General features: G+C 62.7%; 44 protein-coding genes. 18 read left to right on the forward strand and 26 right to left on the reverse strand.

What is annotated here, in order from left to right; genetic code table 11:
• Window positions 1-45 precede the first annotated feature (45 nt).
• Window positions 46-4,656, forward strand: coding sequence for a DUF4329 domain-containing protein (locus K7431_RS25355; RefSeq protein WP_148270888.1), 4,611 nt, complete (start codon window positions 46-48; stop codon window positions 4,654-4,656).
• Between the two features lie 17 nt (window positions 4,657-4,673).
• Here K7431_RS25355 and K7431_RS25360 read toward each other — a convergent pair whose 3' ends face one another.
• The 9 genes from K7431_RS25360 to K7431_RS25400 all read right to left on the reverse strand — a co-directional run bounded on the left by K7431_RS25360 (window position 4,674) and on the right by K7431_RS25400 (window position 14,642).
• On the reverse strand, window positions 4,674-5,684 hold the full coding sequence (locus K7431_RS25360) for a FecCD family ABC transporter permease (protein WP_012721974.1): 1,011 nt from the start codon (window positions 5,682-5,684) through the stop codon (window positions 4,674-4,676).
• Window positions 5,681-6,628 (reverse strand): ABC transporter substrate-binding protein, encoded by a 948-nt coding sequence (locus K7431_RS25365; RefSeq protein ID WP_012721975.1) that lies wholly within the window; start codon window positions 6,626-6,628, stop codon window positions 5,681-5,683. Before K7431_RS25365 ends, K7431_RS25360 begins: the two co-directional genes overlap by 4 nt.
• Window positions 6,625-7,407, reverse strand: a complete 783-nt coding sequence (locus K7431_RS25370; protein WP_012721976.1) for an ABC transporter ATP-binding protein — start codon at window positions 7,405-7,407, stop codon at window positions 6,625-6,627. Before K7431_RS25370 ends, K7431_RS25365 begins: the two co-directional genes overlap by 4 nt.
• A 43-nt stretch (window positions 7,408-7,450) precedes the next feature.
• Window positions 7,451-9,559 carry a TonB-dependent receptor gene (locus K7431_RS25375; protein WP_012721977.1) on the reverse strand — a complete coding sequence of 703 codons (2,109 nt, stop codon included), beginning with the start codon at window positions 9,557-9,559 and terminating at the stop codon, window positions 7,451-7,453.
• A 150-nt stretch (window positions 9,560-9,709) separates the two neighbouring features.
• On the reverse strand, window positions 9,710-11,092 hold the full coding sequence (locus K7431_RS25380; RefSeq protein ID WP_012721978.1) for a PepSY-associated TM helix domain-containing protein: 1,383 nt from the start codon (window positions 11,090-11,092) through the stop codon (window positions 9,710-9,712).
• Window positions 11,093-11,162: 70 nt separating this feature from the next.
• Entirely contained in the window at window positions 11,163-13,223 is a 2,061-nt protein-coding gene (locus K7431_RS25385; protein ID WP_043204709.1) for a TonB-dependent copper receptor, read from the reverse strand.
• 93 nt (window positions 13,224-13,316) lie between these two features.
• Entirely contained in the window at window positions 13,317-13,706 is a 390-nt protein-coding gene (locus K7431_RS25390) for a DUF2946 domain-containing protein (RefSeq protein ID WP_012721980.1), read from the reverse strand.
• Between the two features lie 11 nt (window positions 13,707-13,717).
• Entirely contained in the window at window positions 13,718-14,200 is a 483-nt protein-coding gene (locus K7431_RS25395) for a copper chaperone PCu(A)C (protein ID WP_012721981.1), read from the reverse strand.
• A 46-nt stretch (window positions 14,201-14,246) separates the two neighbouring features.
• Window positions 14,247-14,642 carry a DUF2946 domain-containing protein gene (locus K7431_RS25400; protein ID WP_012721982.1) on the reverse strand — a complete coding sequence of 132 codons (396 nt, stop codon included), beginning with the start codon at window positions 14,640-14,642 and terminating at the stop codon, window positions 14,247-14,249.
• Between the two features lie 568 nt (window positions 14,643-15,210).
• Between K7431_RS25400 and K7431_RS25405 the strand changes: the two genes are divergently transcribed.
• A complete protein-coding gene (locus tag K7431_RS25405; protein WP_043204711.1) occupies window positions 15,211-15,459 on the forward strand; it encodes a DUF6124 family protein in 249 nt (82 codons plus the stop codon).
• Between the two features lie 119 nt (window positions 15,460-15,578).
• Here K7431_RS25405 and K7431_RS25410 read toward each other — a convergent pair whose 3' ends face one another.
• Both K7431_RS25410 and K7431_RS25415 read right to left on the reverse strand, forming a co-directional pair.
• Window positions 15,579-16,298, reverse strand: a complete 720-nt coding sequence (locus K7431_RS25410; RefSeq protein ID WP_012721984.1) for a cobalt-precorrin-6A reductase — start codon at window positions 16,296-16,298, stop codon at window positions 15,579-15,581.
• Window positions 16,295-17,500 carry a bifunctional cobalt-precorrin-7 (C(5))-methyltransferase/cobalt-precorrin-6B (C(15))-methyltransferase gene (locus K7431_RS25415; RefSeq protein WP_012721985.1) on the reverse strand — a complete coding sequence of 402 codons (1,206 nt, stop codon included), beginning with the start codon at window positions 17,498-17,500 and terminating at the stop codon, window positions 16,295-16,297. Before K7431_RS25415 ends, K7431_RS25410 begins: the two co-directional genes overlap by 4 nt.
• A 38-nt stretch (window positions 17,501-17,538) precedes the next feature.
• Here K7431_RS25415 and cobG point away from each other — a divergent pair, with 38 nt between their 5' ends.
• The 5 genes from cobG (at window position 17,539) to K7431_RS25440 (ending at window position 22,888) form a co-directional block, all read left to right on the forward strand.
• Window positions 17,539-18,885, forward strand: coding sequence for a precorrin-3B synthase (cobG, locus tag K7431_RS25420; RefSeq protein WP_012721986.1), 1,347 nt, complete (start codon window positions 17,539-17,541; stop codon window positions 18,883-18,885).
• Window positions 18,878-19,504, forward strand: coding sequence for a precorrin-8X methylmutase (locus tag K7431_RS25425; RefSeq protein WP_012721987.1), 627 nt, complete (start codon window positions 18,878-18,880; stop codon window positions 19,502-19,504). Before cobG ends, K7431_RS25425 begins: the two co-directional genes overlap by 8 nt.
• Window positions 19,504-20,235, forward strand: coding sequence for a precorrin-2 C(20)-methyltransferase (locus K7431_RS25430; RefSeq protein ID WP_012721988.1), 732 nt, complete (start codon window positions 19,504-19,506; stop codon window positions 20,233-20,235). The genes K7431_RS25425 and K7431_RS25430 overlap by 1 nt, the downstream gene beginning before the upstream one ends.
• Window positions 20,235-21,872, forward strand: coding sequence for a precorrin-3B C(17)-methyltransferase (gene cobJ / locus K7431_RS25435; protein WP_012721989.1), 1,638 nt, complete (start codon window positions 20,235-20,237; stop codon window positions 21,870-21,872). The genes K7431_RS25430 and cobJ overlap by 1 nt, the downstream gene beginning before the upstream one ends.
• Window positions 21,873-22,108: 236 nt before the next feature.
• Window positions 22,109-22,888: a hypothetical protein gene (locus K7431_RS25440; protein WP_043204712.1), complete on the forward strand. Its 780-nt coding sequence runs from the start codon at window positions 22,109-22,111 to the stop codon at window positions 22,886-22,888.
• Here the strand turns inward: K7431_RS25440 and K7431_RS25445 are convergent.
• The 13 genes from K7431_RS25445 to K7431_RS25505 all read right to left on the reverse strand — a co-directional run bounded on the left by K7431_RS25445 (window position 22,885) and on the right by K7431_RS25505 (window position 40,030).
• Window positions 22,885-23,481, reverse strand: coding sequence for a MarC family protein (locus K7431_RS25445; protein ID WP_003171467.1), 597 nt, complete (start codon window positions 23,479-23,481; stop codon window positions 22,885-22,887). The genes K7431_RS25440 and K7431_RS25445 overlap by 4 nt on opposite strands.
• A gap of 257 nt (window positions 23,482-23,738) precedes the next feature.
• Entirely contained in the window at window positions 23,739-26,510 is a 2,772-nt protein-coding gene (locus K7431_RS25450) for a hybrid sensor histidine kinase/response regulator (RefSeq protein ID WP_043204714.1), read from the reverse strand.
• Window positions 26,511-26,624: 114 nt separating this feature from the next.
• Window positions 26,625-27,917, reverse strand: coding sequence for a phosphoribosylamine--glycine ligase (purD, locus tag K7431_RS25455; protein WP_012721992.1), 1,293 nt, complete (start codon window positions 27,915-27,917; stop codon window positions 26,625-26,627).
• A 168-nt stretch (window positions 27,918-28,085) separates the two neighbouring features.
• The gene (purH, locus tag K7431_RS25460) at window positions 28,086-29,693 is read right to left on the reverse strand and encodes a bifunctional phosphoribosylaminoimidazolecarboxamide formyltransferase/IMP cyclohydrolase (RefSeq protein WP_012721993.1); all 1,608 of its coding nucleotides are present in this window, start codon (window positions 29,691-29,693) and stop codon (window positions 28,086-28,088) included.
• Between the two features lie 81 nt (window positions 29,694-29,774).
• Window positions 29,775-30,095, reverse strand: coding sequence for a DNA-binding transcriptional regulator Fis (gene fis, locus K7431_RS25465; protein ID WP_002555375.1), 321 nt, complete (start codon window positions 30,093-30,095; stop codon window positions 29,775-29,777).
• Window positions 30,092-31,105: a tRNA dihydrouridine synthase DusB gene (gene dusB / locus K7431_RS25470; protein ID WP_012721995.1), complete on the reverse strand. Its 1,014-nt coding sequence runs from the start codon at window positions 31,103-31,105 to the stop codon at window positions 30,092-30,094. The genes fis and dusB overlap by 4 nt, the downstream gene beginning before the upstream one ends.
• A gap of 185 nt (window positions 31,106-31,290) precedes the next feature.
• Window positions 31,291-32,523 (reverse strand): DUF3426 domain-containing protein, encoded by a 1,233-nt coding sequence (locus K7431_RS25475; RefSeq protein WP_012721996.1) that lies wholly within the window; start codon window positions 32,521-32,523, stop codon window positions 31,291-31,293.
• 30 nt (window positions 32,524-32,553) lie between these two features.
• Complete coding sequence (gene prmA / locus K7431_RS25480; RefSeq protein ID WP_010213491.1) at window positions 32,554-33,432, reverse strand: 50S ribosomal protein L11 methyltransferase; 879 nt, start codon at window positions 33,430-33,432, stop codon at window positions 32,554-32,556.
• A gap of 294 nt (window positions 33,433-33,726) precedes the next feature.
• Entirely contained in the window at window positions 33,727-35,088 is a 1,362-nt protein-coding gene (gene accC, locus K7431_RS25485) for an acetyl-CoA carboxylase biotin carboxylase subunit (protein ID WP_043204721.1), read from the reverse strand.
• Window positions 35,089-35,105: 17 nt separating this feature from the next.
• Window positions 35,106-35,567 carry an acetyl-CoA carboxylase biotin carboxyl carrier protein gene (gene accB, locus K7431_RS25490; RefSeq protein WP_012721998.1) on the reverse strand — a complete coding sequence of 154 codons (462 nt, stop codon included), beginning with the start codon at window positions 35,565-35,567 and terminating at the stop codon, window positions 35,106-35,108.
• 24 nt (window positions 35,568-35,591) lie between these two features.
• Entirely contained in the window at window positions 35,592-36,047 is a 456-nt protein-coding gene (aroQ, locus tag K7431_RS25495) for a type II 3-dehydroquinate dehydratase (protein WP_012721999.1), read from the reverse strand.
• Between the two features lie 297 nt (window positions 36,048-36,344).
• Window positions 36,345-36,893 carry a methyl-accepting chemotaxis protein gene (locus K7431_RS31455; protein WP_405121883.1) on the reverse strand — a complete coding sequence of 183 codons (549 nt, stop codon included), beginning with the start codon at window positions 36,891-36,893 and terminating at the stop codon, window positions 36,345-36,347.
• A gap of 1,466 nt (window positions 36,894-38,359) precedes the next feature.
• The gene (locus K7431_RS25505; protein ID WP_012722001.1) at window positions 38,360-40,030 is read right to left on the reverse strand and encodes a response regulator; all 1,671 of its coding nucleotides are present in this window, start codon (window positions 40,028-40,030) and stop codon (window positions 38,360-38,362) included.
• Between the two features lie 388 nt (window positions 40,031-40,418).
• On the opposite strand from K7431_RS25505, the gene K7431_RS25510 reads away from it, so the two are divergent.
• From K7431_RS25510 to K7431_RS25530, 5 genes are all read left to right on the forward strand, one after another.
• Window positions 40,419-41,396: a DUF2333 family protein gene (locus tag K7431_RS25510; RefSeq protein WP_370636181.1), complete on the forward strand. Its 978-nt coding sequence runs from the start codon at window positions 40,419-40,421 to the stop codon at window positions 41,394-41,396.
• A gap of 2 nt (window positions 41,397-41,398) precedes the next feature.
• Window positions 41,399-41,935, forward strand: coding sequence for an NUDIX hydrolase (locus K7431_RS25515; RefSeq protein ID WP_012722003.1), 537 nt, complete (start codon window positions 41,399-41,401; stop codon window positions 41,933-41,935).
• Window positions 41,936-42,129: 194 nt separating this feature from the next.
• Window positions 42,130-42,501: a translation initiation factor Sui1 gene (locus K7431_RS25520; protein ID WP_012722004.1), complete on the forward strand. Its 372-nt coding sequence runs from the start codon at window positions 42,130-42,132 to the stop codon at window positions 42,499-42,501.
• A gap of 143 nt (window positions 42,502-42,644) precedes the next feature.
• Window positions 42,645-44,558: an arginine decarboxylase gene (speA, locus tag K7431_RS25525; protein WP_012722005.1), complete on the forward strand. Its 1,914-nt coding sequence runs from the start codon at window positions 42,645-42,647 to the stop codon at window positions 44,556-44,558.
• A 74-nt stretch (window positions 44,559-44,632) separates the two neighbouring features.
• Window positions 44,633-45,526, forward strand: a complete 894-nt coding sequence (locus K7431_RS25530) for an alpha/beta hydrolase (protein ID WP_012722006.1) — start codon at window positions 44,633-44,635, stop codon at window positions 45,524-45,526.
• Here K7431_RS25530 and K7431_RS25535 read toward each other — a convergent pair.
• Window positions 45,471-46,808, reverse strand: coding sequence for an MATE family efflux transporter (locus tag K7431_RS25535; RefSeq protein ID WP_012722007.1), 1,338 nt, complete (start codon window positions 46,806-46,808; stop codon window positions 45,471-45,473). The two genes, K7431_RS25530 and K7431_RS25535, sit on opposite strands and share 56 nt — an antisense overlap.
• A gap of 299 nt (window positions 46,809-47,107) precedes the next feature.
• Here K7431_RS25535 and K7431_RS25540 point away from each other — a divergent pair, with 299 nt between their 5' ends.
• Entirely contained in the window at window positions 47,108-52,006 is a 4,899-nt protein-coding gene (locus K7431_RS25540) for an alpha-2-macroglobulin (protein ID WP_012722008.1), read from the forward strand.
• A 77-nt stretch (window positions 52,007-52,083) separates the two neighbouring features.
• Here the strand turns inward: K7431_RS25540 and K7431_RS25545 are convergent, their stop codons facing one another.
• Entirely contained in the window at window positions 52,084-52,377 is a 294-nt protein-coding gene (locus K7431_RS25545) for a hypothetical protein (RefSeq protein WP_012722009.1), read from the reverse strand.
• A gap of 90 nt (window positions 52,378-52,467) precedes the next feature.
• Between K7431_RS25545 and pbpC the strand changes: the two genes are divergently transcribed.
• The 5 genes from pbpC to K7431_RS25570 all read left to right on the forward strand — a co-directional run bounded on the left by pbpC (window position 52,468) and on the right by K7431_RS25570 (window position 57,226).
• Window positions 52,468-54,798 (forward strand): peptidoglycan glycosyltransferase PbpC, encoded by a 2,331-nt coding sequence (gene pbpC / locus K7431_RS25550; protein ID WP_012722010.1) that lies wholly within the window; start codon window positions 52,468-52,470, stop codon window positions 54,796-54,798.
• A 146-nt stretch (window positions 54,799-54,944) separates the two neighbouring features.
• The gene (locus tag K7431_RS25555) at window positions 54,945-55,250 is read left to right on the forward strand and encodes a MazG-like family protein (RefSeq protein WP_012722011.1); all 306 of its coding nucleotides are present in this window, start codon (window positions 54,945-54,947) and stop codon (window positions 55,248-55,250) included.
• Window positions 55,247-55,996, forward strand: a complete 750-nt coding sequence (locus tag K7431_RS25560) for a methyltransferase domain-containing protein (RefSeq protein ID WP_012722012.1) — start codon at window positions 55,247-55,249, stop codon at window positions 55,994-55,996. Before K7431_RS25555 ends, K7431_RS25560 begins: the two co-directional genes overlap by 4 nt.
• Window positions 55,997-56,020: 24 nt before the next feature.
• A complete protein-coding gene (locus K7431_RS25565) occupies window positions 56,021-56,623 on the forward strand; it encodes a DUF4136 domain-containing protein (RefSeq protein WP_012722013.1) in 603 nt (200 codons plus the stop codon).
• Between the two features lie 45 nt (window positions 56,624-56,668).
• Window positions 56,669-57,226: a DUF4136 domain-containing protein gene (locus K7431_RS25570; RefSeq protein ID WP_012722014.1), complete on the forward strand. Its 558-nt coding sequence runs from the start codon at window positions 56,669-56,671 to the stop codon at window positions 57,224-57,226.
• The last annotated feature ends 89 nt before the right edge of the window (window positions 57,227-57,315 follow it).

A 57,315-nucleotide genomic window follows, 5' to 3' on the forward strand; every position in this document is an offset into this window, starting at 1 on the left:
GGCCAGGATGGCCCGTACTTTTATCCCTATTGCCAGTGAATGCCCATGGAAAATACTCCGGTAAATCCGCCCGCCTCCCGTGCGGAACTTCCCCCTCTGAGCCCGCCCTTTGTCACGCCTGATGATGCCGCCCGCTGGGCACATGAGCGCATTGCTCGCCACAGCCGTGACCGCGAGTACGGTGGGGCGATTTTCAAACGCGGTGGTCGGTTCTACGCCACCGAGCCGGTGCCGGACCAACACGTCATGTTCGATCACACCTTGATATTGCCCACCGATAAGAATGGCGATTTCGTGCTGCCCGAAGGCTATATGGGCGAGGCCTATTACCACTCCCATCCGCTGGCGCCCGATGAGGTCGCGCGGCAGAACCCTGGGATGACAGGCTCACAGGTAGTGATTTTCCAGAGCCTTTTTTCCATTCCCGACATGAGGTTTATCGTCGAACACCGAAAGACGGCACGCGCGCATTACCTGTCTGGGCCGAACGGCAGTTTGCTCAAGTATGTGAGCAGTGACTCGACCCAGGAACAGACCCTTTACCAGCAATGGACCGGCAAACTGCCGATTGAACAGTCCAGCGTTTTCGAACATCTGATCTGGCTGCTCGCCGAGGCGGGAGAGTTGCGCGTGATCGAGCCCATTGCCGAGTGGGGGGGTGTGCGTGGCAAGGTCACGCGGGCCTGGAAAGTCGGCAAGCCGGTCGCTCTGCCAGGCACCGTTCGGGAGCAACCCGCCTTCACTCAGGTGTTTGGCCGTGCTGAACTGGCTGTTCTGAGTGCCCTGGCGAATGCGCCGACAGCAGTGCCCGCTCGCACAATGGGGGTTGTGCTCAAGCACACCCAGAGTGAGGGTTATGTCGCCACCTATCCGCAGGCAACGGGTCAGCCGCTGTTCGCGCTCGAAGGCCTGTTCCCCAAGCGCCCGGACGGCAAGCCGAGGTTGCCTTCGCAATTGCGGCTCGAGGCGATTTATTACACCTCCAGGCCGGATGAAACCGCGTTTCCCAAAAGAGAGCCTTGGTTATACGCGCACTTTTTCACGCCTGCGGAAATGGTCGCGGCCATCACCCAATCGCGCCTGACCGCGGGTATTCAAGACAAAGCCCGCGGCCTTGCGCTGTACATGAAGGCGGAGGACGGTGCTCTGTTGCGGTTCAAACTGCCGGGTCTCGCTGAACACACCCGCCTGGCGCTGGTGCAAAGTGATGGTGTGCTCAACGACAACGGCGCTCAGGCAGCGCTCCTGGCGGGGACCCTTAGGCCGCGTGAGTACGTGCGTCGGGTGCTGGCCGCCGGTGACCTGTCGGTGGTGCAGCCCGGCGAACTGTGGCGCTATGAAGGTCTAGTGGATGACCGTTCGACGCTGTTGACCTCGTTTTATGAGGTGACGCTCAGTCGATCCTTTTTGTCGGCCGTCGACGCGGCGGTGCATGCCCACGAGCAGATCGGCCATCGACGCGATCGCTATTACGGCGGCTACTTGCTCAAGGGAGAGGACGGCCGATTTGTCATTACCGAACCGCTTGAAAGCGACGCAAACCCCTTCGACAAACCGTTGTTTTTCCCGGCAGGGGGCAAGGGCCCTTTGATCCCGCCGGAGCTCTATCAGTTACACGGTCGTTATGGTTCTCATCCGGCCTTGTCCATGGTTGACCCGGCCTGGGTCGAGCAGCGTGGTTGGACGCGGGATGATGCAATGATCAACATGCAGGCGTTTGCCGATGATGAAATCCGTGAGGTCATCCGGCAAAAGCGCGTGGCGTTCCTGTCGGGCTCTCAGGGGTGTTTACTGTCTTACACCCCGAACTCGTCGTCCCACGAACAGGTGCTCCTGGCGAACGTGGCGCCACAGGCTGGCGGCAGCCGAATCCGCCAGCACCTGAGCAGCGGCCTCATCACGCCCACTCAGTGGGTAACCCGCCTGGCCGAGGCGGGTGATTTCAAGGTCATTGAAGACAATGCGTTGTGGGGGCCACGCTCGGTGGTCTACAGCGACTGGACACCCAATTTCAGCTACGCCCCCAGGTCGGGTGCGCCGGATTACGCCACGTTCGGGGCGCTCTTTGGCAGTGCCGATGAGGCTGCCCGCAACCTGCATGCCCGGGTTCATGGCCGTAGTCTTGCCCATCAATCCTGTTTTAGCTTCATTCTCAGGCACCCGAAAAGCGACGAGTTCGTCGCCTCGCAGGTGGTTGGCGTGAGTGCCCGCTACGCGCTTTTCAACCTCAACAGTGTCTTTGCCTCCTCCGAAAAGCCCGGCGACTTCCGCTTTCCCGAGGGGTTTGTGCTGCATGCACTCTTCCGTTCCCAACAATGGCAGCCCACAGGCCTGGGGGCCGCTGACTCATGGCTTGCCCGCTATTTTGTGCAGCCTGGCGAGCTGTACGCCGCGCTTTATGACGCCAAGCGTCGGGGGGAGAAATACAACGACGGGCAGTACCTGCCGATTTATTTCTCGACCGACGAAGGCGCATTGCTGCGGTATGTGTCGTTGCCGTTTCAATTGGGCGGTGGGGGGCCGCTGGAGCGAAACCTCGAGGACACCATTGCGCAATTGAACTCCGGTGCCAAGACACCCGTGGAGTTCGTCAGGGAGACGGCCAAGCGGGGTCAGCTGACGGTCCTGCGGACCAGCCAGTATTGGGACAAGGAAGGCCTGGTTTCCCCGGATTGGAACGGTTACTCGGCCATGATACGTCGCCGCCTTGGCCCCACCTTTGCCAGTGCCGATGATGCCGCGCGCCATGCGCAGGCGTTGGTGGGCACGGTTCGGCAGCGGGCTTACGGTGGGGTGGTATTACGCCTCGCCAATGGTGCTTTTACCGCGACCGACCCACTGGCAGTGCCTCCCCAAGGGTTTGCCCGGAACTGGATTTACCCTGACGAAGCCATTTCGCAGGGGTTATATCCAGGCGGCGCTTCTATCGTCGCGCGCTATCGCTCGCGGTTGGACGTGGAGGTCGAGCTTTTGTTGGCCGCAGCACAAAAAGCCGTTTACAAAAGCATGCTGCCCAGCGCGGTGTTGGCGTATCTGTTGCTGCATGAAACGCAGGTCAAGCGCGAATACCTGTTCGGCCCGGATGGCTCGATTCTCAGCTATCAGCGCACGGACTCCGCCGAAGAGGCCGCTCTTAGAAGTCGCCTGGCTCCGCTGAATGCGGTCAGGGGCGATTACGCCGACAATTTTGTCGAACAGCAAATACGCCAGGGGACGCTGCTGCCTGCGGAGTTTGTGACCGAGGTCGCCAAGGCCGGTGACCTGCGGGTGATCAGTGGCAGCGTGCTGTGGGGGCCGGCGAGGTTACTGGTAGACACGTTCGTCTGGAATGTTGAGCAACCGCCGGCGCGGGAGATCCGCCAGGCATTGGCCGACCCACTGTGCAGCCCGTTGTATACCCGGGCCATCGATGCGGTACGCGCCCTGCAGTTGGGGTCGACCACGCCAGCGCAACTGACCTTTGGCTACGTGCTCAAATCAGCCAAAAAGCAGCGCTATATGGCGACTGCGCCGTTGGCCCGTGAGAGCTTCGTCAAGCTTGAGCAAGTATGGGTTGCTGGCCAGTTACCTCAAGGCTACGTGTGGGATGGCCTGTATTTGCAGGCGCCGACCGTCCAGGCGTCCAGTCTTGAGGGTGAAATGGCCAAGCACTTTTTTTGGCCGCAGGAGGTGGTCAACGCACTCAGCGCTGCAAAACGCTTTGGCAATGGCCGGGTGCTGACGCTGTACTTGATGTGCGCCGACGGTGCGCTGCTGCAGTATGACTTTGAGCGCAGTGCGTTGTTGTTCGAGATGCTCAACCAGGCGCCGCGCCTTCGCGCGAGCCTGCTCGATGGTTCGCTGAAGATGCAGGATTATGTCCGCAGTCTTGCGGCACGGGGGGACATGCAGGTTTGGGTGCGCAGCCCGATATGGGCCAGTGTCGGGAAGGTGGGGCTGGACTGGTCACCTAAAGTCGTGACGGGCCACTCGGACAGCGGGCCGTACGCTCATCTGTTTTGCGATGCGTTGTATTTCTATGCCGATGACGCCGCCCGCTCCGCGCAAAAGCGGGTGGGGCGCTTCAATGGCATCGAGTACCTGGGGGCGGTACTGGTGCCGCCGGATGAGTCCGGCTTTGTGGCACTGGAGCCGGTGGAGGATCGGTCACTGCCGTTTCCGGGGAGCCTGGCGCGTTTGTTTCGTCTCGCCGGCTTTGGACTCAACCTGACGAATGCCTACGCCCTGTACTTTTACAACATCGCCGCGATCCAGGCGTTTTATAAAGTCATCCCTTCAACCACCAGCCTGGAGGCGAAGGACCTGCGTTTGCTCAAGCGCTTCGCGTCGCTGGATGACTGGCGGCGTTATGTGTCGATTGTAAGAACCAACCTACCGGTGGCCGAGAGCTGCTACCTGGTCTGTCGCGAGGGCGCATTACTCAAGTATGTCCCTGGCCATACGCAGGAGGAGAGTGCGCTGCTCGGCCCAGGCCTGGCCCCTGATCCCAGTGTGCTGGTGGAGCGAATGAGGCGTGTGGGTAACCTGTCGGTATTGGAAACCGATGACTTCTGGACCCGCCGTGGCGTGTTGGGGCCTGACTGGCCCCACAACGGTGTGCAATCGCTGCCGGATACCGATGACACGCTGTATGGCCGCGACAAGGATGAACTGTGACGCGTGACCGGTATGACTCAACGCTTGCGCATCAAGCCAATGAAGAACAGCCCGCCAATCGCTGCCGTGGCGACGCCGATCGGTAGATCCTCGGGGGCGATCAGGGTGCGTGCGGCCACATCCACCCACACCAGGAACAGGCTGCCCAGCAGTGCGCACACCGGCAATAAGCGCCGGTGCTCGGCGCCCACCAGGCGGCGGGCAATGTGCGGCACCATCAGCCCGACAAAACCGATGGAGCCGCTGATGGACACCAATACGCCGGTCATCAATGAGGCAATCAGGAAGACGTTCAGGCGGACGGTGCGTGCGTTCAGGCCAAGGGTCACGGCCGTCTGTTCACCGGCCATCAGCGCGTTCAGCGGGCGGGCCATGCCGAGCAGCAGCACCAGCCCGAGCAGCACGCTCGCGGCGGGGATGGCCAGCAGCTCCCAGCGCGCCAGGCCCAGCCCGCCAAGCATCCAGAACATCACCGCCGACGCGGCGCGATGATCGCCCATGAACAGCAAGAGATTGGCGGCGGCCATCATCACAAACGACACCGCCACGCCGCACAGCAGCAGGCGATCACTCTCCAGCCGACCGTTGCGAATGGCCACCGCCAGCACCACCAGCATGCTCGCGAGTGCACCGACAAACGCAGCGATGGGCAGGGTCAGCAGGCCGATGACTTCACCCACATGCAACACCACGATCACGGCGCCCAACGTGGCGCCGGAGGTGACACCGAGCAGGTGCGGGTCGGCCAGCGGGTTGCGCGTGACTGCCTGCAACACCGCGCCGATCAAGGCCAACCCCGCGCCGACCAAGACACCCAGCAACAGGCGCGGCACGCGGATCAGCCACACGATAGGTTCCTGCCCGGCCGACCAGGTTGCCTCGCCGATGCCAAAGGTCTTGTACAGCAGGATTCGCCCCACTACCTCCACCGGCACCCGCGCCGGGCCGAAGCCCAGCGAGACCACGCAAGAAACCAGCAACACCGTGCCAAGGGCGACGAGCAGCAGGGCGTAGCGACGCGTGATCATTCGCCGTGGAACCCCTTGGCCAGGGTTTCAACGGCCAGCACGTTGTCGATGCCCGGCGTGGCCTGCACGTAAGGGATGACGATAAAGCGCTGGTTCCTGATCGCGTCCACGGCTTGCAAGGCCGGGTTGTTCAGCAGGAATTGCTGTTTCTGTTCGGCGGTGATTTCGCTGTAGTCGACGATCACGATCACTTGCGGGTTGCGCTCCACCACGGTCTCCCAGTTGATGCGGGTCCAGCTGGCGTCGACGTCATCGAGGATGTTGCGCCCGCCGGCTGCTTCGATCAGCGCCTGGGGCATGCCCAGACGGCCGGACGTCATGGCGCGGTCTTCACCGCTGTCGTAAAGGAACACCCGAGGCTTATCGGCCGGCAGGTCCTTTTGCACGTCGGCGACCTGTGCCTGCATCTGCGCGATCAAGGCAGTGGCGCGGTCCTGCACATCGAAGATTTTGCCCAGGTTGCGCAGGTCGTTATAGGTGTCGTCCAGAGTGGCGGCCGGGCGCTTCATCACAAAGGCGCACGACTCGGTCAACTCATACACGTTGATGCCCAGCGGTTGCAGGGTGTTCGGCGTCAGGTCGCCGCCCACTCGCATGCCGTAGTCCCAACCGGCGAAGAAAAAGTCCACGTTGGCATTGAGCAGGGTTTCCACCGACGGGTACTTGCTCGCCAGCTCTGGCAAACCATCGAGCAGGTGCGCCATTTCCGGCGTCACCGACTTCCAGCCGGAGACCCCGCTGTAACCGGCCATGTGCGACTTGAGGCCCAGGGCAAGCATCATCTGGGTCATGTTGATGTCGTGGCTGACCGCGTGTTTCGGGGCTTCCTGGAAGGTCACGTCACGGTTACAGCTCTTGATGGTGACGGGGTAGTGGGTCGCTTCGGCGAACGCCTCGGCGGCGCTGAACAGCAAGGTAACGGCAAGCAGAGCGCGCAGGATCATGGTGGGGTTATCCAGGTGATTCGGGGGTAGTCGGACAAGGGGTGGGTGTCGATCAGTGCTTCGACGCCAAACACGTCGCGCAGCAAGGCGGCGGTGAGCACCTGATGCGGGGTGCCGCTGGCGACGATGCGCCCGTGGTTGATCACGTACAGGCGATCACAGAATGCAGCCGCCAGGTTGAGGTCGTGGATGCTGGCCAGGGTGCCGATGTTCAGGCGTTTGACCAATCGCAGCAGCTCCAGTTGATAGCGCGGGTCGAGGTGGTTGGTGGGCTCGTCGAGGATCAGCAGTTGCGGTTGCTGGGCCAACGCGCGAGCCAGAATGACGCGTTGTTTTTCACCGCCGGAGAGGGTGGCGAACGCGTGGTCCTCAAAGCCCTGCATGCCGACCGATTCCAGGGTCTGCTGAATCATCTTCTGGTCGTGCAGCGTGTCACCATCGAACAGGCCTTTGTGGGGCGTGCGGCCCATGGCGACCACCTCATCCACCCGCAGGCCGAAGGCGTCGGGGAATTCCTGCAAGACCACCGCGATGCGCTGCGCACACCATTTGGCGCTCTGCTTCCACACGTTCTGATGCGCAAGCCATACGTCACCCTGCGCAGGCCTGCTGAACCGATAGGCGCAGCGCAACAGACTGGTCTTGCCGCTGCCATTGGGCCCGATCAGCCCGACAAACTCCCCGGCACCGACCTGCAGGCTGGCGTCACGCAGGTGGAACTGGTGATGGCAGTGGCCGGCAGGTGACCAGTTGAGGCCGGTGAGGGTGAGTGAAGTCATCAATGCTCTCAAGTCCACCACAGTGGAACGGTGTTTTGGTCATTTAGAAGGTGTAGTCCGCTGTGGCGAAGAGGGCGCGCGGCTCACCGAGGATCCATTGTTGGCCGTCGTTGTACTGGCTGACGGCGTAGGTGCGGTCGAACAGGTTGTTCAGCTGCAGGCCCAGGGTGGTGTTGCGCATAGCGTTCCACGACACGCTGGCGTCGACCACGGTGTAGCTCGGCAGCTCGTTCTGGTTGGCCATGTCGGCGTAACGCGCGTCGACATAACGCACGCCGGCACCCGCGCGGATGTCCTCGGTCACGGCCTTGCTCAGCCACAGGTTGGCGGTGCGGCGCGGTACGTCCACCGGGCGGTTGCCGTCGCGGGACACTTGCACGCCGCCGAGGTCCTGTTTGAAGTCGTCGTACTGCGCATGGACGATGGCCGCGTTGGCTTGCAGTTGCCAGGCGTGTGGCAGTTGCAGGTCGAGGCTGGCTTCCAGGCCACGTGATGATTGTTGGCCGACTTGCTGCTTGAGGTCCGGGTCGCCCGGCACGTCGGTGAGCAGTTTCTTCTTGACGATGTGATACGCCGCCAACGTCCATTCGCCGCGCTGGTCCCAGAAGGCCTGCTTGATGCCGACCTCGGTCTGCTTGGCGGTGGACAGGTCGAACTGCTGCTGGCCTGGGCTCAGGGAAATCAGGCCGCCAACACCGTCGGTGCTGGTGGCGTACTGGCCGTATACCGAGGTATCGGGCGTGATCGCGTAGACCAGGCCGGCCTTCCAGTTGTTGCCGGTGAGGGTTTTGTCGCTCTGGCTGCCGTCGCGCAGATCATCGCGGTCCACATGGGCGTAGTCACGACGGATGCCGGTGATCAGCGACAGTGAGTCGGTGAGTTGCAAACGGTTTTCCGCGAAGCCGGCGACGGTTTTAGTGGTGGTGGCGAACAGTGGCTTGAACGCGTTCTGGCTGTCGAACGCGGCGGGTGCCGGGTGATTGATATCGATAGGCTGACCACTCGCCAGCACGTCGTTGAACGGCGAGTTACTGGCCAGGCGGAAGCGGATGCGGTTGTATTCCACACCGGTCACGGTCTGGCTGTCGAGGCCGAACAGCGTGTGTTTGAAGGTGAAGGTCTGACGGTCGCCCACCTGTTCCTGATTGTGCTTGATGCCGAAATTACCGCTGCGAGTGAGCTGGCCGTTGGTGAAGTTGTAGTTCTCGGCGTTCTGCCAGCGGCGCTGGTTTTTCAGGTAAAACAATTCGTTGGTGGCGCTGACGCTGTCGTTGATCTGCCACTCGCTGGTCAGGCGCGTCCACTGGTCGTTGTAGTGCTGGGTGTCGTTGCTGACGTTGTAGTTTTTGTCGCGCAGACCCTTGTGCAACTGGCCGTTGATCAGTGGCGTGCCGAAGTAGTTTTGCGGACGCTGGTCGCCGTAGTCGCTGGCCAGGGTGACGCTCAAATTGTCCGCCGCCTGCCAGCGCAGGGCGCCACTGACGAAGTCGCTGCTGGCGTCGCCACGGTCGATGAAACCATTGCTGCGCAGGCGATTGAGGTTCAGGCGATAGCTCAGGGTGTCGGTCAGCGAACCGCCGCTGTCCAGGGCTTGTTGCTGGCGGTCGTAAGAGCCATAGCCCAGGCGGAGGTGGTTTTCGATCTCGCCTTCAAACGGCTTTTTCGGCACGGTATTGATCACCGCACCCGTAGCGCCTTCGCCGTACAGTACCGAGGCCGGGCCGCGCAGCACATCCACGCGTTCCACCGACCAGGTGTCTACCGGGAAGGTCGACGTGCCCATGCCCATGTACATGCGGTTGCCGTCGTACAACTGCATCACCGAGCCCTGGCCTGTGAAACCACGGGCTGACAACGACGTGCCGCCATCGCCCGGCGTGCCGGTACGGCTGATACCGGTGGCGCGGGAGATTGCGTCCTGAACACTGGCATCGCCGCGTGCGCGGATCTGCGCGCCGGTCTGGCTCTCGACACTGCCGGGGGTTTGCAAGGCCGTGAGATTCAAGCGCGAACCGGCGGTGGTCGGGGTGTTGAGGTCGACGTGTTCGTCGTCCACGGCGGTGGCGGTGACAGGGCTGGCGGGCAAGGTCAGGGCCTGGGCGCTGTTATGCAGGGCGAGCAGGCACAGGCTGGACGCGAGGTACTTGTTCATCGGTCGGTCAGTCTTCTTGGAGGGGTACTCGCCGCAGGGCGCGGCGAGCAACGATAACGCAGAAAGTGTTATAAGTTAACACTTGTTCGCTGCGAGACAAAAGTCCGCGCAAGGCTACAGAAGGGCTCTGTACCGGGCATCTCGCCTGTTTCATGCCGAACCTGAGGCAGATTCACGTTGGCCAAAAAAGCGTGACAGCACCAAGCAATCCAGCGCCCACACGAGGATCAGAGAGGCCCCCACCAGCGGGAAAATGATCGCGAGGGCGAGCATGATCACCATCGCGGTTTTCCACTTCGGCAGGTCATGCCGCAACGGCGGAACGCCCAGGCCGCCCGTTGGCCGGCGCTTCCACCAGATCACCACGCCACTGACCGCACTGAGCAGAATCATCAGGCAGATCAGCAGCACGATCAGTTGATTGACCCAGCCGAACATCTTGCCTTCGTGCAGCATCACGCCTGTCTCGGTGGCGCGGGCGACGGTGTTGTAGTGCGCCCAGCGCACATCGGCCAGGACCTTGCCGGTGTACTGGTCCACATGCAGGGTGGCGTCGTTGCGTGGATCGTTGGCAAACACCGCAACGGTGAACACGCCCTCGGCCGTGGTCGGGAAGGTGATGCTGTAGCCGGGCTCGACCTTGCGCGCGGTCGCCAGGTCGACCACCTGTTGCAGGCGCAAGGTGGGCGCGGCCGGCGCTGAGTGCATCGCGCCGTGGTTCATGTGTTCGGCATGGTCGCCGGACATCGGCATCGGCGTGTTTTCCAGGGCCCAGGGCACGGTCTGTTGCGTTGCGGTATTGAGCACTCGCGCCTGCTGGTCGGACTGCGGCACGTTGTTCCACATGGCCGCCGGGAACCTGTTCCACAAGTCGGCGTATTGCTTACCCCAGAAGCCGGTCCAGGTCATGCCGCTGAGCAGCATCACCAGCAGCAGCGACGCGCCCCAGAAGCCCGTGACCGCGTGCATGTCGCGCCAGAACACCCGGCCGCGACTGCTGAACCTTGGCCACAGCACACCCGCCGAGGACTTGCCCCGCGGCCACCACAGGTACAGGCCCGACACCACCAGCATCACGCCCCAACCGGCGGCGAGTTCCACCAGGCGATCGCCGAGGGTGCCGATCATCAGCTCCCCATGCAGCGCGCGGGCGATGGCTTGCAGGTTGTATTTGGCGTCCTGCTCACCGAGTACGGTGCCGCGATACGGGTCGATGAACACCGTCACTTCGCGGCCGCCGTTGTGCATCACGAATTGTGCGCTGCGGGTGGCGTCGGCCGGCGGCAGGTACTTGCTGATCACGCCGTTGGGGTAGGCGGCCTGGGCGCGTCGCAGTTGCTCGTCGGCGCTCAGGGCGTGTTCGGCGGTTTGGACCTTGAGCAGGTCGCCGTACATCAGCGGGTCGAGCTGAGGTTTGAACAGGTAGATGATGCCGGTCAGGGCCAGCAGCACCATGAAAGGGGCGACGAAGAGGCCGGCATAGAAATGCCAGCGCCAGGCCAGGTTGTAGAAGGATACTTTTTGAATGCTCATCGGGGGCTCCGCAAGGCTTTGAGTTTTTTGTGTCTGGTCGGCCGTCATCGGGGGCTTGCCCCCGATGCTCTTAGAAGCTCATGTCGACTTTGGTCCAGAGGGTTCGGCCTGACTCCTTGATGGCCTGCGGGTCACTGGCCGGGTAGCCGAACCCGGCGTTGCCGGCCAGGTTCAGGTGCTCGGCGTAGGCCTTGCCGAACAGGTTGTCGACGCCAGTGCTGACCTTGAAATGTTTATTGAGGCGGTACGCCGCGTTCAGCGAGAACACGCCAAAGCCGCCGCTCTTGTCAAAGTCCTTGCCGACCACGTTGCCCTTGTTCTGATCGATGCGATTTTGCGCCGCGACCACGCGCCATAACGCGCCGGCACTCCAGTCGTCTTCGCTGTAGGTGAGGCCAAGGCGTGCGTCCAGCGGCGGCATTTGCGGCAGCGCCTTGCCGTCGCTGCTGTTCTTGCCCCAGGCGTAGGCGAGGGTGGCGTCGGCCTTCCAATTGCGCGTCAGTTTGTACGCCGTGCCCAGTTCGCCGCCCATGATGCGTGCGTCGACGTTGCGCGCCTGGGAAGTGGTACCCATCATCCCTGGCCTGTAGTCGAACAGGATGAAGTCCTGCACCCGGCCGATGTAGCCCGAGGCCCAGGCTTCAAGCGCCTCGGCTTTGTATTGCGCGCCGAAGTCGAGCTGGGTGGTCTTCTCCGGCTTCACGCCGTCGAAGGCATTCACCGAACCGACCGCGCCGGTGTTGGGGGAAAACAGCTCCCAATAATCCGGGAAACGCTCCGAGTGGCCCAAGCCCGCGTAGAGGGTGGTGGGGCTGTCGGCCAGGTCGTGTTCATAGCGCGTAAAACCTGATGGCAAGGTGTCGGCGCGGGTGGCATCGGCGGTCGGGTTGGTGCGGGCGCTCATGCCGGAACCGGTGGTTTGCCGGAAGTCCTTGGCCGAGGCGCGATCCAGGCGTGCGCCCGTGATCAAGCGGTCACGGTCGGCGGCGTACCACGTGAGTTCGCCGAACACGCCGTAGTTGTGGAAGTTGGCGTCCTTGACCTTGGGCAAGTCCTTGTAGGTGTCGATGCCCATGCTGCTGCGCTGGCGGTGTTCATTGGTCTGCGCGTCCAGGCCGCTGATCAACTGCACATCGGCCCAGCGCCAGGTGGCCTTGATCCGCGCGCCGAGGGTGCGCCGGTCGACGTTAGAGGCCATCGGCCCGGCCATCATCCCGGTGCCCGACGGTGTGCGCAGGCTGTAGTTGTCCATCACATGGTCGGCGTAGTTGTAGTAGACCTGGGCTTCGACCTTGTCCAGCACGTCGCCGATGTTGGATTTTTCGAAGCGCAGCCCCAGGCTTTCACGCAGGAACTGCGAGCCGTCCATGCCACGCCCGGCGTAGCGTGCTTCGCCATCGCCACGGCCAGCGGTGAGTTCCAGCAGGGTGTCGGCATCGGGGGTGAAGCCGACCGCCACATCACTGTTCCACTTGTCGTAGCGCGAGGCGACGGTGTCGTTGTTGCCGTCCTTGTAGTCATCGGCATGGGCCTGGTTGCCGATTACCCGTACATAGCCCAGCGGCCCACCGGCAGCGGCATCGATGACTTTGTCGAAGCGCCCGTTGGAACCGGCCAGCACACTGGCATTGAGGCGCGTGCCCAACTCGCCGAATTGCTCCGGCTCGCGCTCGAACAACACGGTGCCGGCGGAGGCGCCGGGGCCCCAGAGTACGGTTTGCGGGCCTTTGATCACGGTGAGCTTGTCGTAGGTTTCCGGCGAGATGTACGAGGTGGGGGCGTCCATGCGGCCGGGGCAGGCGCCGAGCATCATGCTGCCGTTGGTGAGGATATTCAGGCGTGAGCCAAACATGCCGCGCAGCACCGGGTCGCCATTGGTGCCGCCATTACGCACCAGAGCGAAGCCGGGGATGGTCTTGAGGTAGTCGCCGCCATCGCTGGCGGGCACCGGCTGGCGTGGGTCCTTGGGGTTGGTGATCACGGTCAGTGGCGAGCTGGGGGCGATCGCGGTGATCACGGTGGGGCTCAGTTCATGCTCGTCAGCGTGAACCTGGGGAGCCAGTAATGCGCCGCATAAGGCAGCGAGCACGGGGGTACATCCCAAACGGGTGTCAGCAGAAAACCTGGACATGACAAATTCCATCAATCAATCGTAAACAACACGGCCAGCAGCCTGCGGCTGTCTGTCTAAAGTCGGCCGGGGTGAAGTAACGGTGTGAAGGGCTTACGAGGCGATGGGCGGCGCGCGGCTGCGGGCGCCGGGGAAGATGCTCTGCCGGGCATGACCCAGGCGCGTGGCGGGGGTGAGGGCATTGGCCGGTGGCGGGCTGCTCAGGGTAAAGGTTGAAATGCCACCGGGCAGGGCGGGGCAACTGTAAAGCAGGTCGCAATAGCCGCACTTGGACCAGAGGGCGTGGTGTTCGTCAGGGGCTTTCTTGTGATGGGCTTCGCCGTGCTCCATCGGCATGTCCATCGACATACCGGCGTGATGGTCCATCGGCATCGCTTGGGAAATCAGCGGACCGATAAAGATCATTAGCATGGCGAACAGGCTGATCCAACTGCCGCGTTTCAGGCGGGAGTGTGGGGATAACCTGGCGCGAGGGGCGCCCATCGAGTGTCAGTCTATTGAGGGTGTTTGTGCTCGTGGCCAGCCATGGGCGGCACTTTCTGCACCGACACTTCCACCTCGACCTTGCCGGCTTTTTCGAAGGTCAGGGTCAGTGGGAATTGCTTGCCGTCGGCCAACAGGCTGCGGTCTTTGAGACCCAGCAGCATCACGTGATACGCCATGGGCGCGAAGGTCAAATCACCCTTGGCCGGTACCGCCACGCTCGGCACTTGTTGCATCTTCATCAAGTCGCCCTGCATGACATGCTCATGCAGCTCGGCCTTGTCCGCCACGGGCGTCTCGACGCTGAGCAGGCGGTCCGGGCTTTCACCGGTGTTATGGATGACAAAATAGGCCGCGACAGTCGGCGCATTGGGCGGCAACTCCTGGGACCAGGGTTCACGGATCTCCAGTTCGCCGGCCTTGTAGTCCTCGGCATTGGCAGCACTGAACACCGGCAGCAACAACGCAGCCAGAAGCAGGGAAGATTTGAGCATGGCAGTTCTCCAGAACGGTTCTAAACGCAGTTCACTTGCGAAGAAATCAGGCCGTTGGAGAGGCGCGGGGGTTAAGGCTTGGCCATTGCTGGCGCGGTGTGGGCGTTTGCAGTTGGGGCGGCGGCAAGCTCTGCACGGCGTCGAAGCGCGTGAAATACAACTGCGGCACATGCCCCGGCAACGCCACCAACGGCGCCGAGCCGGAGCAACACCAGCAATGCTGCATGGTGGAGTGATCGTCCTGCTGCGGCGCCGGGATTTCCAGCTTGCCCAGGGCAATCGTCTTAAGGCTCGCGCCATTGGACGAGCAGAAACTGCCCCACAGCAATTGCTTGACCGGGTCATCCGCCTGCTGCATCGCACTGGCCATCGGCATGGCAAAGGCGTTGAACAGCACTGCAAGGCAGGCGATCCAGGCGATTGCAAAGCGGTGACGGGCCATGGCGGACAATCCGTAGGGTTAAACGATCAGGAGGGTATTTAGCCTGATCGGGGGGGATAAGTAAAAAGGGTGGGTGTGGTTTGGTGTCGCAGTGACTGGTTTGAGGATAGACGGGTAATCGAGTGGATGCCGATCTTCAACGCTGCACAGTTCAAATGTGGGAGGGGGCTTGCCCCCGATGGCGGTGGGTCAGCCACTGATTTGTTGACTGGGCTGACGCTATCGGGGGCAACCCCCTCCCACATTTGGCCGGTGTTCGGCAATGAATAGGGGCAAGCAGAAATATCCGACAGGCCTTTAAGGTTGTCCCTAGGACACTCAATCTCTAGTCTCCGTACACCGCAGCAAACTCAGCGGTCGGGCGTCGCGGCCCGAACGGATCAAGCATTGCCTCCTTTCAGTTGACGCTTTTTTATCGTCTACTGTGCGGCGCTATGGTGGCTGTGCGCGGGATACCTTCGGGTATGCCGGCTTCCTTGATCTCCGGTCCGCGAACCTGCGTACAGCTGCCACCCCTATCGCGTCGCGGCGATGAGTGGCAGCTCCACTTAGATTAAGGAGCTTCACAATGATCAAACCCACCCCAAATCCCCCCGTCCGGCTCTTCACCGTAGCCGACGGCTTCAGCACCGAAGACCTGCTGGTCAACCTCAGCGAAACCCTCGCCTCGGCCAATGCGCTGAGCTGTGATCTGGCGTTTGACCTGGAAGGCTCGAAACGAGAGGAATTGCTCGGCGTTGCGCAGTTGATTGAGCTGGCGCTGCTGCTGGCTGATCGTGTGCATGATGGTGTCGGGCAAACGAAAAACGCTGCGTGATGATGCAGTTCTAAAGGTGGGAGGGGGCTTGCCCCCGATTACGGTGTGTCAGTCTATACATCTGTGAGTGATCTACCGCTATCGGGGGCAAGCCCCCTCCCACATAGAATCGATGGTGTTTAGAGAGTGGTGATTGCCTGTAGAACCGCAGGCACAGTAGTGAATTCTCGATCCACTGCTGCCAACACCGGCCGCTTCAACACCAACACCGGCACCCCAAGCTCCCTTGCCACTTCCAGCTTCGGCTCCGTCGCGGTGCTACCACTGTTCTTGCTGATCAGCACATCAATCCCGCGCCGTTCGAACAACGCGCGCTCATCCTCGATCAAAAACGGCCCCCGCGCGCCGATCACTTCACACCGCTCATTCCCCGGATACACATCCAGCGCGCGCAGCGTCCAGAACTGCTCCGGCGGGATTTCATCCAGATGCTGCAACGGCTCGCGGCCCAAGGTGAATAGCGGGCGTTTGAACGGCTTCAACGCTTCAATCAACGACGCCCAATCACTGACCTCGCGCCAATCATCCGCCGCCTGCGGCTGCCACGCCGGGCGGCGCAATGCCCAGCAGGGCACGCCGCAAGCGCTTGCAGCCTCGGCGGCATTGCGGCTGATCTGCGCGGCATACGGATGGGTCGCGTCGAGAATCAGACTAATCCCCTCATTCCGTACAAACCGCGCCAACCCCTCAGCCCCACCATAACCGCCGACCCGCACCTGGCAGGTCAGGTCGGTGGGCACGCGCCCAACCCCGGCCAGGCTATAGATATGTTCCGGGCCCAATGTACGAGCGATGGCCAGCGCTTCAGTCACGCCGCCCAGCAGAAGAATGCGCGTCATAGCGGCTTGACCACTTCCAGCAAGGTAATCGGCAACGCCTGGCGCCATGTATCGAATTCCCCCAACGGCTGCGCCTGAGCGATATGGATGCGCGTCAGTTCGCCGCCATGCTGCGCACGCCAGTTCATCAAGGTCATTTCACTTTGCAGGGTCACGGCGTTGGCGACCAACCGTCCGCCCGGTCGTAGCTGTTGCCAACAAGTATCGAGCACACCGTCACGGGTCACGCCGCCGCCGATGAAGATGGCGTCCGGTGCTTCCAGGCCAAGCAATGCAGCGGGGGCCTTGCCGCGAATCAGTTGCAGGCCGGGCACGCCAAGGGCGTCGCGGTTGTGTTCGATCAGGCCTTGGCGGCCTTCATCGGCTTCAATCGCCAGCGCGCGACAACTGGGATGCGTGCGCATCCATTCAATCCCAATGGAGCCGCTGCCCGCACCCACATCCCACAGCAGTTCGCCGGGCATCGGGGCGAGGCGGGCAAGGGTCATGGCGCGCACATCGCGTTTGGTCAGTTGGCCGTCGTGCTTAAAGGCTGAGTCCGGCAAACCTGCAAGACGCGACAGGCGCGCAGTATGGGCGTCGGCCAGGCAGTCGATGGCGACGAGGTTCAAATCGGCGACCGAGGTGTGTTCCCACGAGTGCGCCAACCCGTCGATGCGCTGTTCATCCGCGCCGCCCAAGTGTTCAAACACAGACACACGGCTAGCACCGAACCCGGATTCGCTTAGCAGCGAAGCAATCAACGCCGGGCTGCGGCCATCATTGCTCAACACCAACAACCGCACCCCACTGGCCAGGTGCGCATTCAGCGCCGCCAGCGGCCGGGCCACCACGGATAACGTCACCACCTCCTGCAACGGCCAACCCAACCGCGCCGCCGCCAACGATACCGACGAAGGCGCCGGCAAAATCAGCAGCTCATCCGCCGCCACCTGCCGCGCCAAACTCGCCCCCACGCCATAGAACATCGGATCGCCACTCGCCAGCACACACACCGGCTCCCCGCGTCGCGCCAGCACCGGCTCCAGCGAAAACGGGCTCGGCCACACCTGGCGCTCGCCACGAATACACACCGGCAACAGGTCCAACTGGCGCTGACCTCCTATAATCCGCGTGGCGCGCAACAGGGCATGCCGGGCATTCCTGCCCAGCCCCTTGAAGCCGTCTTCACCGATGCCTACAACCGTCAGCCAGGGCGACATATGGATTCCTTGAACGACATCCGACGGGCAGGCTTTTCATGCCGCCGGACAAAGCAGGCATAATACCGCGCCTTTACCTGCAAACCGGTAGCCCCGTGAACCCAACGCCCGCTGTGAATACCTTGCGCCCCTCGGCTTGTCCGGGGTTGCTGCGTATCGTCCAGGCGTTGGATGGCGGCATTTGCCGGATCAAACTGGCCGGTGGTTCGATCACCGCAGCGCAAGCCCGCGCGGTGGCGGGTGCGGCCCAGGCCTATGCCGGCGGGGTGATCGAGGCGACCAACCGCGCCAACCTGCAGATTCGCGGGATCGGCGCCGAAGAGGACGCCTTGATCGCCAGGCTGCTGGCCGCCGACCTCGGGCCCCGCAACGCCGCCGGTGACGACGTACGCAACCTGATGCTCAGCCCCAGCGCCGGTATCGACCCGCAGATGCTGTTCGACACCCGGCCGCTGGCCGATGAAATCCTCGCCACCCTGCAAACTCATCCGCGTTTTCATCAGCTGTCGGCCAAGTTCGCCGTGCAACTGGATGGCGGTGAAGCGCTGGCGATGCTCGAACATCATCATGATCTGTGGCTCTCGGCGTTCGTGCGCAATGGCGAGACGCTCCTCGCGTTCGGCCTGGCCGGTTGCCCTGGGCTGGATGCACCGTTGGCGGCCGTGCCATTGGAGCAGGGCCATGCGCTGGTGGTGGCGGTGCTGGAGGCGTTTCTTGACCTCGCCACCCCGGAACACACCCGCATGCGTCATCTGCCTGTGGATAACCTGCTGAGCCGTTTGCACCTGAAGCTACTGCCGGTCGACGGCTTCAATCGCCCGCCCAGTGGTGCTTTGCTGCACCTTGGGACTTATCCACAGGCGCAAAAAAATCAGTCCTATGTCGCTGCCATCGCACCCTTGGGCCGCCTGGATTCGGCGATGCTCACGGGCGTCGCACAACTCGCCAGCGAGTACGGCGACGGCACCTTGCGTTTCACCCCTTGGCAGGGCGTGCTGCTGCCCAACGTTGAAAAGCCTCACGCCGTGACCGAGCGCCTGGCGCAACTGGGCTTCCTCTGCTCAGCTGACCAACCGCTGGCGCGCATGACCGCCTGCACGGGTTCCAGCGGCTGCGGCAAAGGCCTGGCCGACACCAAGGCGGACGCCCAGCAACTGGCCGCGCTCGACCCAGGCGTCGACGTGCACGTGTCCGGCTGCCCACGTTCCTGCGCCGCGGCGCACGTTGCGCCGGTGACGTTGCTGGCAGTGAGTCCCGGCCACTACGACCTCTATTTCCGCGATGCAGCCCACCCAGGGTTTGGCCGGCTGCACGCGCGCACCCTTTCTATTGAAGCGACGGGCGCCTTGCTGCGCGCTCGCCCACGGAGCAACACCGATGATTGATTACATCCGCGACGGTCAGGAGATCTACCGCAACTCCTTCGCCATCATTCGCGCGGAAGCCAAGTTGGACCGCATCCCGGCCGACTTGGAAAAACTCGCGGTGCGCGTGATTCATGCCTGCGGCATGGTCGAGGCCATCGACGGCCTGCAGTTCTCCGAAGGTGCGGGCAAGGCCGGGCGCGATGCGCTGGCTGCCGGCGCGCCGATTCTGTGTGATGCGCGGATGGTCTCTGAAGGCGTGACCCGCGCGCGCTTGCCGGCTAACAACCCCGTGATCTGCACCTTGCGTGACGACAGCGTCCCTGACTTGGCGCGCGAGTTGGGCAACACCCGTTCCGCTGCTGCGCTGGAGCTGTGGCGCCCGCACCTGGAAGGCAGCGTGGTGGTGATCGGCAACGCGCCGACCGCCTTGTTCTACCTGCTGGAAATGCTCGATGCCGGCGCACCGAAACCGGCGTTGATCCTCGGCTTCCCGGTCGGCTTTGTGGGCGCCGCCGAATCCAAGGCGATGCTGGCCGCCGACAGCCGTGGCGTGCCGTTCGTGATCATGCAGGGCCGCCTGGGCGGCAGTGCCATGGCCGCCGCCGCCGTGAATGCCCTGGCCACGGAGGTCGAATAATGCAGGCACGCGGACGTTTGATCGGCCTGGGCGTAGGCCCCGGTGACCCGGAACTGATCACCCTCAAGGCCCTGCGCCTGCTGCGCGAATCGCCGGTGGTGGCGTACTTCGTGGCCAAGGGCAAAAAAGGTAATGCCTTCGGCATCATCGAAGACCACCTGGTGCCGCAACAGACGCTGATGCCGCTGGTGTACCCGGTGACCACCGAGGTATTGCCGGCGCCGATGTCCTACGAGCAAGTGATCAGCGACTTCTACGACGCCGCCAGCGTCGACGTTGCCGCGCATCTGGACGCCGGCCGCGATGTGGCGGTGATCTGCGAAGGCGACCCGTTCTTCTACGGCTCCTACATGTACCTGCATGACCGCCTCGCCGAACGCTACGACGCCCAGGTCATCCCTGGCGTGTGTTCGATGCTTGGCGGCGCCTCGGTACTGGGCGCGCCGTTGGTGTATCGCAACCAGAGCCTGTCGGTGCTCTCGGGCGTGCTGCCCCATGAGGACCTGAAGCGCCGTCTGGCGGACGCCGATGCGGCGGTGATCATGAAGCTGGGGCGCAACTTCCCGAAGGTACGCCAGGTGCTGGAAGAACTCGGCCTGGCCGAGCGCGCGTTGTATGTGGAACGCGCCACCATGGCCAACCAGAAGATCGTGCCGCTCGATCAGGTGGAGCCGATGTCTTCACCGTACTTCTCGCTGATCATCGTGCCCGGTGAACGGTGGAAAGGTTGATGAGCCCGGCGATTGTCATCCTCGGCCAGGGCAGCCTGGCCACTGCGCGCAAGATCCAGCAGGTGTACCCCGGCGCCCTGATCCACGGCCTGGCCGGGCGTGTTGAAGGCGCGGACCAGACTTACAGCGAGTTCGGCGCGACCCTGCGCCAGCTCTATCAACACGGCACGCCGCTGATTGCACTGTGCGCTGCAGGTATCGTGATCCGCACCCTCGCGCCGCTGCTGCTGGAAAAGGGCGAAGAGCCTGCCGTGCTGGCCGTGGCCGAAGACGGCAGCGCCGTGGTGCCGCTGCTCGGTGGCCTCGGTGGTGTGAACGTCATGGCGCGGGACATTGCCGCTGCGCTGGACGTGGCCGCTGCGATTACCACCAGTGGCGAGCTGCGGTTTGGCACCTGCCTGCTCAACCCGCCCAAGGGGTATGAGCTGGCCGATCTGGAGCTGGGCAAGCGCTTCGTCTCGGACCTGCTGGCCGGCGAACGTGTGCGCATCGAAGGCGCGGCGCCCTGGCTGGACCAGGCCAACCTGCCCCAGGATCAGCAGGCACGCCTGGCGATTCACGTGGGCAGTGCCGAGCGTGTACCCGCCGCCAATGAATTGCTGATCTATCCGAAGAACGTCAGCGTGACCTGCCAGCCCGGCGCGCAACTGGCACAGCGTGTGCGCACGGCATTGCATGAGGCCGGCATCGCTGTGCAATCCCTGGCGTGCCTGCTGGCCAGCGATACGCAGATGGCCGAAGCGTCGTTGCATGAGGCAGCGTTGGAACTGGGTGTGCCGTTGCGGTTTGTCAGCGCCAGCCAAGAGGCCGATATCGTTATTGACGTCGCTGAGCAGCCTTTGGACCTGTCGCGCGTCGGACGTCTGCGTGGTCGCCTCGCCGTGATCGGCCTGGGCCCTGGTGCCGCCGAGTTGATGGTGCCCGCCGTGAAGGCTGAACTGGCACGCTGCACCGACGTGCTTGGCTACGAAACCTACGTGCGCATGGCCGGTCCGTTCCGCGATGATCAGGTGCAGCACTGCACCGACAACCGCGAAGAAATGCAGCGCGCGCGTCACGCCTTCGAGTTGGCAGCCCAAGGTCGCTCGGTGGTGGTGGTGTCGTCCGGGGACCCTGGCGTGTTCGCCATGGCCGCTGCGGTGATCGAGGCCTTGCACGCGTCCAGCGACCCGGCGTGGCATCAGGTCGACCTGCAAATCCTGCCCGGTGTCTCGGCCTCCCTGGCCACCGCCGCCCAGGCGGGCGCGCCGTTGGGCCATGACTTCTGCGTGATGTCGCTGTCGGACAACCTCAAGCCTTGGTCAATCATCGAAAAGCGCCTGGACCTGGCGTCCCAGGCTGACCTGGCCTTGGCGTTCTACAACCCGATCTCGCGTTCGCGGCCATGGCAACTGGGGCGCGCGCTGGAAATCGTCGCCCTGCATCGCACGCCGCAAACGCCGGTGGTGCTGGGCCGCGATATCGGTCGCCCGGGGCAGACCCTGCGTGTGACCACGCTTGGGCAACTGACGCCGGAACAGGTGGACATGCGCACCATGGTGCTGATCGGCTCGTCCACCACCTGCACTTTCCCCCGTGCCGGTGGCGGTGAGTGGGTGTACACCCCGCGGTGGTACGGCGAGAAACCCGCGTCCTGAAAACCGCCGCTGGGCTGCCTGAAAGCGCCGAATGACGCAGGGATTTTCCTGATGTTGTTCGGCGCTTTTTCTTTTTATGGCGACGAAATCCGGAAGCTCGCCAGGCACCCAGCGTGATTGCTGGGTGCCAGGGTTTGACGGGCCGCACCAAGGGGGTTTTATCGCCTGGGAAACCCGTCAGGCAGTGGACTAGGGTGAACATAAGCCTCGAGTTGGGGTGCTTGTGGAGAATCAAAATGGAGCGACATCACAAAAGGATCAACAGTACAAAAAGGCGCAAGTTGATTGCCGCCTACAAGTTGCCGGGAGCGTCAGGCACGCAGGCGAACCTACCGCTGGACACCGAGGACAACTTCAACGCGGCGGTGGTCAACAACAGCGTCATCTCATTTGCCGAAGGGCTGTCCGGCCTGAATCGGGAATACATCCGTAAAAGCTACCTGCTGGCCAGCAGCTACGTCAGCGATGTGTTGAAAGTCCAACGCGGTACCGAGGTCTGGTACGAAGAATTTATCAAGGTGATGATCAGCCTGGGCTGGCTGCCGGTACGCAGCCGCTTCGAGCGGATCTCCCGTTCGGGAAAAGGCCTGACGGTGCAATTGGCGGCGCTGAATATCATGGCCGCGCTGTGGGCGGCTACGTCATTGTCCGGAACGCTGCTCACCGTGCTGCCGAAACTGGCGGCCGATGCGTTGGAGGCGTTGAAGCAGACGCCTGCGACTTTCGAGTTGTTCAAACGCAACAGTTCGGTACACCAAGGCGGTGATTTCGGCCTGGCGTCTTGTGCTGAAACCGATGGTGAACTGATGATGGTGCTGGTGACCTACAGCACCCACGGTGTGAGCAAACAGGTGGGGTTGCCGTTCCTGGAGTGGGACAGCTCTTCGTTCGAAGCCTTCAGCGGGCAGACCTGCCTGGTGCTGAACACCTCGGTGGTCAACGAAAAAACCATCCAACTGATGCGCGAGAGCGCGGGAGACAAGGTGCAACTGGCGATCGCCAAGTACCGGATCTAGGGCACGAGGTAGCCGCGTACCCCGGTGAAAATGATTTGCGCGGCGAGGGCGCACACGAACAAACCCATCAACCGGCTGACGATCTGCAAGCCCTGGTCACCGAGGATACGTTCGATGCGGTTGGACAGGTACAGCACCACACCCACCGTGAGGCTGGCCAGGGCGATGCTGAGGATGGCGGTGAGTTTGTCATCCCAGTGCGGTTGACTTACGCCCATCACCAGCAGTGCACCGATGGTGCCGGGGCCGACGGTGAGGGGGATGGTCAGCGGCACGATGGTCACGTCCTGCTGCACGTTGTCGGTCTGCACCGCCGACTTGCCTTGGGCCATGCCCAGGGCGGAGATGAACAGCACACTGCCGGCGCCGATGCGGAAGGCGTCGACGGTGATGCCGAACACACTGAAAATTACCCGGCCGAACAGGTAGAGCAACACGCTCGATACCAGGGTGGCCAGCGCCACTTTCCAGGCCAGGCGCCGCCGCTCTTTACTGGAGTAGCCACGGGTAAGGCTGATAAAGCAGGACAGCACGAAGAATGGGCTGTAGAGCACCAGCATTTTCAGGTAGACGCTGAATAACACGTGGAGCATGAAGGGCGGCTCGCGGGCGGAAAAAGTGTGGGCAGTCTATCAGGCGAAACAAATCAAATGTGGGAGCTGGCTTTTGTGGTGAGCGGGCTTGCCCCGCGCTGGGCTGCGAAGCGGCCCTAAAACCCAACGCCGCGGAGTGCCTGACACAACGCGGCGTTTTTATTGGGGCCGCTTCGCAGCCCAGCGCGGGGCAAGCCCGCTCACCACAACAAGCCCGCTCACCACAATATAGGTGGGGTGTTGCCACGAACGTCAGGTCAGGAGGGCGCGTGTTCCGGCCTTTGTTGGCGCTGTGCCACCCAGAACTCCACCAGTTCCCGCAACTGCGACAGCTCCACCGGCTTGGCCATGTGCCCATCCATCCCGGCCTGGCGGGCGCGCTCTTTATGTTCCGTCAGAATGTGCGCCGTCAACGCCACCACTGGCGTACGAATGCGTTGGTGGCTCACCTCCCACGCACGCAGTTGCTGGGTCGCCGAGAAACCGTCGAGGATCGGCATTTCACAATCCATCAATACCAGGTCATAACGCTGGGCTTTCATCGCCTCCAACGCTTCCTCGCCATTGCTGGCGGTGTCCGGGTTGAGGTTGAGCTTGCCGAGCATGCCGCGGATCACTTTGGTGGAGATGCTGTTGTCTTCGGCCACCAGGATGCGGAAGTCGGCGGGCACCGTGACGGCTGCCGGTACGGCGAGGGGCGGGCGTGATTGCAACGTGCCTTTGCTGCGCTGGGTCAGTTCGTCGGCCAGGGTGGTCTTGAGCGTGTAGCCGGCCACCGGCTTGGCGAGGATGCGCTTGATCCCGCAATTGCGCGCGATGATCTTACTCGGCGCGTTGCTGATGCCAGTGAGCATGATCAGCAGGATGTCGTGGTTCAGGCTCGGGTCTTCCTTGATCTTCGCCGCCAGTTGCATGCCGGTCATGCCGGGCATGTTCTGGTCCAGCAGCACCACGTCGAAGTAGTCACGCAGGTGCGCCTTGGTGCGCAGCAACGCCAGGGCTTCCTTGCCCGAGGGCACGGCGCTGACGTTCAGGCCCCAGGCCGAGCATTGCTGCACCAGCACTTTGCGGCAGGTGTCGTTGTCGTCCACCACCAGCACCCGTGCGCCTTTGAGTGGGCCGTCGAGGTCGGAGGTCGGGTGCTCCAGGCGTTCCGGGTCCAGCGGCAGGGTCAGCCACAGGGTGCTGCCCTGATGGCTGCCGCTCTTGATACCGAATTCGCCGTTCATCAACAGGATCAATTGGCGGGCGATGACCAGGCCCAGGTGACCGTTCAGGCGGGTGGCCGAGAAGAAATTCTTGCTGTGCAGTTCGCTGTGCAGCAAGGCGTCGCGCTCGGCCGCTTCCATCGGCAGGCCGCTGTCCTGCACGGCAATGCGCAGGCGTGGCTTGGTGCTGCGGTCATCCAGCGCGACGACGATCAGCACTTCGCCTTCGTCGGTCTTCTGCAGGGCGTTTTCCAGCAGGCTCAACATGGCCTGGCGCAAGCGGGTCGGGTCGCCGCTGATCACACGGGGCACCTGAGGCTGGATAAAGCTGATCAGCTCGACGTTCTGCTGCTCGGCCTTGGCGCGGAAGATGCTCAGGCAGTCTTCGATCAGCGCATTGAGGTCGAACTGCACGTCATCCAGTTCGATCTGGCCGGACTCCAGCTTGGAGATGTCGAGGATTTCGTTGATCAGCGTGAGCAGTTCGTTACCGGCGCTATGGATGGTCTGCACATAGTCGCGTTGTTTCACCGACAGCGGCGTGCCCAGCAGCAGTTCGGTCATGCCGAGCACACCGTTCATGGGGGTGCGTATCTCGTGGCTGATCTTGGCCAGGAACTCGGCCTTGGCGGCGATCTCGGCGTTGCTCGCCGCCAGGTCGCGGCTGAGGCTGAAGCGCGCCTCGACAATCGCACGCTGGCGTTCGCCCAAAGCCAGGCTCATCAACAGGCCGCTGAGGCAGATAAAGGCCAGCAACGTGACGATCAGACCCTGTGGCGAGACCATCGTCAGGCCCAGCAGCGCCGGCAGGATGATCAGCGTACCGATGTTGAACACCACCATCGCGGCCACGAACAGGCGTGCCGGGCGGTAGCCTTTCTGCCAGTGATAGGCCGAGACAAACAGCATGCTCAAGCCGGCCAGGGCCACCAGGGCGTAGGTGATGATGTTCAGCGGCAGGGTGTTGACGAACAACAGCAGCAGGCCGCACAGCACAATGAACAGGATGTCGCCCATCAACAGTTTGTTCAGCGGGTGCGGGCCCAGGGGCATGAAGAAGCGGTAGGCGAACATCAGCCCGCACGGCGCGGTCAGCAGCAGCGCCAGGTAAGCGCCGGGTGTCTGGACCGCATGCCAGTTCGGCAGCCATGGACCTATCAGATTGAGCAGCAGTGCCAGGCTGAGCATCAACAGCACTTCGCAAGCCGCCAGCCACAGGCTGCTGCGCGAGCGGTGGTAGGCGAAGCGCGTGAGGTTGTGCAGGATCAGCATCAGCAAGCAGCCGAACAGCAGGCCGTAGATCAGCGTCTGGGTCTGGTCGGCGGCGGCGAGCACGGCCGGTTCCAGGGTGATGTAAGGGCGCAGCTCGTGTTCGGAGACCAGGCGCAGGTAGACCTCAAGGGGCCTCTGGCTCTGGGGCATCGGCAGCATGAAGTCGCTGCTGGGCAGCGGCCGTTCTGCCTGGGGCTGGCGCGTGCCGGTGCTCTGTTGTTCCACCAGGGTGTCGCCGTCCAGCACATACAGGCTCAGGTGCGACAGGTCCGGGGCGAATACCCGCAGCACTTGCTCGTGCTTGCCGGGTTGCAGCTTGAAACGTACCCACAACGCACCGTCCGGTTCCGCAGCGGTGATGCGGTCCAGTTCGATGGGGCTGAATTGATTGGTGTAGCGCGAGGACCGGATGTCGCTCAGTTGCAGGTCGGCCTGTTCATCAAGCAATACTGCCCAGCCACTGCCTTGCGCCGCGGCCTGGGCCGGGAGCAAGCAGAGCAGTGTCAGCAGGCTGACAGTAAAACCTATGGCGATCCTGAGCCAGCGCACGGCGAAATCCCTTCGTAGGTTGATGCACGGGTTAACTATGCGCGGGTAGGCCTGCATACGGCAAGGGCCAGAGGCCCTTGCCTAGCCGAACGGATAGCTACTGACGGCGGCTGCTTAGCTGTTCTCGCCCCGTTCACGGGCGATGGCGCGGTAGCCGATGTCCTTGCGGTAGAAGCAGCCGTTCCAATCGATCTTCGCGGCCAGCGTATACGCCTGTTGCTGCGCGGCGTCGACACTGGCGCCCATGGCGGTGGCGCACAACACGCGGCCACCGGCGGTCACGACCTTACCGTCCTTGAGCGCGGTGCCCGCGTGGAACACTTTGCCTTCCAGGGTCGCCGCCGCATCGAGGCCTTCAATCACATCGCCCTTGGCGTAGTCGGCAGGGTAACCACCGGCCGCCAGCACAATGCCAACGCTCGGACGCGGGTCCCACTGCGCTTCAACCTTGTCCAAGGCCTGGGCCAGGGCGGCTTCCACCAGCAGTACCAGGCTCGATTGCAGACGCAGCATCACCGGTTGGGTTTCCGGATCGCCGAAGCGGCAGTTGAACTCGATGACTTTCGGGTTACCGGCTTTGTCGATCATCAGGCCGGCATACAGGAAGCCGGTGTAGACATTGCCTTCATCGGCCATACCACGCACGGTCGGCCAGATCACCAGGTCCATGACGCGCTGGTGCACGTCGGCGGTGACCACCGGGGCAGGGGAGTAGGCACCCATGCCGCCGGTGTTCGGGCCGGTGTCGCCGTCGCCGACGCGTTTGTGGTCTTGGCTGGTGGCCATTGGCAAGACGTTCTTGCCGTCGACCATCACGATGAAGCTGGCTTCTTCGCCGTCGAGGAATTCTTCGATCACGACGCGCGAACCGGCGTCACCAAAAGCGTTGCCGGCGAGCATATCGCGTACGGCGTCTTCGGCTTCCTGCAGGGTCATGGCGACGATCACGCCTTTACCGGCGGCCAGGCCGTCGGCCTTGATCACGATCGGCGCACCTTTTTCACGCAGGTAAGCCAGGGCCGGCTCGATCTCGGTGAAGTTCTGGTAATCGGCCGTCGGGATCTTGTGGCGGGCCAGGAAATCCTTGGTGAACGCCTTGGAGCCTTCCAGCTGGGCCGCGCCGGCGGTGGGGCCGAAGCAGTCCAGGTTGCGGCTGCGGAACAGGTCCACCACGCCAGCCACCAGCGGCACTTCCGGACCGACGATGGTCAGGGACACGTTCTTTTCAGCAAAATCTGCCAGTTGCTCAAGGGCCAGCACGTCGATAGCGACGTTCTCGCACTTGGCTTCAATGGCGGTACCGGCGTTGCCGGGGGCGACGAAAACCTTCTGGACGCGCGGGTCCTGGGCAACTTTCCAGGCCAGGGCGTGTTCACGGCCACCGCTGCCAATGATCAAAACATTCATTTCAAAAACCTCAAATTCTGTAGGCGCTGCAGGAGCGCTTTATGTGGGAGGGTTCTTGTGGTGAGGGGGGGGGCGTCCCCCCGGTTTCACTGGAGATCCAGTGGGGCTGCTGTGCAGCCCATCGCGGGACAAGCCCGCTCACTACAAAAAGCGCCTTCCACATTTGGATCAGTGACGGAAGTGACGCATGCCGGTGAAGACCATGGCGATGCCGGCTTCATCAGCGGCGGCGATCACTTCAGCATCACGCATCGAGCCGCCCGGTTGGATCACGGCGGTCACGCCGGCTTTCGCGGCATTGTCCAAGCCATCACGGAACGGGAAGAATGCGTCGGAAGCCATCACCGAACCCACCACCTGCAAACCGGCGTGTTCGGCCTTGATCGCGGCGATACGCGCCGAGTTCACGCGGCTCATCTGGCCAGCGCCGACACCGATGGTCTGCCGGTTCTTGGCGTAGACGATGGCATTGGACTTCACGTACTTGGCCACTTTCCAGGCGAAGATCAGGTCGTTGATCTCTTGCTCGGTCGGGGCGCGCTTTGTGACCACTTTCAGGTCTTCGCTGCCGATCATGCCGATGTCACGGCTCTGTACCAGCAAGCCGCCGTTGACGCGCTTGTAGTCCCAGGCAGCGGCGCGGTCAGCCGACCACTCGCCGCAGGCCAGCAGGCGCACGTTGGCTTTGGCCGCCACGATGGCGCGGGCTTCTTCGCTGACGCTTGGGGCAATGATCACTTCAACGAACTGACGCTCGACGATCGCCTTGGCGGTCTCGGCGTCCAGTTCACGGTTGAAGGCGATGATGCCGCCGAAAGCCGATTCGGTATCGGTGGCGTAGGCCAGTTCGTACGCTTGGCGAATGCCGCCTTCCGCGTCCGGGCTCACGGCCACGCCGCATGGGTTGGCGTGCTTGACGATCACGCAGGCCGGCTTGACGAAGCTCTTCACACATTCCAGCGCGGCGTCGGTGTCGGCCACGTTGTTGTAGGACAGCTCCTTGCCTTGCAGTTGGGTCGCGGTGGCGATGCCGACTTCAGCAGGCTTGGCTTCCACATAGAACGCCGCGCTCTGATGCGGGTTCTCGCCGTAGCGCATTTCCTGGGCCTTGATGAACTGGCTGTTGAAGGTGCGCGGGAACTGGCTGCGGCCTTCGGTGCTGAGGGTTTCAGCGGCTTGGTTCACGGTGCCCATGTAGTTGGCGATCATGCCGTCGTAGGCGGCGGTGTGTTCGAACGCCTTGAGCATCAGGTCAAAACGCTGGGCGTAGGTCAGGCCACCGGCCTTCAGGCTTTCGAGCACCTGGGCGTAGTCGCTGGCGTTGACCACGATGGCCACGTCTTTATGGTTCTTGGCGGCCGAGCGAACCATGGTCGGGCCGCCGATATCGATGTTTTCGATGGCAGTCGGCAGGTCGCAGCCTGGCTTGTTGATGGTGGCTTCGAACGGGTAGAGGTTGACGGCCACCAGGTCGATCGGCTTGATGCCGTGTTCGGTCATGATGGCATCGTCGATCCCGCGACGGCCGAGGATGCCGCCGTGGATTTTCGGGTGCAGGGTCTTGACCCGACCGTCCATCATTTCTGCGAAACCGGTGTAGTCCGCCACTTCCACTGCGGCCACGCCGTTGTCCTGCAGCAGCTTGAAGGTCCCGCCCGTGGAGAGGATTTCCACACCCAGAGCTTCCAGCTCGCGGGCAAATTCGAGGATCCCGGTCTTGTCGGAAACACTGATCAAGGCGCGGCGGATCGGCAGGCGGGTAGTCTGGTCGGTCATTTCAATTTCCATCAAAAGCAAAGGAGTCAGCAAAAAAGGCGACCGGTTTTACGCGGGCGCCTTTCTGGTTTGATTGAATGCTTACAGCAAATCGTATTGTTTGAGCTTTTTGCGCAAGGTGCCACGGTTGAGGCCCAGCAGCTCACTGGCTTTGGTCTGGTTGCCCTTGACGTAGTTCATCACGCTTTCGAGCAAGGGCGCCTCGACTTCGGAGAGCACCAGGTTGTACACGTCCGTGACGGAAGCGCCCTCAAGGTGGGCGAAATAATTGTGCAGCGCCTTCTCGACACTCCCGCGAAGGGTCTGACCTTCTTCGCTCGGCGTGTTGAGGTGCTGTTTCAAATTGACGTTGTCGCTCACGGGTGTTGTTCCACTCACTAAAGTCTCGGTCATCATCGTCATGCGGCCACCCCCTCTCCGTCCCCTGTCCCCAGGCTCTTGTAACGCTCGCTGAAGAACTCACGAACGTTGGCGCACTGTGCTTCCGTATCATCCAAACGATTGAAGTGGGCGCGAAACTCCCTGGCGCCCGGCAAGGTTGCGAGATACCAGCCGACATGCTTGCGGGCAATGCGTACTCCCATCACGTCTCCATAGAAAGCGTGCAGGGCGGCCAAATGCTCTAGCAGAATACGTTCCACCTCGATCAGCTCCGGTGCCGGCAATACGTCGCCAGTACGCAGAAAATGCTCGATCTCACGAAAAATCCACGGTCGCCCCTGGGCGGCCCGGCCAATCAACAAACCATCGGCACCGGTGGCGTGCAGCACACGCCGGGCTTTCTCGGCGGAGTCGATGTCGCCATTGGCAAACACCGGTATCGACACCGCCTGCTTGATCGCAGCGATGGTGTCGTACTCGGCTTCACCGGTGTAAAGGTCGGCGCGGGTGCGGCCATGCACCGCCAGCGCTGTAATGCCTGCCTGTTCGGCGATCTTCGCCACCGTCAGGCCGTTCTTGTTGTCCCGGTCCCAGCCGGTGCGAATCTTCAGGGTGACCGGCACATCGACTGCGGCGACAACGGCCTGCAGGATCTCGGCAACCAATTGCTCATCTTTCAACAGCGCGGAACCGGCGGCCTTGTTGCAGACCTTCTTGGCCGGGCAGCCCATGTTGATGTCGATGATCTGCGCCCCCAACTCCACGTTGGCCCGGGCCGCATCCGCCAGCATCTGTGCATCTCCACCGGCGATCTGGACCGAGCGGGGCTCGGGATCGCCTTCGTGGATCATGCGCATCCGCGATTTGCGGGTGTTCCACAAGCTCATGTCGCTGGTGACCATTTCCGAGACTACTAGACCCGCGCCCAACCGCTTGCACAGCTGACGAAAGGGCTGGTCAGTGACACCCGCCATCGGGGCGAGAATCAAGCCGTTCTGCAATGTGTATGGGCCGATGCGTACCGCCGACATAGGACTTCCCTGTTGTGGGGCCGGATCATTAGAGTTCGAAAAAGGGTTGGCATGATACCCGCTCTCGATGACTGGATAAAGGCTGAATTGGATAAAATCTGAACAGTTATTTCTTTATCGCTACCGGTTTGGTCGCGCGGGGCTTAGTCAATAACTCGCCGTCAAACCTCGGTGCGTGAACCGATTCACTCGGGCGAGTGAAAGCTCAGGCTGTAATTCACGGCTTTATTGCCCGGATCAAGGATATCCAGGGAGATATGGATCGGCGTTTGCGATGGCATTTCGCTCACACCGGCCAACTCGCCGCTAAGGTATTCGGCGGGTTTGAAGCGACGACTGGCAATCAGGCTGCCATTCAGGTCGGCAAAGCGCAGCTCCAGCAGCGGGAAGGGCTGGGAGAATGTCGCACGGTTATAGATGATGGCGTCCACCACCAGCGCCCCGGCGAAGTCCGGGTGGCTGCGTACCACCAGGTTACTGCTCTTGATATGGGCGATATCGACCCGCGACGGCACCGTACAGCCCAGTGTGGGGCACAGTTGCTGGAACCACGGACGGTAGGCGTCCTGGCGGGCCAGGTCGTCGAATTGGTAGGCGATGTACTGGGCTGCGAGGCCGCCGGCGGCGATCAGCACCAGCAACAGCCAGATCAGGCGACGGCCCAGGCTGGCCGGACGCTTTTGCGCGTAGAGGTGCAGCGGATCGTCTTCGAGATCCAACAGTTGCTCGTCGTGCACACTCGTTTCGGCGCGCGGGCGCTTGCGAGGGGGTTTGGGGCGTTCTTCGGGTTCAACGTCATCGGCCGATTGGGTCAATGGCGTGAACGGCGGATCGACGTCGTCATCGTCGGGCATGGAACGCAGGGGTGGCTCATCGTCGAGGTCGTCGGTGTGAAACGACATGGACGGCTCGGTGCGCTGCTTGGTCGCAGGTGCGTTCGTCGGTTCGGGTTCGATGTGCGTGGCTTGCACGCGCTCTTCAGGCGGTTCGCTGAACAGGCTGGCAGCCCATTTTTCTTCCTCGGCCTTGACGGTGTTGCGGCTGGCGCTGAGAGGCTCATCTTTTTGCCGACGATCAGTACCCGCTTGGCGACGTTCTGCGCCGGCAGGCTGGGTGTGCTGAATCTCGCGACGTTCCAGCTTGGCCAGTTCTTCGTCCAGGTCCAGGTTGTCCAGGTCCAGCTCTTCGGCGGTCCACTGCTTCTGGCTGATAGCCCGTGGCAGCTCTGGCTCAGCCGCGGCCGGCAGCTCAGGCGCCGGTGTACCGGCAGCACGCTGCTCCAGCAACTGGCGAGCCGCATTGAACACTTGCAGGCACGAGCCGCAGCGAACCACGCCACGGGCCACGCTCAATTGAGCGTGGTTGACGCGAAAGCGCGATTGGCAATGCGGGCACTGGGTGACGAAACTGTCGGTCATGCGGCCATCCGATTCAGGCAAGCGCTCATTCTAGCGCCGACGACCGCTGATGCGTACCCAGCCATCGCGGTTGGCGATCGGATCCAGCTCGAAATCCTTCGCGTAGGCGGCAGCGACGTCTTCGCCTTGCTCGGCAAGGATGCCCGACAGCGCCAGGCGGCCGCCCGGCTTGACCAGGCTCGACAACTGCGGCGCCAAGGACACCAGCGGTCCTGCGAGGATGTTGGCGACCAGTACGTCGGCCTGCACCTGGGGCAATTGCTCCGGCAGGTAGAGTGGGAATTTGCCTTCAGGGATGTTGTTGCGACCGGCGTTATCGCGCGAGGCTTCCAGCGCCTGCACGTCGATATCGGTGCCCACGGCTTCCTTGGCGCCCAGCAACAAGGCGGCAATCGCCAGGATCCCCGAGCCGCAACCGAAGTCGAGCACGTGGCTGTCGGTCAGGTCCTGGCCGTCCAGCCATTCCAGGCACAGCGCGGTGGTTGGGTGGGTGCCGGTGCCGAACGCCAGGCCCGGGTCCAGCAGCAGGTTGACCGCGTCCGGCTCAGGCGCGGCATGCCAGCTCGGCACGATCCACAGGCGCTGGCCGAAACGCATCGGCTGGAAGTTGTCCATCCAGCTGCGTTCCCAGTCCTGGTCTTCGATGACTTCGCTGTGATGCTCCGGCAGCGGGCCGCCGGTGAGCAATTCCATATGGGCCAGTACGGCGGCGGCATCGGTGCCGTCTTCGAACAGGGCCAGCAAATGGGTGTGCGACCAGAGCGGGGTGGTGTTGAGTTCGGGTTCGAAGATCGGTTGGTCTTCGGCGTCCATGAACGTGACCGAGACAGCGCCGACTTCAAGGAAAGCGTCTTCGTAGGTTTCGGCTTGTTCTGGGCTGATGGCGAGACGGACTTGCAGCCAAGGCATGGCGGGCACCTTTGAAAAAATGAGTGTGCGACTGCTGGGTCGCGAAAGCGCGCAAGTTTACGCGAGAGCATGATGCTGTGGCGAGCGAGGCTTTTTGTAGTGAGCGGGCTTGCCCCGCGTTGGGTGGCGAAGCCTCCCTGATCCAGGCACCGCATTTATCCAATTAAAACGGGTTGGCAGGTTTTGGGGCGGCTTCGCCACCCAGCGCGGGGCAAGCCCGCTCACCACAGAGGTAATTGCCGGTGCCGCAGAAACAACAAAGCCGCCCGAAGGCGGCTTTGTTGAGTGGAGCACTTACTGGTTAGCCAGCTTGTGTTCCAGGTAGTGAATGTTCACTCCCCCTTCGCAGAAGCCTTCATCACGAACCAAGTCCCGGTGCAGCGGGATGTTGGTCTTGATGCCGTCTACCACGATTTCGTCCAGGGCGTTACGCATACGGGCCATGGCCTCGTCGCGAGTGGCGCCCCAGGTGATCAGCTTGCCGATCAGCGAGTCGTAGTTGGACGGAACCTTGTAGCCGCTGTACAGGTGCGAATCGACGCGAACGCCGTTGCCGCCCGGTGCATGGAAATGCTTGACCAGGCCTGGACTCGGGATAAAGGTTTTCGGGTCTTCGGCGTTGATGCGGCACTCCAGGGAGTGGCCGTGCATCTTCACGTCGTCCTGGGTGAAGGACAGTTCGTTGCCGGCGGCGATGCTGAGCATCTCCTTGACGATGTCGATACCGGTGACCATCTCCGAAACCGGGTGCTCTACCTGCACACGAGTGTTCATCTCGATGAAGTAGAAACGACCGTTCTCGTAGAGGAACTCGAAAGTACCGGCGCCACGGTAGTTGATGTCGATGCACGCCTTGACGCAGCGTGCCAGCACTTCCTGGCGAGCCTTTTCATCCAGGCCCGGTGCCGGTGCTTCTTCCAGTACCTTCTGGTGACGACGTTGCAGCGAGCAATCGCGGTCGCCCAGGTGGATGGCGTGGCCCTGGCCGTCGGACAGTACCTGGACTTCCACGTGACGTGGGTTGGTCAGGTATTTTTCCAGGTAGACCATCGGGTTGCCGAACCAGGCGCCCGCTTCGGAGCGGGTCTGCTTGGCGGCTTCGATCAGGTCCTCTTCCTTGTGCACCACGCGCATGCCGCGACCACCACCGCCACCGGCGGCCTTGATGATCACTGGGTAGCCGACTTCACGACCAATGCGCAGAGCGGTTTCTTCGTCTTCCGGCAGTGGGCCGTCGGAGCCAGGAACGGTGGGTACACCGGCGGCGATCATGGCGTCCTTGGCCGAGACCTTGTCGCCCATCAGGCGAATGGTGTCGGCTTTCGGGCCGATGAAGGCAAACCCGGATTTTTCCACCTGTTCGGCGAAATCGGCGTTTTCCGCGAGGAAGCCGTAGCCTGGGTGGATACCATCAGCGCCGGTCACTTCCGCGGCCGCGATGATGTTCGAGACTTTCAGGTACGAGTTCGTGGCCAGTGGCGGGCCGATGCAAATGCTTTCGTCCGCCAGTTTCACGTGCATCAATTCGGTATCGGCCGTCGAGTAAACAGCGACGGTCTTGATGCCCTCTTCCTTACAGGCGCGCAGGATACGCAGCGCGATCTCGCCGCGGTTGGCGATCAGGACTTTTTGCAGTTTCTTCGCAGGTTTCAACATCGAAGGCGCTCCGCGGTTCAAACGATGGTGAACAGCGGCTGGTCGTACTCAACCGGCTGACCGTTTTCTACCAGGATGGATTCGATGACGCCGGCTTTTTCAGCCGTGATGTGGTTCATCATTTTCATCGCTTCTACGATGCAGATGGTGTCGCCCACTTTCACGGTCTTGCCGACTTCAACGAAGGCTGGCGAGGTCGGTGCCGGGGTGCGGTAGAACGTACCGACCATTGGCGACTTGACCACGAAGCCGTTCAGCGCAGGCGCGGCTGGGGCGGCAGGTGCGGCGGCAGCAGGGGCGGCGGCCGGTGCAGCAGCGGCTGGCGCCGGTGCTTGCATCTGTGGCGCGTAGAACTGCTGGGCCGGGGTCTTGCTGTGACGGCTGATCCGTACGGACTCTTCGCCTTCCTTGATTTCCAGCTCGTCGATACCGGATTCTTCCAGCAGTTCGATCAGTTTCTTAACTTTACGGATATCCATGAATCATCAACTCCCAAGGGTCGGTCAGGGGCGCTTGGCCGGTTGTTCAAGCTGTTCCAGGGCGGCCTCCAGGGCCAGTCGGTAACCGCTGGCGCCAAGGCCGCAGATCACTCCTACCGCTACGTCGGAGAAGTAAGAGTGATGGCGGAAAGGTTCGCGTTTGTGCACGTTCGACAAATGCACTTCGATGAATGGGATGCTCACCGCCAGCAACGCGTCACGTAATGCAACGCTTGTGTGTGTAAAAGCGGCGGGATTGATCAGGATAAAGTCCACGCCTTCGCCGCGCGCGGCATGGATGCGATCAATCAATTCGTACTCGGCATTGCTTTGCAGATAGAGCAGATGGTGGCCGGCTTCACGCGCCCTGCGTTCAAGATCGAGGTTGATCTGATCGAGGGTCACTGCCCCGTAGACGCCCGGTTCACGGGTGCCGAGCAGGTTCAGGTTGGGTCCGTGAAGAACCAGTAAGGTCGCCATCGGCTGTTCCTTGTTATTGATGTGGGTACGGCAGAACTCGGCGACTATGCCGCAAAGCCTTTGTGACTGTCCAGTTCTATGCAGTAGGCGGCACGATTAGCGAGGATTGCGCAAAATTTGTGACTACGGGCCAGGATCCGGTCATTGGCGAGACAGCGTTGAATCCGGTGGAGATCAATGTGGGAGGGGGCGTGCTCCCGATGGCGGTGCATCAGTCAACACATACAGTGGCTGACACCCCGCAATCGGGAGCAAGCCCCCTCCCACCTTTTGATCTCCACGGGGCAATAGATCAGGTCAGACGCGGAAGGCCTGCACCGCCGTATTGAGCTGCCCACCCAGCACCAGCAAATGCTCGCCCTGGCTGCGGCCCTGGCCAATGCGCAGCAGATTATCCTCGCCCAACTGGTGAATCCGCTCGCTGTTGTCGCGAATCTCACTGACGGCACCACTTTGCTGTGCCGTCACATCCGCGATGCGCACGGCTGTTTCGGAAATGGTCTGGATGGCGCCGACGATTTCATCCAGCGCGCCGTCCGCGGCCTGGGCCTGCTGGGCGGTAGCTTCGGCGTGTTCGACCTGCGCGCGCATGCCTTGTACCGATTGGTGGGCGGCGCTTTGCAGACCGGCGATCAGGGTCTGGATTTCTGCGGTCGCGCCGGCGGTGCGCTGGGCCAGGGAACGGACTTCGTCGGCGACCACGGCAAACCCACGGCCGGCTTCACCGGCGCGGGCGGCCTCGATAGCCGCGTTGAGGGCCAGCAGGTTGGTCTGGTCGGCAATCGAGCGGATCACCGTCAGCACGCCGCCGATGGTGGCCGATTCTTCGGCGAGTTTTTCGATCATCTGCGCGTTTTGTTGCACTTCGCCCACCAGGGCATGCAGCCCGGTCAGGCTCAGGCCGATCACACGCTGGCCTTGCTCCACCGCCTGGCCCGCGCTGCGGCTGGCGCCGGCGGCCTGGCTGGCATCGCCGGCGACTTGCTGGATGGTCGCTTCCAGTTCACCCAGCGAATCGCGGATCTGCGCCGTGTCCCCAGCCTGGCGTTCGGCGCCGTCGTGCAGGCCGCTGCTCAGTTCGGCGAGGGCGCGGCTGCTGCCCGCGACTTCCTCGGCATTGCCGCGAATCGTGCCGACCAGGTCCACCAGGTAGGCGCGCAGGCGGTTCAGTGAGGCTTCGATATCGTGGAGTTCGCGGTTGGTCTTGCCCAAGGCAATCGGCCGGCTGAAGTCACCTTCGGCCCAGGTCGACAGGGCGGGTGCCAGGTTGGTCAGCACCCGTGCCAAGCGTCGTTGCAGGGTGTCGATCAGCAGTGCGATCAGCAGGATCAGGCCGATCATCACCCCTTGCATCACACGCACTTCGCCCTGGATCGCACCGTGCTGTGCGCGCACAACCGGTTCCAGGCCCGCAATGGCCTCCTGCACGGCGTTGATTTTCAGGCGGGTGCGGGCGGCCAGGTCAGCGCGTTGCTGGATTTGTTCGCGGGTGCGCTTGAGTTCAGCGGGATAGCGGGTCAGCAGGCTGTTGAGTTCGCGCTTGAGGTCGACGCCGGTGTCCTGGGCTTCGGCTTTTTCACTGTTTTCCAAGCCCATCATGGCCGAGAAGTCATCGGCGCCGGATTCGGCACTGGCCTTCACCCCCAGCAAGGGCAGTTGCTCCAACAGGTCGGCCTGGGTGCGGATATTGGCGACTTCGCGCTCCACATCCGTGGCCAATTCCGCGCGCCCGCTGCTCACCAGTTTGTCGCGGGCCAGGGACAGCTTGGCCAGGTGCTGGGATGCCGCCAGCAGTGGGGGCAAGTAACGCGCAGCTTCGGCAGAATTCACGCCGCTGGCGTATTGGCTCAGTTGCTCCAGGTTCGCGCCCAATTCGCGCTCGGCCTGCAGCAGCAAGGCTTGTGGGTCGCCAGCCAGCTTGCCGGCAGCCAGCAAGTCGGTCTTGCTGAACGCATCCAGGTCGACCAGGCTGGGCCGCAGGTTTTGTGCGAGGTCCGCAGGCAGTTCATCCAGATGCTGCAACAGGCTTTCCAGGCTCTGGCCGGCGCTGCTCAGGCGCAAGGCATCGCCACTGGCCAGGTAGTCGTCGATGTTGCGTGCAGCCTGGTTCTGGAAGGTCTGCGACAGGCCCAGGTAACGTTCCATCAGCAGATAAGGCCGCTCCAGCGCCCGTTGCGACCACCACAGCGTCGCCCCCAGCGCCAGGCACACGGCCACCAGAAGAAGGGTATTGAGATTGGTCAGCAGCTTCAGGCGCATGCGTGGTATCAACCGACAGCAAAAGATAAGTGCCTGAAGTTATTGCGTTTGCGTTACAGCGTTATGACCGAATCAGTGGATTCCGGTGAAAAGATGGCACTTTGCTTTGATGCGCGCGCAGCCTGCACGCGGTTGCGCCCGGCGTGCTTGGCGCGGTACAGCGCCTCGTCGGCCTGGGCGGCCATCATCAGGCTGTCGGAGTCGTCGCACAGCTCCACCAGCCCGGCGCTGAACGTGCACCATAAATCCTGCGGTTGGGCCGGGTAGTGGATTTCGGCAAAGCGGCCACGGATTTCATCCAGCACCTTGCAGGCCGATTCCAGGTCGGTGTCCGGCATCACAATGGCGAACTCTTCGCCGCCGTAGCGCCCGATGTAGTCGGTCTTGCGCAGGCGCTGCTTGAGAAACAGCGCCAGGCTTTTGATCACGCGGTCACCCATGGGGTGGCCGTGGCTGTCATTGACCCGCTTGAAGTGGTCGATATCCAGCATGGCAAAGCTCAGCGGCTTGTTCTCGCGGCGTGCGCGGAAGCTGCAGTCTTCAAGCAGTTGCAGGATGTGGGTGTGGTTGTACAGGCCGGTCAGGCTGTCGCGCACCATCCGTGCCTTGAGGTTGCGTGCGCGAGCGGCGCGGTTGCGCACGGTGGTGATCAGGTGGCGCGGCTTGATCGGCTTGGTGAGGAAGTCATCGCCGCCTTCGCTCATGGCGTCCAGTTGTTTGTCCAAGTCGTCCTCGGCCGACAGGTAGATGATCGGTACGCTGACATAACGGTCGTTATGGCGGATCACCTTGGCCAGTTCGGTACCGGTACAGGCGGGCATATACATGTCGAGGATGATCAGGTCGGGCTGGAAGTCCGCCAGCTCAGCCATGGCCTGGATCGGTTCGATCAGCGTGCGGGTGACGATACCGGCGCTGTTGAGCAGCCGCTCGGTGTGCAGCGCCTGGGCCCGCGAATCGTCGATGATCAGCACCTTATACGGCTCGTACTGGGCGACGCAGGTCAGCACTTCGATTTTTTCCAACAGGCTTGAAGCTTCCAGCGTCCCGGTCAGGAACTCCTGGCCCCCGGCGCGCACGGCGGCCAGCCGGGTAGGGGTGTCGGTCTCGTGCAGGCTGAAGAACAGCAGCGGCAGTTTGTGCTCCAGGCCTTCCTGGGCTTCGGCGGCGAGCTTGAGGCCCAGGCCGGTGCCGCAGAAATCCACGTCCATCACAATCGCCGAAGGCAGGCGCTCGGCCATCGCCGCCCGAAACGCGGCCACGCTGTCGAGGGATTGGGCGCTCAAACCGAAGAATTCCAGCTGCTTGGCCAGCCGCTCGGCGCGGTCGTGATCGGCCAGCATGACGTAGATCGGCTTGCGCATCGGCGGCAGGAAGGTTTGTTCCAGCTGGTCGCCCTGGCGCAGGCCGGTGCGGGACAGGCGCTGCATCAAGCGATTGAGTTCGGTGATCAGGTGGCTGCTGAGGCGCCCACGGTTCTCGTCGACTGCCTTGAGGGAGTCGCCGATGTGTTGCGCCAGATGGCGGTGTTCCGGTTGTTCGAAGCGCTCGGCAAACCGCAGCAGGCGCAAATTGGCCTCACTGAGTTCGGAAAGGTCGGTGCCTGACCACTCGCTGCGTTGCAGGCGCTGCCAGATCTCAAGAATTTGACGTGCCTGATGAATTACCCGCTGGGCAAAATGCTGCTTGAGACGCTCACGGCTGGGGTCTTCTGGCTCGGTCATATCCTGACTACTAGTTAGGGTGCATGCTGAGGTCGACTGATGGCTCTATGCTAGCACCTCTTTTCCTTGGGATGAGTGTCATGCATCAATAAACTGTGTGTTCCGGGTATTCAGTTGCTGACCCGGTGGTCGCGCAGCGTAAAAAGCGTGCATCCTTTATAGTCGAATACCCTCTGTACGCCAGTTTGGTGAAAAGCCCCGCACGGGCGGGCACGATGGGGTAGGGTTGTGGTCGGAGTGTTTGAACGCACGCCATCAATTCAAGTGCATGAACTCAAGTGATTGAAAGGATATCGCCATGCTGGACTGGAAAAACCGTGCAGGCAGTGCCAAAGGCCCCGCCCCTGAGCCCAAGTCGGCCAACCGCAGTTATCTTCGTACCGTGCTGATGAGCCGTGCCGTGCTCAGCGTGCTCGGCCTGTACCTGCTGGTCACCGGCGCCTTGGGCTGGTACTGGAGCGAAGAGCCGGCACTGTTTCCGGTCCAGCAGAACGCGCAGATTGCCGCCGAAAAAGACGGCAAGCAGATGGTGGTGGGCTTTACCACCGTCGAAACCCTCAAGACCGTGGTCGGCACCTTGCTGAACAAGCCCGGCGGCTACATTTCCAACGACCGTTTCCCGCCAGGCCTGTGGATGGACAACATGCCGAGCTGGGAATATGGCGTGCTGGTGCAGGTGCGCGACCTGACCCGCGCCCTGCGTAAAGACTTCGCCCGCTCGCAGTCGCAGTCGGCCGAAGACGCCGATCTGGCCAAGGCCGAGCCGCGCTTTAACTTCGACAACAAGAGCTGGGTGCTGCCATCCAGTGAGTCGGAATACCAGGAAGGCATCAATTCCCTGAGCCGCTATGAAGCGCGCTTGTCCGACCCGAACCAGCGCGGCGCACTGTTCTACGCGCGTGCCGATAACCTGAACAACTGGCTGGGCGATGTCGCCACCCGCCTGGGCTCGCTGTCGCAACGCCTGTCGGCCAGTGTCGGCCGGGTAAAACTCAACACCGCACTGAAAACCGAAGCCCTGGCTCCGGGTGAAGTGCCGCAGGTCGATGAAGAAGTGGTGGAAACCCCATGGATGCAGATCGACAACGTGTTCTACGAAGCACGCGGCCAGGCCTGGGCCCTGTCGCACCTGCTGCGCGCCATCGAAGTCGACTTTGCCGACGTGCTGGCCAAGAAGAACGCCACCGTCAGCGTGCGCCAGATCATTCGTGAGCTGGAGGCCTCGCAAGAGCCGGTGTGGAGCCCGATGATCCTTAACGGCAGCGGCTTTGGCGTATTGGCCAACCACTCGCTGGTGATGGCCAACTACATTTCCCGGGCTAACGCTGCGGTGATCGATTTGCGTCAGCTGCTCAACCAAGGTTGATGATGGACGCTACTCAAAAGGAGGCCGCCCACCGCGCGGCTTCCGATGCCGAACTGATCTGCTGGGTCGATGAGCAGGACACTCTGCTCGGCAGTCTTGTCAGGGCCGATCTGCGCCAGCGCGGGTTGATCGGCCGTTGCACCTTTATCTTCCTGTTCAATTCGGCCGGTGAGCTGTGTGTGCACCGGCGCACCCTGAGCAAAGCCATGTACCCCGGTTTCTGGGACACTGCGGCGGGTGGGATGGTAGCGGCGGGTGAATCCTATGCCGTGTCTGCTGCCCGAGAGCTGGAAGAAGAGTTGGGTGTCGGCGGGGTGGAATTGGTCGAACACGACCATTTCTACTTCGAAGATGGCGACAGCCGGCTCTGGTGCAAATCCTACTCGGCAGTCTGGGATGGGCCGCTGCGCCTGCAGCCGGAAGAGGTCATGGAAGCGCGCTTTTTGCCTATAGGCACTGTCCTGCAGGAGGCCGAACAAAAGCCTTACTGCCCGGACGCCCAAGAGGGGCTGCGACGTTATCTGGCCTCACGTCGCTAAAGTTGCATAAATTGGCGCCATTTGGCTCTTAGCAAGTCGGCTTTTTGTGGTTACACTGCGCGACTTTTCACCCGAACCACCCTGGTGGTTCGGTAGCGCTGCCCCTGCCTGAGTGGGGCTTCGCGGTTGGTGACTCGCCTCTTTTAACCAGAGCCGAGCGCTGGCCAGTCTTTGTCCTCCCAAGAGGATTGCCGGTGGCCAAAAAAGCCGCATCCTTCGCCGCCCTTGGTGGCCTGGTATTTTCCACCGATGCAGGTCGACACTGCCCGGACTGTCGTCAGCCCGTGGATTCGTGTACCTGCAAACAGACCCTGATCCCTGAAGGCGACGGTATTGCCCGCGTGCGCCGCGAAAGCAAAGGCCGTGGCGGCAAGACGGTGACCACCATCACCGGCGTGCCGTTGGCCGAAGAGGCGCTGAAGGAACTGGCCACCACGCTGAAAAAGCGCTGTGGCACAGGTGGCGCGTTGAAAGACGGGGTCATCGAGATCCAGGGCGATCACGTCGAGTTGCTGTTGGCCGAGCTGATCAAGCTCGGGTACAAGGCCAAGAAGTCCGGCGGCTGAAAGCCTCTTCCCAACCTGTGTCTAAACTCTGTCCTGCGCGTGGGGTCTACCTTGCTTGCAGGCAAATCGTCATTTTCATTCTTTAGACTGCGCCAGCCTCGAACCAGGGGCGGTGCCTTCGACTTCATATATAGGGGACTTCGATGTCCGTACGACGCACACGCAAAGACGATGGCAGCCAATGGACAGTTGCGGACAGCCGCAGTGTTTACGGGATTCGCCATTGGGGGGCCGGTTATTTCGCGATCAATGAAGCCGGTCGCGTAGAAGTCCGTCCGAACGGTCCGAACAGTACGCCCGTCGACTTGTACGAGCAGGTCGATGAACTGCGTAAAAGCGGCCTGTCCCTGCCGTTGCTGGTGCGCTTTCCTGACATCCTGCAAGATCGCGTACGCCAATTGACCGGTGCCTTCGATTCCAATATCGAGCGCCTCGAGTACCAGAGCAAGTACACCGCGCTGTACCCGATCAAAGTGAACCAGCAGGAAGCGGTGATCGAGAACATCATCGCCACCCAGAACGTGTCCATTGGCCTGGAAGCCGGCTCCAAGCCTGAGCTGCTGGCGGTATTGGCCCTGGCGCCGAAGGGCGGCACTATCGTCTGCAACGGTTACAAGGACCGTGAGTTCATCCGCCTTGCGCTGATGGGCCAGAAGCTCGGCCACAACGTGTTCATCGTGATCGAGAAAGAATCTGAAGTTGAGCTGGTGATCGAAGAGGCTGCCAGCCTTAAGGTCAAGCCCCAGGTCGGCCTGCGCGTGCGCTTGTCGTCGCTGGCGTCGAGCAAGTGGGCGGACACCGGTGGCGAGAAGTCCAAGTTCGGTCTGTCGGCGGCGCAGTTGCTGTCCGTGGTCGAGCGCTTCCGCGCGGCGGGCCTGGACCAGGGCATCCGCCTGCTGCACTTCCACATGGGTTCGCAGATCGCCAACCTGGCCGACTACCAGCACGGTTTCAAGGAAGCCATCCGTTACTACGGCGAGCTGCGCAACCTCGGCCTGCCAGTGGACCACATCGACGTGGGCGGTGGCCTGGGCGTGGACTACGACGGTACTCACTCGCGTAACGCCAGCTCGATCAACTACGACATGGACGACTACGCCGGCGTGGTCGTGGGTATGCTCAAGGAGTTCTGCGACGCGCAGAGCCTGCCGCACCCGAACATCTTCTCCGAAAGCGGCCGTTCCCTGACCGCGCACCACGCCATGCTGGTGGTGCAGGTGACCGACGTCGAGAAACACAACGACGAAATCCCGGTCATCGAAAACAAGGAAAGCCTGCCGGAAACCGTGCAATGGCTGGTAGACCTGCTGGGCCCGACCGACATCGAGATGGTCACCGAAACCTACTGGCGCGCCACCCACTACATGAGCGATGTGGCCACCCAGTACGCCGACGGCAAACTGACCTTGGCCGAAAAAGCCCTTGCCGAACAGTGCTACTTCGCCGTGTGCCGCCGCCTGCACAACTCGTTGAAAGCCCGCCAGCGCTCGCACCGCCAGGTGCTGGATGAACTCAACGACAAGCTGGCCGACAAGTACATCTGCAACTTCTCGGTGTTCCAGAGCTTGCCGGACACCTGGGCCATCGGCCAGGTACTGCCGATCCTGCCGCTGCACCGCCTCGACGAAGAGCCGCTGCGCCGTGCCGTGCTGCAAGACCTGACCTGCGACTCGGACGGCAAGATCAAGCAGTACGTCGACGAGCAAAGCATCGAAACCAGCTTGCCGGTACACGGCTTGAACGAAGGTGAAGACTACTTGCTGGGTATCTTCCTGGTGGGGGCTTACCAGGAAATCCTGGGGGACATGCACAACCTGTTCGGCGACACCGACTCGGTGAATATCTATCAGCGTGAAGATGGTTCGGTGTACAGCGCCGGCATCGAGACGCACGACACCATCGAAGACATGCTGCGCTATGTGCATTTGTCGCCGGAAGAGCTGATGACGCATTACCGTGACAAGTGTGCGAGCGCGAAGATCAGTGCGGCGGAGCGTACGCAGTTCCTGGATGCCTTGCGTCTGGGGCTGACGCGGTCGTCCTACCTGTCCTCGTAAAAAATGTGGGAGGGGGCTTGCCCCCTCCTACTTTTGACGCAGTGCTAATCCTGAAATTGTCTGAGGGCTGAGCAATGTTGAGTCAATGGCTGCAGGTGCTCACCCTGGCAATGGCAGCATGCTTGGCCGCCTGCTCCCCGATCAAAGTCCTCAACGCCCTCACTCCTTCCAATACCTTCACCAAAACCGCTGCCATCGCCTACGGCGATGATTCCCGCCAGAAACTCGATGTCTACCGGCCTGCGCCTGCTAGCTCCAACGCGCCGGTGGTGGTTTTTTTCTACGGCGGCAGCTGGAACAGCGGCTCCAGGGATGACTACGGTTTCGTCGGCGAAGCCCTGGCTTCACGTGGCATTGTCGTGGTGATTGCCGATTACCGGCTCTACCCTCAAGTGCGCTACCCCGCGTTTCTCCAAGACGGCGCCCGAGCGGTGGCCTGGACCCATCAGCACATCGCCGACTACGGCGGTGACCCGCAGCGGCTCTACCTGATGGGCCACAGCTCCGGTGCGTACAATGCTGCGATGCTCGCGCTGGACGCGCGATGGCTTGAGCACGTGAACCTGTCACCGTCGATGCTCAAGGGCTGGATCGGCCTGGCCGGGCCTTATGACTTCCTGCCGATTGAAAACCCGGAGGTAAAACCGGTGTTTTTCTTCCCCGATTCACCGCCCGATTCCCAGCCGATCAACCACGTCAGCGCCGGCGCACCGCCGAGCCTGTTGATGGCGTCGACCGACGACAAGCTGGTCAACCCCTCGCGTAATACCGGCGGCCTGGCCAACACGTTGCGGGCGGCGGGCGTGCCGGTTGAAACCTTCTACTTCGGCAAGACCAATCACCAGACGCTGGTGGCCGCGCTCTCCAAGCCGCTGCGCTGGCTGGCACCGGTACTGGATCGGGTCACGGCGTTTATCCAAGCCACTGATCCTGCCGGTTCAATCGCCAGGCAATCGCCCACAAAGTGAGGCTGCGCAGGGCCATGAACAGCAGGAAGGTTATCCACAGGCCGTGATTCCCCAAACCCTGCAACGCCCACGCGATTGGCAACGTCAGCAACAGGGTCAGCAGCATGCCGTTGCGCATTTCCCGTGCGCGGGTCGCACCGATGAACAAGCCGTCCAGCAAGTAACTCCACACCGCAATCAACGGCAGTAGCGCCAGATAGGGCAAGTAGATGTCGGCGGTTTCGCGCACGCTGGGAATATCGGTCTGCATGGCGATAAACAGGTGGCCGGCGAAGGTGAACAGCACGGCAAAACCAACGCTGGCGATCAGTGACCAACCGCCGGCCACCACCAGCGAGCGGCGCAGGGATGGGCGGTCGTGGGCGCCGATCGCGTGACCGCACAGGGCTTCGACCGCGTGGGCCAATCCATCCAGGGCGTGGGCCGTCAGTAACAGGCCGTTGAGCAATAGCGCGTTGGCCGCCACGGTAGCGTCGCCAAGGCGTGCGCCTTGCACCGTGATCATGAAAAACACCGATTGCAGCGCGAGGCTGCGGATGAAAATGTCGCGGTTGACCGCCAGCAGCGGGCGCCAGCTCTCCCAGCGTTTCAACGCCGCCCAGGCGAGATGGCCGGGGTAGGCGCGCAGGGCTTTTTGCGTGAGCGCCAGGCCGAGCAGGGCGCCGGCCCATTCGGCGACAACGGACGCGCGCGCCGAACCGACCACACCCCAATCCAGGCCAAGGACGAACCACAGGTTGAGGGCGATGTTGACCAGGTTGGTGGTCAGCAGGATCGCCAAGGGCGCGCGGGCGTTCTGCGTGCCGAGGAACCAGCCGACCAGTGCGTAGCTGGCCAACGCGGCGGGCAGGCCGAACAGGCGGGTGTTGAAGAAGTCTTGGGTCAGTTGATTCAGTTCGGGAGAGGGTTGCATCCATTCCAGGGCCAGATGGCTCAGGGGGATGCCCACTGTGCCTAATAGCATCGCCAGGCCCAGCGCCAGCAGCAGGCCTTGCAGCAGGATTTGCCGCAGTGCGGCGCCATCGTTGCGCCCGGCGGCTTGCGCGGCAAAGCCGGTGGAACCCATGCGCAGGAAGCCCATGGCCCAGGCAAGAAAGGTATACAGGCTGGCGCCGACCGCCACGGCGCCCAGTTGATGGGCATGGGGCAGGTGGCCGATGACCATGCTGTCGACCAGGGCCACCAGTGGCACCGAGATATTCGACAGGATCATCGGCGCAGCCAGGGCCCAGACGCGGCGGTGGGTAGGGCGGTGGCGCCAGTCGGTGAGTAGGGTGTGCATGCGGGCTCCTTCAGAGGAGCGGCATTGTAACGGGCCCTTAATGTCACTGCAGAACCAATGTGGGAGGGGGCTCGCCCCCGATGGCAGTCTGTCAGTGGGTGAATCTGGAGCTGACCCACCGCCATCGGGGGCAAGCCCCCTCCCACATTTGGATCGTCAGCGTTTGTGGGATTTGGCTCCGCTGGCGTTCCCTCAAGAACCAAACCACCCTCCGTCGGTCAATGTGACCGGCACCTCATCGGCCCCACTCGGGCTGATATATAGTTCACCCCTCGGATCCCTCTCACGACGAGTTCCCCATGCTTAACAAAGGACTGTTCCTTGCCTGCGCGCTGGCCCTGCTGAGCGCCTGTGATTCCTCCGATAAACCGGCTGCTCCGACCGCGCCTGCGGCGGCGACGGTTGCCCCCAAGCCGGCCAAGGCCGCCGTGGATGTGGCGGCGCTGAAGCAGCGCTACGCCGGGCGTGAATTGAGCGTGGTGGATGTGTCCGAGGTGCAGCTCGACGGGGCCAGTACCTTGTCGGTGAGCTTTTCCATTCCGTTGGATCCCGATCAGAAATTCGCTGACAAACTTCACTTGGTCGACAGCAAGTCGGGCAAGGTCGATGGTGCCTGGGAAATCTCCGACAACCTGATGGAGCTGCGCCTGCGTCACTTGGAGCCGCAGCGCAAGTTGGTGCTGACGGTTGACCCCGGCGTGAAGGCCGTGAATAACAACCTGCTGCCCGCCGAGTACATCGCCCGCCTGGAAACCCGCGACCTGCAAGCCACCGTCGGTTTCGCCAGCCGTGGCACGCTGCTGCCGACGCGCCTGGCCGAAGGCCTGCCGGTGATCGCGCTGAACGTCGACAAGATCGACGTCGAGTTCTTCCGCATCAAGCCCGAGTCCTTGCCGTCGTTCCTGGCGCAGTGGGGGCGCAACACCAGCCTGCAAAGCTATGAGTCCCGCGAACTGCTGCCGCTGGCCGATTTGGTCTACGGCGGTCGTTTCGACCTGAACCCGGCGCGTAACACCCGCGAAACCCTGTTGCTGCCGATCGCCGGCCTCAAGCAATTGCAGCAGCCGGGCGTGTACCTGGCGGTGATGCGTGCCTCGGGCACCTACAACTATTCCCAACCGGCGACGCTGTTTACCTTGAGTGATATCGGCCTGTCGGTGCACCGCTACGCCAATCGCCTGGACGTCTTTACCCAGGCGCTGGAAGGCGGCAAGGCGCTGGATGGCGTCGACCTCGAAGTGCTCGACGCCGAGGGTCGCGTGCTGGGCCAGGGCAAGACCGAGAAGGGTGGCCACGCTGAGTTGCCTTTGCCGAAAAAGGCCCAGGTGCTGCTCGCCAAGCAGGGCGAACAGACCAGTATGCTGCGCCTCGACAGCGCCGCGCTGGACCTGGCCGAGTTCGACATTGGCGGCCAACCGTCCCACCCGTTGCAGTTCTTCGTCTTTGGTCCGCGCGACCTGTATCGCCCTGGCGAAACCGTGCTGCTCAACGCCTTGCTGCGGGACAAGGATGGCAATGCCGTCAAACCGCAGCCGGTGAGCGTCGAAGTGCGTCGCCCGGATGAACAGGTGAGCCGCAAGTTCGTGTGGGATGCCGATGCCTCCGGCCTCTATCAATATCAACTGCAACTGGCCGGCGAAGCACCGACCGGGCGCTGGCAGTTGGTGTTCGACCTGGGTGATGGCAAGCCGCAGTTGTATGAATTCCTTGTCGAAGACTTTTTGCCTGAGCGCCTGGCGCTGGAACTCAAGGGCAGTGACACGCCGTTGAGCCCGGCAGACGACGCGGTGATCCAGGTCAACGGTCGTTACCTGTACGGCGCGCCTGCGTCGGGCAATCGGGTCAGTGGGCAAGTCTATGTGCGGCCGCTGCGCGAAGCGGTCAAGTCGCTGCCCGGTTACCAGTTCGGTTCCGTCACCGAAGAAGAGCTGAGCCAGGATTTCGAGCTGGACGAGAGCGTGCTCGACGCCAAGGGCCAGGAAGCACTGACCCTGGAAAGCAAATGGGCCGAGGCCAAGTCACCGCTGCAACTGATCGTACAGGCTAGCCTGCAAGAGTCGGGCGGGCGGCCGATCACGCGGCGCCTGGTGCAGCCGATCTGGCCGGCCGAGCAACTGCCGGGCCTGCGCGGGTTGTTTGACGGCACGGAAACCAACGGCGATGGCCCGGCGGAATTCGAAGTGCTGCTGGCCAACCAGGACGGGCAGAAACTCGCCGCGCCAAACCTCAAGGTGCGCCTGGTGCGCGAGCGTCGCGATTACTACTGGAACTACTCCGAGAACGATGGCTGGAGCTATCACTTCAACGAGAAATTCCTCAACCTCGACGAACAGACCCTGAACATCAAGGCCGGCGACACCGCCAAGGTCAGCTTCCAGGTGGAGTGGGGCCCTTACCGCGTTGAAGTGGAAGACCCGCAGACCGGCTTGGTCAGCAGCTTGCGTTTCTGGGCCGGCTACCAGGCCCAGGACAACACCGAAGGCGGTGCCGTGCGGCCGGACCAGGTCAAGCTGGCGCTGGATAAACCGGCGTATGGCGATGGCGACACAGCCAACGTCACCGTCACGCCGCCGGCGGCCGGTAAAGGCTACCTGCTGGTGGAGTCTGCCGAAGGGCCGCTGTGGTGGCAGGAAATCGATGTGCCGGCCGAAGGCAAAAGCTTCGCTGTGAAGCTCGATCCGACATGGTCGCGCCATGACCTGTACGTGAGCGCCTTGGTGATTCGCCCGGGCGAGCGCAAAGCCAATATCACCCCAAAACGTGCAGTAGGCCTGCTGCACCTGCCGCTGGATCGCACCCAACGCAAACTGGGCGTGACCCTCACCGCGCCGGAAAAAATGCGCCCCAAACAACCGCTGACGGTGAAGATCGCTGCTAAAAATGCCGATGGCAGCGTGCCCAAGCAGGTGCATGTGTTGGTGGCGGCGGTGGACGTGGGCATCCTCAATATCACTGAATACCCGACGCCGGACCCGTACTCCAGCCTGTTCGGCCGCAAGGCCTACGGCGTGGACCAATTCGATATCTATGGCCAGTTGATCGAAGCCGGGCAGGGCCGCCTGGCCAGCCTGGCGTTTGGTGGCGACGCGGCGTTGGCCAAGGGCGGCAAGCGCCCGGACACCAGTGTGACCATCGTCGCCCTGCAAAGCGCGCCGGTGACCTTGAATGAGCAAGGCGAGGGCGAAGTCAGCGTCAACATTCCCGACTTCAACGGCGAACTGCGCCTGATGGCCCAGGCCTGGACCGATGATCGTTATGGCATGGCCGAAGCCAAAACGGTGATCGCCGCGCCGCTGATCGCCGAGCTGTCGGCACCGCGCTTCCTCGCCGGGGGGGACCAGACGACGCTGGCGCTGGACCTGTCCAACCTGTCGGGCAAGGCGCAGAAGCTGGAGGTGCAACTGAGCGCCGACGGGCAGTTGGAGTTGGTCAACAGTGGCGCGCAAACCGTTGAGCTGAAACCAGGCCAGCGCACCACCCTGCGCATCCCAGTGAAAGCGTGGGGCGGGTTGGGCCAGGGCAAGGTCAAGGTGACGGTGAACGGCCTCGACCTGCCGGGCGAGACCCTGCCGCCGTTCACCCGTGAGTGGACCCTGGGCGTGCGGCCTGCGTACCCGGCGCTGCTCAAGCATTACCGTGCGGTGCTCAAGGATCAGCCATGGACTCTGCCGGTAGGCACCCTGGATCAATTCGATGCCTCGGGGCGCCAGGCACTGCTGAGCCTGTCGAGCCGGCCACCGCTGAACCTCGGTGCGCAGATCAGTGCACTCAAGGCCTACCCCTACGGTTGCCTGGAGCAGACCGCGAGCGGCCTGTACCCGTCGCTGTATGCCGACGATGCATTGCTCAAGCGCCTGTCGATCAAAGGCGAGTCGGACAGTGAGCGTAAACGCAAGATCGAGCTGGGCATCGAACGCCTGCTGGGCATGCAGCGCTACAACGGCAGCTTCGGTTTGTGGGGCGCTGATGGCGAAGAAGAATACTGGCTGACGGCTTACGTCACCGACTTCCTGCTGCGTGCCCGTGACCAGGGTTTTGCGGTGCCGCCTGAAGCGTTGAAAAAGGCCAGCGAGCGCCTGCTGCGGTATGTGCAGGAGCGTAACCTGATCGACGTCGACTACAGCGATAACGCCGACCACACCCGCTTTGCCGTGCAGGCCTACGCCGGCATGGTGCTGGCGCGCAGTCAGCAGGCGCCGCTGGGGGCGCTGCGCAGCATCTTCGAACGACGCAGCGATGCGCGCTCCGGTTTGCCGCTCGTGCAGTTGGCCATCGCGTTGCAGAAGATGGGCGACCAACCCCGCGCGGACCAAGCCTTGCTCGCCGGGCTGGCGGCACAGCGCAATGCCAATGAATGGCTGGCCGACTACGGCAGCCCGCTGCGGGACCAGGCGATGATCCTGGCGCTGCTGGAAGAGAACGACCTGGCCAAAGGCAAGCGTGAGGAGCGCTTGTTCACCCTGTCGGACCAGTTGGCCGCCAGCCCCTATCTGTCGACCCAGGAGCGTAACGCGCTGTTCCTGGCCGGGCGCCTCGGGTTCGCCAAACCGGATGCGAACTGGCAGGTGTCGCTCACCGGCAGTGGCGGTGTGCAGGAATTGAATAATCAGCAACCGACGCTGGCGTTGGAGGGCAAGTGGCTGTCCAGCGACTTGAGCCTGAGTCATCAGGGCGAGACGCCGGTGTACCAGCAACTGACGATCTCGGGTTATCCACAGGTGCCACCCGCGCCTGGCGGTGACAACCTGAGCATCCGTCGCGAATACCTGGGCATGAACGGCCAGCCGCTGAACCTGCGCAGCCTCAACAGCGGCGATCTGGTGCTGGTGCATCTGGCGGTCAGTGCCAAGCAGCGTGTGCCGGATGCCCTTGTGGTGGATTTGCTACCGGCCGGTTTGGAGCTGGAAAACCAAAACCTGGCGCAAAGTGCCGCCAGCCTGGAAAACGCCAGCAGCCAGGTGAAGGAGTGGCGTGAGTCGATGCAGAACGCGTCGCTCAAGCATCAGGAGTTCAGGGACGACCGCTACGTGGCGGCGATCAATCTGGAAGGCTCTGGCACGACGCACCTGCTGTACCTGGCGCGTGCCGTGACGCCGGGCACTTACCGCGTGCCGCCGCCGCAGGTGGAGTCGATGTACCGGCCGAACTGGCAGGCGGTGGGAGAGGCGCCGGCGGATCTCGTGATCAAGGGGCGCTGATATTTAAATGACGGAACTGGGTGCAAATGTGGGAGGGAGCAAGCCCCCTCCCACAGGTGATGTGTGGTGCTTTTGGGTCAGTGGACGACCCAGCTCAGGAGCCACAGGCCCAGCAGCAGCCAGATGATGCCCATGATGATCGAGGCGCGCATGAAGGCACGCACGGCCGAGTACAGCAGCATCAGGCCGATGATCAGGGTAATGATGCTGATGATCGAGGTGTCCATGCCCAACGTGCGGGACAGGCCGTCGATGAAGTTGCCACCGGCGTTGGTCAGGGCACCGAACAGGCCGCTGAGTCCGTCGACGATAAAGCGGATGACGGAACCGAGCGCTTGGCCCAACCATCCGAAAAAGCTTTCTACCTGCATGTGTGTGTCCTGATGAGAGGGTGGGCGTGTCTGTGCCTTTGGTTGTTATTGCAACAGGCTAGTTCCCTATAAGCATAGAGGTTTGCCAGTTTGAGTTTGCGTTTAGTTGCCCGCTGGACCCTGGCCAGCCTTTTGTTGGTGATCGCCTTGCTATGGCTGGCCGACCGCATCTGGCCGTTGCCCCTGCCCCAGGACGATCTGGCGCGGGTGGTGCTGGCTGAGGATGGCACGCCGTTGTGGCGGTTTGCCGATGCCAATGGGGTGTGGCGTTATCCGGTGCAGACAAGCGAGGTGTCGCCGTATTACCTGGAGGCGTTGCTGACCTATGAAGACCGTTGGTTTTACCAGCACCCCGGCGTAAACCCACTGGCGCTGGTACGAGCGACGTGGCAGAACCTCACCGGCACGCGGGTGGTGTCGGGCGGCAGCACCTTGTCGATGCAGGTGGCGCGGTTGTTGGATCCGCATTCGCGCACGTTCCATGGCAAGTTGCGCCAGTTGTGGCGCACGGCGCAGTTGGAATGGCACCTCTCCAAGGCAGAAATCCTTAACCTCTACCTGAACCGCGCACCGTTTGGCGGTACGTTGCAAGGCGTGGCGGCCGCCAGTTGGGCGTATCTGGGTAAATCGCCTTCACAGCTGACCCATGCCGAAGCCGCCTTGCTCGCCGTGCTGCCCCAGGCGCCCAGCCGTTTGCGTCCGGACCGTCACCCGCAACGCGCCCAGGAAGCCCGTGACAAAGTGTTGCGTCGACTCGCCGAGTTCCAGGTGTGGCCGCAAGCTGCCGTCGACGAAGCCCTGGAAGAACCGCTGCTGCTTGCCCCGCGCCTGGAGCCGAGCCTGGCGCCGTTGCTCGCGCGCCGCCTGAACCGCCCCGACAGCCCGCCGCTGATCCGCACCACCCTGGACGCCACCCTGCAACGCCGCCTTGAAGACCTGCTGCTGGGCTGGCGCGCGCGTTTGCCGGAGCACACCTCCGCCGCCATTCTGGTGGTGGAGGAAGAAACCATGGCCGTGCGTGCCTACCTCGGCTCGGTGGACATCAATGATGCCAAGCGCTTTGGCCATGTGGACATGATCAGCGCCCTGCGTTCGCCGGGCTCCACCTTGAAACCTTTCCTCTATGGCATGGCCCTGGACGATGGGCTGATTCACTCCGAATCCCTGTTGCAGGACGTACCCAGGCGTTATGGCGATTACCGGCCGGGCAACTTCTCGATGGGTTTTACCGGTGCGGTGCCGGCGAGCACGGCGCTGTCCAGTTCGCTCAACCTGCCGGCGGTGCAGTTGTTGGAAGCCTATGGGCCGAAGCGGTTTGCCGCCGAGATGCGCATCGGCGGCGTGCCTCTGGCATTGCCCGCATTGGCCGAGCCGAACCTGGCGCTGATCCTGGGCGGCGCAGGCAGTCGCCTCGAAGATCTGGTGAGCGGCTACAGCGCCTTCGCCCGGGACGGCAGGAGCGCCAATATTCGATTACAGCCGGACGATACGCTTAGGGAGCGACCGTTACTGTCGCCAGGGGCCGCCTGGATTGTGCGGCGCATCCTCAGTGGCCAGGCGCGGCCGGACCGCGACCCACGTGCCGAGTTGGTGCAGCGTCCCGTGCTGGCCTGGAAAACCGGCACCAGCTATGGCTTTCGCGATGCCTGGGCGATTGGCGTCGGCCCGCGTTATTTGATCGGTGTGTGGATCGGCCGACCGGACGGCACACCGGTGCCCGGCCAGTTCGGCCTGGCCTCCGCAGCGCCGTTGATGTTGCAGGTGCACGATGTGCTGACCAACCGCGACAGCCAGCGGGGTATCAGCGCGCCCGTCAAGCCGGTGCCGGCGAATGTCGGCGTGGCGGCGATCTGTTGGCCGTCGGGCCAGCCCATGAGCCGCAGCGACCCCAATTGCCGTCGCCAGCGCTTCGCCTGGACGCTGGACCACACCACGCCGCCGACCTTGCAGGCGCTGGACCAACCGTTGAGCGTGGGCTTGATGGAAAGTGTGTGGGTGAATGCCAAGGGCTTGCGGGTCGACGCCCATTGCCCTGGCGCCGAGCCCAAGACCATCGCCCTGTGGCCGGCGCCTCTGGAGCCCTGGCTGCCCAGGGCCGAGCGGCGCGAAGCGCGCATCCCCGCGGCGGACCCCGATTGCCCGCCACCGGCGCTGGCCGCGTCGTCACCGCTGTCGATTGTCGGTATCCGCGAAGGTGACCAACTGCGCCTGCCTGCCGCCAGTCAACAAGCCCTGCGCCTGAAAATCTCCGCCCTGGGCGGCAGTGGGCGGCGCTGGTGGTTCCTCAACGGTGCGCCCCTGGGCGACAGCGCTAACCAGGACTTCATCAACGCCAGTTTCGAGCGCTTGGGCCGCTATCAACTCAGCGTCCTCGACGAAGCCGGGCAAACTGCCAGGCTTGAGTTCAGCGTCGTTGATTAGATCGCCATCGGGGGCAAGCCCCCTCCCACACTTGGATGTGTTCACCTGCCAAAGGTGGGAGGGGGCTTGCCCCCGATAGCGATCTGAAGGTTCACTTGCCTTCAAGGCCATTCCCCCCGAAGCTATCCACCTTCAGGAGCCCCCGCATGAACCTCGAACACCTCACCGAACGCCTGCACCGCATCCGCGATAACAACGACTGGAAGCCATTCCACAGCCCGAAAAACCTGGCCATGGCCGCCAGCGTCGAAATGGCCGAGTTGGTGGAAATCTTCCAATGGCTGACCGAAGACCAATCGCGCCAGCTCTCTGCCGATAAGCTCGCCCATGCCGGGCAGGAAGTCGGCGATATCGTGCTGTACCTGCTGTTGCTGTGCAGCGAGTTGGGCCTGGACATGAACGAGGTGGTGCGCGCCAAACTGGCCGACAGCGAACGGCGGTTTGCCCAATGAGTGACCGCCATTTCGACCAGTTGGCCACGCGTTTCGCCGAGAAAATCTACGGCGGTGCCAAAGGGGCGATTCGCCTGGCAGTGCTCCAGGCCGACTTGACCGAAGCCCTGCCCAAGCGCCCCTTGCGTGTACTGGATATCGGCGCGGGGCTGGGCCATATGTCGCTGTGGCTGGCCGAGCAAGGCCACGCGGTCACCCTGGCCGAACCTGCCGAGCCGATGCTCGAAGGCGCCCGCCAACGTTTCGCCGAGGCCGGGCAGACCGCAACTTTTATCCATGCGCCATGGCAAGCGCTGCTGGGCCAGCTCACCGAACCCTACGACGTGGTGCTGTGCCACGCCGTGCTGGAATGGTTGGCCGAACCCCATGCGATCCTGCCGGTGCTGCACCAACTCACGGTCCCCGGCGGCTGGCTGTCGTTGGCGTTCTACAACCGCGATGCGCTGATTTATCGCAACCTGCTCAAAGGCCACTTCCGCAAAATGCGCAAGAACGACATGGCCGGCGAAAAGCAGAGCCTCACGCCGCAACAACCACTCGATCCGCGTGAGTTGGCGGCGCAACTCGTAGACCTTTGGCAGGTCGAAAGCCAAAGTGGTGTGCGGGTATTTCATGACTATATGCCGGTGGAATTCCAGGCCCGCGCGGATTTGCAGGACCTTCTGGAGATGGAACTCGCTCACCGTCGTCACCCAAGCTTTGCCGGACTTGGGCGTTATTTGCACTGGATCTGCCGTCCGGTTTAAGCGGCCCAGTCTGCGGAGGTCGAAATGCGTCGTCTCTGTTTGATCCTGTTGTCCCTGGGGTTGGGCGCCTGTTCAAGCCCTAACCCTTATGTCGCCACCTCGGCGCCGATCCCGCCGGCGCCGCCCCAGGCCGCCAACACCTTTGATGCCAGCGCCTACCCGGCGCCGGTGCGCGACTACGGCGCCTACCGCAACTGGGCCTGGCGCAACGGCCAACTGCCGGCAGGCACGGCCTGGGCGGATTCGGCGCAGATTGCCGAGGCGGTCAGCGGTGCCCTCGACCAACGCGGCCTGCGCCCCTTGCACGACAACCGCCCTGCGGACCTGCTGGTGAGCGCCGACGTGCGCCTGGAGAAGCGCCTCAAGCAGGTCCAGGACGACTACGGCTACGGTTACGGCGGCTATAACCGCTATGGCAATGGCTACGGCATGTACAACTCGGTGCCGATCGTGCGCACCTATGAGGTCCAGGTCGTGGTGGTTCGCGTCAACCTGTTCGATGCCCGCTCCGGTCAGCCGGTGTGGAGTGCCAGCGCCGAAACCGGCAGCCAGGGCAGCCTCAGCGAGCGGGGCGATGCCTTGCGCCAGGCGGTGCAAAAGGCGATGACGGCGTACCCTCCCAGTTAACCGCTATTCTCATCTCAAGCGCGGGTCGCTCTTTGGAGAACAACCATGTTTCGTCGTATCGCTACGCTAGCTGTCGTCCTGTTGCTGGGCGGTTGCCAGACCAGCCAGGTCAACCATGACTTTGATGCCAGTCGAGACTTCGGCGCCTACCGCAGTTGGGCCTGGAAAGACCCGGCCCTGCAATACCGCCCCGATGATCCGCGCATCAAGAGTGACCTCACCGAACAACGCATCCGCGAAGCCGTGGGTGAACAGCTTGATCAGCGCGGCCTGCGCCCCGCCGCGCCGGGCAGCAAGGCTGACCTCAATGTGCAGGCCTACCTGATCGTCGAAGATCGCCAGCAACAAGTCACCACCAACTACGGCGGCGCCTGGGGCGGCCCATGGAATGGCTACTGGGGCGCGCCGATGTACAACGAAACGCGCAACATCACTTACAAAGTGGCGACCGTCCAGATCGACCTGCTCGACGGCAAGGACGGCAAACTGGTCTGGCGCGGCAGCGACGAACAAATGATGGCCAGCTCGCCCAACCCCCAGGATCGCGACAAAGCCATCCGCACCACCGTCACCCGCATCCTCTCCAGCTACCCACCCCACTAAAAAACCACACAAACCCATTGTGGGAGGGGGCTTGCCCCCGATAGCGGTGTATCAGTAACAGCTGAGCTGGCTGACACTCCGCTATCGGG

This window comes from Pseudomonas fluorescens group sp. (assembly GCF_020093335.1).
GTDB classification, from domain to species: Bacteria; Pseudomonadota; Gammaproteobacteria; order Pseudomonadales; family Pseudomonadaceae; genus Aquipseudomonas; species Aquipseudomonas petroselini.

Bases quoted from the DNA above. Each gene is read 5' to 3' on its own strand.
- dusB (WP_012721995.1), bottom strand. From the start codon at position 31,105: ATGTCGGCGGTACGCATCGGCCCATACACATTGCAGAACGGCTTGATT.
- K7431_RS25530 (WP_012722006.1), top strand. From the start codon at position 44,633: ATGTTGAGTCAATGGCTGCAGGTGCTCACCCTGGCAATGGCAGCATGC.
- accC (WP_043204721.1), bottom strand. From the start codon at position 35,088: ATGTTGAAACCTGCGAAGAAACTGCAAAAAGTCCTGATCGCCAACCGC.
- K7431_RS25425 (WP_012721987.1), top strand. From the start codon at position 18,878: ATGATTGATTACATCCGCGACGGTCAGGAGATCTACCGCAACTCCTTC.
- cobG (WP_012721986.1), top strand. From the start codon at position 17,539: ATGCCGCCGGACAAAGCAGGCATAATACCGCGCCTTTACCTGCAAACC.
- K7431_RS25570 (WP_012722014.1), top strand. From the start codon at position 56,669: ATGTTTCGTCGTATCGCTACGCTAGCTGTCGTCCTGTTGCTGGGCGGT.
- K7431_RS25400 (WP_012721982.1), bottom strand. From the start codon at position 14,642: ATGGCCCGTCACCGCTTTGCAATCGCCTGGATCGCCTGCCTTGCAGTG.
- K7431_RS25405 (WP_043204711.1), top strand. From the start codon at position 15,211: ATGATCAAACCCACCCCAAATCCCCCCGTCCGGCTCTTCACCGTAGCC.
- K7431_RS25380 (WP_012721978.1), bottom strand. From the start codon at position 11,092: ATGAGCATTCAAAAAGTATCCTTCTACAACCTGGCCTGGCGCTGGCAT.
- K7431_RS25395 (WP_012721981.1), bottom strand. From the start codon at position 14,200: ATGCTCAAATCTTCCCTGCTTCTGGCTGCGTTGTTGCTGCCGGTGTTC.
- cobJ (WP_012721989.1), top strand. From the start codon at position 20,235: ATGAGCCCGGCGATTGTCATCCTCGGCCAGGGCAGCCTGGCCACTGCG.
- purH (WP_012721993.1), bottom strand. From the start codon at position 29,693: ATGACCGACCAGACTACCCGCCTGCCGATCCGCCGCGCCTTGATCAGT.
- K7431_RS25515 (WP_012722003.1), top strand. From the start codon at position 41,399: ATGGACGCTACTCAAAAGGAGGCCGCCCACCGCGCGGCTTCCGATGCC.
- K7431_RS25510 (WP_370636181.1), top strand. From the start codon at position 40,419: ATGAGCCGTGCCGTGCTCAGCGTGCTCGGCCTGTACCTGCTGGTCACC.
- accB (WP_012721998.1), bottom strand. From the start codon at position 35,567: ATGGATATCCGTAAAGTTAAGAAACTGATCGAACTGCTGGAAGAATCC.
- K7431_RS25475 (WP_012721996.1), bottom strand. From the start codon at position 32,523: ATGACCGACAGTTTCGTCACCCAGTGCCCGCATTGCCAATCGCGCTTT.
- K7431_RS25545 (WP_012722009.1), bottom strand. From the start codon at position 52,377: ATGCAGGTAGAAAGCTTTTTCGGATGGTTGGGCCAAGCGCTCGGTTCC.
- K7431_RS25355 (WP_148270888.1), top strand. From the start codon at position 46: ATGGAAAATACTCCGGTAAATCCGCCCGCCTCCCGTGCGGAACTTCCC.
- K7431_RS25365 (WP_012721975.1), bottom strand. From the start codon at position 6,628: ATGATCCTGCGCGCTCTGCTTGCCGTTACCTTGCTGTTCAGCGCCGCC.
- K7431_RS25505 (WP_012722001.1), bottom strand. From the start codon at position 40,030: ATGACCGAGCCAGAAGACCCCAGCCGTGAGCGTCTCAAGCAGCATTTT.
- K7431_RS25560 (WP_012722012.1), top strand. From the start codon at position 55,247: ATGAGTGACCGCCATTTCGACCAGTTGGCCACGCGTTTCGCCGAGAAA.
- K7431_RS25385 (WP_043204709.1), bottom strand. From the start codon at position 13,223: ATGTCCAGGTTTTCTGCTGACACCCGTTTGGGATGTACCCCCGTGCTC.
- aroQ (WP_012721999.1), bottom strand. From the start codon at position 36,047: ATGGCGACCTTACTGGTTCTTCACGGACCCAACCTGAACCTGCTCGGC.
- K7431_RS25440 (WP_043204712.1), top strand. From the start codon at position 22,109: ATGGAGCGACATCACAAAAGGATCAACAGTACAAAAAGGCGCAAGTTG.
- fis (WP_002555375.1), bottom strand. From the start codon at position 30,095: ATGACGATGATGACCGAGACTTTAGTGAGTGGAACAACACCCGTGAGC.
- K7431_RS25370 (WP_012721976.1), bottom strand. From the start codon at position 7,407: ATGACTTCACTCACCCTCACCGGCCTCAACTGGTCACCTGCCGGCCAC.
- K7431_RS31455 (WP_405121883.1), bottom strand. From the start codon at position 36,893: ATGATCGAAAAACTCGCCGAAGAATCGGCCACCATCGGCGGCGTGCTG.
- K7431_RS25415 (WP_012721985.1), bottom strand. From the start codon at position 17,500: ATGTCGCCCTGGCTGACGGTTGTAGGCATCGGTGAAGACGGCTTCAAG.
- K7431_RS25375 (WP_012721977.1), bottom strand. From the start codon at position 9,559: ATGAACAAGTACCTCGCGTCCAGCCTGTGCCTGCTCGCCCTGCATAAC.
- K7431_RS25430 (WP_012721988.1), top strand. From the start codon at position 19,504: ATGCAGGCACGCGGACGTTTGATCGGCCTGGGCGTAGGCCCCGGTGAC.
- speA (WP_012722005.1), top strand. From the start codon at position 42,645: ATGTCCGTACGACGCACACGCAAAGACGATGGCAGCCAATGGACAGTT.
- K7431_RS25535 (WP_012722007.1), bottom strand. From the start codon at position 46,808: ATGCACACCCTACTCACCGACTGGCGCCACCGCCCTACCCACCGCCGC.
- K7431_RS25360 (WP_012721974.1), bottom strand. From the start codon at position 5,684: ATGATCACGCGTCGCTACGCCCTGCTGCTCGTCGCCCTTGGCACGGTG.
- K7431_RS25445 (WP_003171467.1), bottom strand. From the start codon at position 23,481: ATGCTCCACGTGTTATTCAGCGTCTACCTGAAAATGCTGGTGCTCTAC.
- prmA (WP_010213491.1), bottom strand. From the start codon at position 33,432: ATGCCTTGGCTGCAAGTCCGTCTCGCCATCAGCCCAGAACAAGCCGAA.
- purD (WP_012721992.1), bottom strand. From the start codon at position 27,917: ATGAATGTTTTGATCATTGGCAGCGGTGGCCGTGAACACGCCCTGGCC.
- K7431_RS25555 (WP_012722011.1), top strand. From the start codon at position 54,945: ATGAACCTCGAACACCTCACCGAACGCCTGCACCGCATCCGCGATAAC.
- K7431_RS25410 (WP_012721984.1), bottom strand. From the start codon at position 16,298: ATGACGCGCATTCTTCTGCTGGGCGGCGTGACTGAAGCGCTGGCCATC.
- K7431_RS25390 (WP_012721980.1), bottom strand. From the start codon at position 13,706: ATGGGCGCCCCTCGCGCCAGGTTATCCCCACACTCCCGCCTGAAACGC.
- K7431_RS25540 (WP_012722008.1), top strand. From the start codon at position 47,108: ATGCTTAACAAAGGACTGTTCCTTGCCTGCGCGCTGGCCCTGCTGAGC.
- K7431_RS25565 (WP_012722013.1), top strand. From the start codon at position 56,021: ATGCGTCGTCTCTGTTTGATCCTGTTGTCCCTGGGGTTGGGCGCCTGT.